36 protein-coding genes and 1 pseudogene are annotated in these 47,119 nt (G+C 66.9%); 7 read left to right on the top strand and 30 right to left on the bottom strand.

Annotated elements, in window-relative coordinates; genetic code table 11:
• The 4 genes from G7Z99_RS17785 to G7Z99_RS17770 all read right to left on the bottom strand — a co-directional run.
• Positions 1-1,969: calcium-binding protein (locus G7Z99_RS17785; RefSeq protein ID WP_181096097.1), on the bottom strand; the 1,969-nt coding region annotated here is incomplete at its 3' end.
• A 53-nt stretch (positions 1,970-2,022) separates the two neighbouring features.
• Complete coding sequence (locus G7Z99_RS17780) at positions 2,023-2,343, bottom strand: YceK/YidQ family lipoprotein (RefSeq protein ID WP_181096095.1); 321 nt, start codon at positions 2,341-2,343, stop codon at positions 2,023-2,025.
• 125 nt (positions 2,344-2,468) lie between these two features.
• Positions 2,469-4,103, bottom strand: coding sequence for a phosphoethanolamine transferase (locus tag G7Z99_RS17775; protein WP_181096093.1), 1,635 nt, complete (start codon positions 4,101-4,103; stop codon positions 2,469-2,471).
• A 232-nt stretch (positions 4,104-4,335) separates the two neighbouring features.
• Positions 4,336-5,019: a response regulator transcription factor gene (locus G7Z99_RS17770; RefSeq protein WP_181096092.1), complete on the bottom strand. Its 684-nt coding sequence runs from the start codon at positions 5,017-5,019 to the stop codon at positions 4,336-4,338.
• Positions 5,020-5,191: 172 nt separating this feature from the next.
• Between G7Z99_RS17770 and G7Z99_RS17765 the strand changes: the two genes are divergently transcribed.
• Positions 5,192-5,920, top strand: coding sequence for a phosphatase PAP2 family protein (locus G7Z99_RS17765; RefSeq protein WP_181096089.1), 729 nt, complete (start codon positions 5,192-5,194; stop codon positions 5,918-5,920).
• 144 nt (positions 5,921-6,064) lie between these two features.
• Entirely contained in the window at positions 6,065-6,751 is a 687-nt protein-coding gene (locus G7Z99_RS20015; RefSeq protein ID WP_219854280.1) for a lipopolysaccharide core heptose(II)-phosphate phosphatase PmrG, read from the top strand.
• Positions 6,752-6,816: 65 nt separating this feature from the next.
• On the opposite strand, the gene G7Z99_RS17755 is transcribed toward G7Z99_RS20015, so the two are convergent.
• Complete coding sequence (locus G7Z99_RS17755; protein ID WP_181096087.1) at positions 6,817-7,110, bottom strand: hypothetical protein; 294 nt, start codon at positions 7,108-7,110, stop codon at positions 6,817-6,819.
• 213 nt (positions 7,111-7,323) lie between these two features.
• On the opposite strand from G7Z99_RS17755, the gene G7Z99_RS17750 reads away from it, so the two are divergent.
• From G7Z99_RS17750 to G7Z99_RS17735, 5 genes and pseudogenes are all read left to right on the top strand, one after another.
• Positions 7,324-7,734, top strand: a complete 411-nt coding sequence (locus G7Z99_RS17750; RefSeq protein ID WP_181096085.1) for a transposase — start codon at positions 7,324-7,326, stop codon at positions 7,732-7,734.
• 171 nt (positions 7,735-7,905) lie between these two features.
• Positions 7,906-8,679, top strand: a pseudogene (locus G7Z99_RS20235) (CHASE3 domain-containing protein); the annotation flags it as partial.
• Positions 8,656-9,537, top strand: coding sequence for a methyl-accepting chemotaxis protein (locus G7Z99_RS20230; RefSeq protein WP_375139168.1), 882 nt, complete (start codon positions 8,656-8,658; stop codon positions 9,535-9,537). The pseudogene G7Z99_RS20235 and the gene G7Z99_RS20230, both read left to right, overlap by 24 nt.
• 189 nt (positions 9,538-9,726) lie before the next feature.
• Complete coding sequence (locus G7Z99_RS17740; RefSeq protein ID WP_181096081.1) at positions 9,727-11,313, top strand: ABC-F family ATPase; 1,587 nt, start codon at positions 9,727-9,729, stop codon at positions 11,311-11,313.
• 74 nt (positions 11,314-11,387) lie between these two features.
• Positions 11,388-11,885, top strand: coding sequence for a methylated-DNA--[protein]-cysteine S-methyltransferase (locus G7Z99_RS17735; protein ID WP_181096079.1), 498 nt, complete (start codon positions 11,388-11,390; stop codon positions 11,883-11,885).
• A gap of 137 nt (positions 11,886-12,022) precedes the next feature.
• On the opposite strand, the gene G7Z99_RS17730 is transcribed toward G7Z99_RS17735, so the two are convergent.
• The 25 genes from G7Z99_RS17730 to G7Z99_RS17610 form a co-directional block, all read right to left on the bottom strand.
• Complete coding sequence (locus G7Z99_RS17730) at positions 12,023-12,766, bottom strand: carbon-nitrogen hydrolase family protein (RefSeq protein ID WP_181096077.1); 744 nt, start codon at positions 12,764-12,766, stop codon at positions 12,023-12,025.
• A gap of 139 nt (positions 12,767-12,905) precedes the next feature.
• Positions 12,906-13,532 carry a LysE family translocator gene (locus tag G7Z99_RS17725; protein WP_181096075.1) on the bottom strand — a complete coding sequence of 209 codons (627 nt, stop codon included), beginning with the start codon at positions 13,530-13,532 and terminating at the stop codon, positions 12,906-12,908.
• A 67-nt stretch (positions 13,533-13,599) separates the two neighbouring features.
• Positions 13,600-14,421 carry an AraC family transcriptional regulator gene (locus G7Z99_RS17720; protein WP_181096073.1) on the bottom strand — a complete coding sequence of 274 codons (822 nt, stop codon included), beginning with the start codon at positions 14,419-14,421 and terminating at the stop codon, positions 13,600-13,602.
• 178 nt (positions 14,422-14,599) lie between these two features.
• Complete coding sequence (locus G7Z99_RS17715) at positions 14,600-17,131, bottom strand: autotransporter family protein (RefSeq protein WP_181096071.1); 2,532 nt, start codon at positions 17,129-17,131, stop codon at positions 14,600-14,602.
• A 143-nt stretch (positions 17,132-17,274) separates the two neighbouring features.
• Positions 17,275-17,550 (bottom strand): peptidylprolyl isomerase, encoded by a 276-nt coding sequence (locus tag G7Z99_RS17710; RefSeq protein WP_181096069.1) that lies wholly within the window; start codon positions 17,548-17,550, stop codon positions 17,275-17,277.
• Positions 17,551-18,148: 598 nt separating this feature from the next.
• Positions 18,149-20,104: an acetoacetate--CoA ligase gene (locus G7Z99_RS17705; protein ID WP_181096066.1), complete on the bottom strand. Its 1,956-nt coding sequence runs from the start codon at positions 20,102-20,104 to the stop codon at positions 18,149-18,151.
• A gap of 79 nt (positions 20,105-20,183) precedes the next feature.
• The gene (locus G7Z99_RS17700) at positions 20,184-20,954 is read right to left on the bottom strand and encodes a 3-hydroxybutyrate dehydrogenase (RefSeq protein ID WP_181096064.1); all 771 of its coding nucleotides are present in this window, start codon (positions 20,952-20,954) and stop codon (positions 20,184-20,186) included.
• 282 nt (positions 20,955-21,236) lie between these two features.
• Complete coding sequence (locus G7Z99_RS17695) at positions 21,237-21,518, bottom strand: peptidylprolyl isomerase (RefSeq protein ID WP_181096062.1); 282 nt, start codon at positions 21,516-21,518, stop codon at positions 21,237-21,239.
• An 82-nt stretch (positions 21,519-21,600) separates the two neighbouring features.
• On the bottom strand, positions 21,601-22,662 hold the full coding sequence (locus G7Z99_RS17690; RefSeq protein ID WP_181096060.1) for a 3-deoxy-7-phosphoheptulonate synthase: 1,062 nt from the start codon (positions 22,660-22,662) through the stop codon (positions 21,601-21,603).
• Positions 22,663-23,408: 746 nt separating this feature from the next.
• Positions 23,409-25,325, bottom strand: a complete 1,917-nt coding sequence (gene mrdA / locus G7Z99_RS17685; protein ID WP_181096058.1) for a penicillin-binding protein 2 — start codon at positions 25,323-25,325, stop codon at positions 23,409-23,411.
• A 429-nt stretch (positions 25,326-25,754) separates the two neighbouring features.
• The gene (locus G7Z99_RS17680) at positions 25,755-27,008 is read right to left on the bottom strand and encodes an arsenic transporter (RefSeq protein WP_181096056.1); all 1,254 of its coding nucleotides are present in this window, start codon (positions 27,006-27,008) and stop codon (positions 25,755-25,757) included.
• A gap of 8 nt (positions 27,009-27,016) precedes the next feature.
• Complete coding sequence (locus G7Z99_RS17675; protein ID WP_181096054.1) at positions 27,017-28,267, bottom strand: MFS transporter; 1,251 nt, start codon at positions 28,265-28,267, stop codon at positions 27,017-27,019.
• 290 nt (positions 28,268-28,557) lie between these two features.
• The gene (locus G7Z99_RS17670; protein ID WP_181096052.1) at positions 28,558-29,919 is read right to left on the bottom strand and encodes an APC family permease; all 1,362 of its coding nucleotides are present in this window, start codon (positions 29,917-29,919) and stop codon (positions 28,558-28,560) included.
• A gap of 164 nt (positions 29,920-30,083) precedes the next feature.
• The gene (locus G7Z99_RS17665; RefSeq protein WP_181096050.1) at positions 30,084-31,010 is read right to left on the bottom strand and encodes a cation diffusion facilitator family transporter; all 927 of its coding nucleotides are present in this window, start codon (positions 31,008-31,010) and stop codon (positions 30,084-30,086) included.
• Between the two features lie 440 nt (positions 31,011-31,450).
• The gene (locus G7Z99_RS17660; RefSeq protein ID WP_181096048.1) at positions 31,451-32,698 is read right to left on the bottom strand and encodes a VWA domain-containing protein; all 1,248 of its coding nucleotides are present in this window, start codon (positions 32,696-32,698) and stop codon (positions 31,451-31,453) included.
• A 51-nt stretch (positions 32,699-32,749) separates the two neighbouring features.
• Entirely contained in the window at positions 32,750-33,247 is a 498-nt protein-coding gene (locus G7Z99_RS17655; RefSeq protein WP_181096046.1) for a hypothetical protein, read from the bottom strand.
• A 6-nt stretch (positions 33,248-33,253) separates the two neighbouring features.
• Positions 33,254-33,991, bottom strand: coding sequence for a hypothetical protein (locus G7Z99_RS17650; RefSeq protein WP_181096044.1), 738 nt, complete (start codon positions 33,989-33,991; stop codon positions 33,254-33,256).
• Between the two features lie 46 nt (positions 33,992-34,037).
• Positions 34,038-35,549 carry a formylglycine-generating enzyme family protein gene (locus tag G7Z99_RS17645; RefSeq protein WP_181096107.1) on the bottom strand — a complete coding sequence of 504 codons (1,512 nt, stop codon included), beginning with the start codon at positions 35,547-35,549 and terminating at the stop codon, positions 34,038-34,040.
• 22 nt (positions 35,550-35,571) lie between these two features.
• Complete coding sequence (locus tag G7Z99_RS17640; RefSeq protein WP_181096042.1) at positions 35,572-36,792, bottom strand: ABC transporter permease; 1,221 nt, start codon at positions 36,790-36,792, stop codon at positions 35,572-35,574.
• Positions 36,776-37,468 (bottom strand): ABC transporter ATP-binding protein, encoded by a 693-nt coding sequence (locus G7Z99_RS17635; protein WP_181096040.1) that lies wholly within the window; start codon positions 37,466-37,468, stop codon positions 36,776-36,778. Before G7Z99_RS17635 ends, G7Z99_RS17640 begins: the two co-directional genes overlap by 17 nt.
• A 1-nt stretch (position 37,469) precedes the next feature.
• Positions 37,470-39,443, bottom strand: coding sequence for a vWA domain-containing protein (locus G7Z99_RS17630; protein WP_181096038.1), 1,974 nt, complete (start codon positions 39,441-39,443; stop codon positions 37,470-37,472).
• Complete coding sequence (locus G7Z99_RS17625; protein WP_181096036.1) at positions 39,440-40,435, bottom strand: hypothetical protein; 996 nt, start codon at positions 40,433-40,435, stop codon at positions 39,440-39,442. The genes G7Z99_RS17630 and G7Z99_RS17625 overlap by 4 nt, the downstream gene beginning before the upstream one ends.
• Positions 40,436-40,438: 3 nt before the next feature.
• The gene (locus G7Z99_RS17620) at positions 40,439-43,105 is read right to left on the bottom strand and encodes a virulence factor SrfC family protein (protein WP_181096034.1); all 2,667 of its coding nucleotides are present in this window, start codon (positions 43,103-43,105) and stop codon (positions 40,439-40,441) included.
• Complete coding sequence (locus tag G7Z99_RS17615) at positions 43,102-46,221, bottom strand: virulence factor SrfB (protein ID WP_181096033.1); 3,120 nt, start codon at positions 46,219-46,221, stop codon at positions 43,102-43,104. The genes G7Z99_RS17620 and G7Z99_RS17615 overlap by 4 nt, the downstream gene beginning before the upstream one ends.
• Before the next feature lie 12 nt (positions 46,222-46,233).
• Positions 46,234-47,119, bottom strand: an 886-nt coding sequence (locus G7Z99_RS17610; RefSeq protein WP_258197077.1) for an SrfA family protein, incomplete at its 5' end; no start/stop codon positions are given.

Genomic DNA, 47,119 nt, shown 5'->3' with positions numbered 1-47,119 from the left:
TGACGCTGGAGATGACCGTGTCGATGCCGCCCTTGGCCGAGGTCTCGATGACCTTGTCATTGGCCGAGTCGACGTAGTAGGTGTCGTTGCCCATCCCGCCGATCATCGTGTCGGCGCCCGCGCCGCCGTCGAGCACGTTATTGCCGTCGTTGCCGGTCAGCGTGTTGGCCAGGGCGTTGCCGGTGGCATTGAGGTGAGCCTTGCCGGACAGGATCAGGTTTTCCTGATAGTCGCCCAGGGTCCAGTTGACGCCGGAGACGACCGTGTCGATGCCGCCCTTGGCCGAGGTCTCGATGACCTTGTCGTTGGCCGAGTCGACGTAGTAGGTGTCGTTGCCCATCCCGCCGATCATCGTGTCGGCGCCCGCGCCGCCATCGAGCACGTTGTTGCCGTCGTTGCCGGTCAGCGTGTTGGCCAGGGCGTTGCCGGTGGCATTGAGGTGAGCCTTGCCGGACAAGGTCAGGTTTTCCTGGTACTCGCCCAGGGTACGGGTCACGCTGGAGATGACCGTGTCGATGCCGCCCTTGGCCGAAGTTTCCAGGACGACGTCGTCGACCGAATCGACGTAGTAGGTGTCATTGCCCATCCCGCCAATCATCGTGTCGGCACCCGCACCGCCGTCGAGGGTGTCGTTGCCATCGCCGCCCTCCAGCCGGTCCCGACCCCCCATGCCCTTGAGCACGTCGTTACCCGTACCGCCTTCGACCCAGTCATCGGCGCCGGTGCCGGTGAAGGTGTCGTTGCCTGCGGTCAGCACCTTCTTGCCGGCGCTCATCAGGATGCTGGTGTTGATGCCCAGGGCGGTCAGTTCGCTTGGGGAGTAGGTGCGGATGTTGCCTTGAAGATCCTCAACTTTGACACTGGTGATGTTATAGGTGCCAGGAAGGTTGGTGGGGGCGATGAACCATGTGTCGGAAGATACGCCGTCTGACCAAGAATCGCTATATCCGCTATGGACTAGGAAGTTGTATTTGCTCGTTGAGCGGTCATCGGCTAAGAATGAGTATGTTAAATCCTTGTCAAAATAGATAACGAGTTGCTTCACGCCTGCCTGATTGTCCGATGCCGCTCCAGACACAGTGAGCGCGGCCTTTCCTGAAGACAGATCGACAAAGGTAGGTATGTGCAATGACTTCAGTTGCGGCGGCGTAGTATCAGGGGCTGAATTGACGAAATTGATGCTGGTATTGACACCCAGCTTTGCAAGTTCGCTTGGGCTGTACGTACGGATGTTGCCTTGCAGGTCTTCAACTTTAATGCTGGTGACATTATAGACGCCGGACGCATTGGTGGGAGCGATGAACCATGTGTCAGTCGACCTGCCATCCGACCAGGAATCGCTATATCCGCTGTGCACCAAGAAATTATACTTACTTGTGGAGGCGTCCGTAGGCGTGAAAGAGTAAGTAATGTCTCTGTCGAAGTACGCGACGATCTGCTTCACACCTGCCAAATTATCTGTGGCTGCGCCAGAGATGGTTAACGCAGTCTTTCCTGAGGACAGGTCTACAACCTTTGGAATATTAAGGGATTTCAACTGAGGAGGCGTCGTGTCAGGTGTTGAATTGACGAAATTGACGCTGGTATTTATGCCCAGCTTTGCAAGCTCATTTGATTCATAGGTTCGAAGGTTTCCTTGAAGGTCTTCGACCTTGACACGGGTGACATTGTAATTTCCGGACGCATTGGTGGGGGCAATAAACCATGTTTCCGATGACGAACCGTCAGACCAAGAATCGCTATAGCCGCTATGAACCAAAAAATTGTACTTGTTGGTCGATGTGTCAGTGGATGAAAACGAATAGACGATCTCTTTATCAAAGTAAATCACTACATTCTTGACACCCGACTTGTCATCGGACGCCTTCCCCGACACCGTAAGCCCCGCCTTCCCTGACCCAAGATCGACGATCGTCGGTATGCGCAGCGACAACAAGGTAGGGGCGAGGGTATCTGCAGTAGCGCTCATTGAACGTTATCCGTAAGCAGTCGAACATCGGGAAGGGTAGGGTACAGCGAGGCTCAATAACGCAGGCGCCGGATGGGCATGCTCCCGCGCGTGTATTGTTGGTAACCGGTATAGGGAAGCAGAACCGTATCGACGACGCCCGACAGGACCATGTCGACCACGGCAGACTCGGGCGCCCAGTGCTCGCCGGGCCTGAGCGGACCGTTCAGCGTACAGTACTGGTACGCCACGCCGCTGTAGAGGCGCGGCAGGGCGTGGCAATAGCTGTCGTATTGGGCCAGGTCGTCGACGGCCTTCGCTTCATTGGACAGGGTCCGTACGGTGCCGCATCCACACAGTGCCATCGCCAGCACACAGACAACCCATCGCTTCATACCGATAACCCTTTTCTCTCACAAGGCTACTTCTGTTTGGTCCAATCATAACTGGGTTGGATCCCAACCTGCCATAGGGCGTCGAGCGATGAATCGTCCGTCCGCGTGAGCCTACGTCAATTCGTTCAGCGGGCTGCACTCATTCGCCGGCAACCCGCGAACAGGTCCAGCGCAGGGGTATAGGCCTGCGTGCTCACGTCGAGCAGGCCGATGAGCGAATGAAACAGGTTGTCCTGGCTGAGCGCCACCTCCCGTTTGCCCTGCAGGCACGGGGTATCGACCTGGAAGGCCTGCTGATACCCGGACGAGAACCACATCAGCAGCGGCACGTGCTTCTGCTCCTCCGGCGCCAGCAGGTAGGGCGTGCCGTGCAGGTACAGGTTGTACTCCCCGAGCGATTCGCCGTGGTCGGAGAGATACAGCACCGCGCTGTCGACCGTGCGTGCATTGTCGCGCAACTGATCGATCAGGCTGGCCAGCACATGGTCGGTGTAGGCGATGGTGTTGTCGTAGGCGTTGACGATGCTCTCCCGGCTGCAGGTCTCCAGCGCATTGCTCTGGCACACCGGCGTGAACCGCTCGAAGGCCTGGGGGTAGCGCTTGAAGTACTCCGGGCCATGGCTGCCCATCTGGTGCAGGACCAGCACCGTGTCCTGGTCGAGGTGATCGATCAGGTGCTGCAGGTCCTGAAGCAGAATGGCATCCCGACACTCACGGTTGGCGCACAGAGCCGAGTCCTGGCGTTTGCTCACGTCCTCCAGCGTCACCCGGTCGCAGGTGCCCTTGCAACCTGACTGGTTGTCACGCCAGATCACCGTCAGACCGGCGCGCTTGAGTACATCGAGCAGCCCCTCCTGGTGTGTGGCCCGCACCGCGTCATAGTGGCGGCGGCCCATGTTGGAGAACATGCAGGGCACGGACACCGCGGTTTCCGTGCCGCACGAGGTCACCTGGGCGAACGCCACCAGACCGTCTTCGCGGCTCAGTTCGGGCGTCGTGTCACGGGGGTAGCCCAACACGCCGAAATTCGCCGCCCGGGCGCTCTCGCCGACCACCAGCACGGTCAGGGACTTGCGTACGTGCGTCGCCCAGCGGCCATCACGGTGCGCATCCTGGGCGATCGGCTCGAGCGGTTGCCGGGTCGCCTGCAGGTCTTCACGGGCGTAGCTGATCGCAGCGCCGATGACGTTGCTGGGCACCACCATCCAGTGCAATTCGTGGTGGTTGCGAAACAACGGTGCCAGGGCCTTGTAGTCCAGCAGGCTGACGCTGCCCATCAGCGTCACGCAGATCACCGCCATCAGCCCCTTGCCCAGCAACTCGCGTGGCCAGGGACGATAGCGAATCGGCAGCGCCCACACGAGGCAGGCAGGCAACACGCCCCACACCAGCAGATGGCCGAACAAGGGCAGGGACAACAGGCCCTGGACTTCACGCACGTCGGTCTGCGCGACGTTGCGGATCATGCCGACATCGATCAGCACACCGTACTGGCCCATGAAGTACGTCGCCCCCGCGCTGAGCAGGAACAACAGCGCCAGGGTCGGCTTCAGCGTGCGGCCCACGGTGAACAGGGTCAGTACCAGGGTGAACGCGCACCCGATCAACAGCATGAAGGCGACCCGCATCAGCCAACCTGAGGCATCGGGCGCCGTGATGGCGACCAGATGCCGCCATAGCGTCCCGTTGAAGCCCACCAGCAGAAACACACTGGCAACGACGATGACCCACACAGGACGCACCGCTACACGCTTGACCATGAAACCCCCCACGCTCGACACCAGACGCTTCGGTGCAGGTGCGCACCGAAGGATGAAAGTGGCGCGCACGCTAGGGCAGGTTCCGTGGAGCTTTTGTGAAAAGTGTCGTTAGGCTTCGTTGAGCCAGCGCCTCAGGGACGAAGAAACCGTTTCCGGGGTCAGGAGACGGATTTTTCACACCGTCACGACATTCACGGCAGGTTGGGCAGCGCAGGCTGCGGGCGCTCGCGGTTCATGGCTCCGGGCTGCACATCCGGTAGCCATCGCCGCGCAGGGTATGCAGCAGTTTGGTGCTGAAGGGTTTGTCCACGGCCTGTCGGATCTGGTGAATATGGCTGCGAATGCTGTCGACGTTCTTGTCGTGGTCGGTCGACCCCCAGAGCAACTGCTCAAGGGTCTTGCGCTTGACCAGGGCCGGGCTGCTGCGCATCAGCGCTTCCAGGATCTTCAGGTTGGCCGAACTGAGCTTGATCGGCGTATTGCCCCGGCGCACCTGCAGCGTGTTGAGGTCGAGTTCCAGGTCCAGCAGGGTGAGTGTGCGACCCCGTTGCCCATTGCGGCGCGACACGATGGCCTCGAGCCGCGCCAGGATCTCGGCCATGGCGAAGGGCTTGACCACATAGTCGTCGGCGCCTACGCCAAAACCCTTGAGACGGTCATCGAGCTCGTCGCGGGCAGTCAGCATGATGATGGCTGCCGCGCTGTGGGCGCGCTGGCGCAGCAGGTGGCAGATGTCGTTGCCATCGATGCCCGGCAGCATGATGTCGAGAATGATCGCGTCGAAGCGCCCGGTCTCGGCCAGGTGCAGGCCGGTCAGGCCGTCTCGGGCGCCGGTGACGGCGTGGCCACGGAGTTCGAAGAAATCGACGAGGTTGTCATGGATGTCACGGTTGTCTTCAACGATCAGCAGGTTCATGCAGGCGCGTTCCTAAAAGCCATGATCGAACAGGGGCGATGGGCAGGCGCGGCGACGCGCCGCGACGCATTTGAAAGCCTGGGCGGTCGCGGTTGTGTCGACAAAACGTTAACTATTCGTGAAAGCCCATGCCAGGTGAACGGCAGGGGTCACGGTTTCTGGAATCAGGTGAATGACCTCTACATCACGCTCTGTCCACGCGGTCTCACGACCATTCGATTTTCGCCTGGCCATCGGCCTGCCCGTGCTCGTCATGCTGGCGCTGCTGGCAAGCGACGTCGCTGCCATCGATCTGCCACTGGCGCACCTGTTCTATGTTCCTGGGGAAGGGTTCATCGGGCGGCACAGCTATTGGCTGGAAACGGTGCTGCACGAGCGCGTCAAACAGGCGGTGCTGCTGTTCAGCCTGACGCTGCTCGTCGCCTGGGTCGCCAGCCTGTTCAGCGCTGCGCATCGTGCATGGCGAAGGCCCTTGGCCTACACCGTGCTGACGCTCGGGCTGTGCACCGGCATCGTCACGCCGCTGAAGGTGATGACCGACGTGCAGTGCCCCTGGAGCCTGCAGGACTTCGGCGCCAGCGAGCCCTACGTGCCCTTGCTGGGGGACCGTGTGGATTCGGCCAAGCCAGGCCGCTGCTGGCCTGGCGGGCATGCCTCCACCGGCTTTGCTTTGCTGGCCTTGTATTTCGCCCTGCGCGACCGGCACCCCCGGGCGGGTCGCATCGCCTGCGCGCTGGCTTTGGCGCTCGGCACGCTGCTGTCGCTCGGGCGCATGCTGCAGGGCGCGCACTTCCTGTCCCACAACGTCTGGACCTTGCTGATCGACTGGCTGATCGCCGTGGTGTGCTATCGCTGGCTGCTGTACCGGCCACACGTGCACGCTGTCGGTAGCGGCAGCTGAGGCCAGGCGCGGGTGGGCGAGCGCCGTTCAGGTTTTTTTCACATGTGCTTCACCAGTGCCCCATGGAGCGCTGCCTAGAGTGCCGCCATTCACGGGTGCCTGCATTGCGCGCAGCGCACCCTGCCCACCTGTCGGAGCGACGCCATGCAACCCGCTATCCTGCCATCTGCCACCCTGTCCCCGTTCTCACCGAAACGCCGGGCCTACGCCCGTGGGTGGGTGAAAGGCGTGATCGGCCTGTCGATCGTGCTGGCTGCGCTTGCCTTCTGGTACGCCTCGCAGGCCCGCGTGCCGGACGTGAACAGCGCCGCCCGGTGGCGTGACAGCGGCATTGCTGCGCAGTGGGCCCAGGGCAACGTGGTGCTGCTGATCCGCCATGCCGAGCGGTGCGACCGCTCCGAGCACACCTGCCTGGCGGACCCTGAAGGCATCACGGTCATCGGCAGCCAGCGCGCCACCGAGGTCGGCAAAGGCCTGGCCCTGTTGCCGCAGGCCGGTGTCGACCGCGTGAGCAGCCCGGAAGTCCGTACCCGACAGACCGCCCAGTTCCTCTTCGGTCAGCCACTCGCCACGCAGGACTGGGTGGGCGATTGCGACAAGGACTTCGCCCAGGCTGCGCTCGCCCACAAACGCGCCGGGCATAATCTGGTCCTGGTCACCCACAGCGGGTGCATCGATCAGCTGGAACGACGCCTGCACGTGCCGGGCGGGGAACGCTCCAGTGCCTACGCCAGCGCGCTGTTCGTCGCCGTACCCGAGGCGGGTCGGGCGCGTCTGCTCGGACAGGTGAAGGCCCGGGAGTGGGAGCGCTTGAAGGCTGAAGCCATTTGAACTCGATCGAGGCTGTACCGGGCAGCGACACGTGCGGCGTGCCTTGTGTCGAATGTCGGTACCCGTCACTGTTTCACCGACAATTCCACATCGCCGGAACACGAAACGATGGCGATATATTGCTTGTCAGGTACATCGACTGATACGACCCAGTTTTTACCGGCTCGGTTATACGTTTCATCCGAAGCGACAAAGATGTCCGTGGAGGAAAGTGCTGGTTTGAGTCTGGAGAAATACGCCCGGGTGGCGTCTTCCAGAAATGTTTTCGACGCATCGGGGCACGCTGGACTCGACGCTTCGTCGCACCCGGCAAGTGCCGTCATCGCGAGACCAAGTGCACAGAGGGTGGTTGATCTCATCAGCGATGCTCCGGTCATGGGTAAGGCGGCCTCGAGGGGATAGGTTGGCTAGCTTAACAGAGGCGTTCGGTCATTGTTTTGTATGAAATCTCGAGACACTTAATGACCCTGTTGTAAGGCGAGTCTTTTGTATGAAAATATTCGAAACTTCATTGCCGCCCCGTCTGGCTCCAATATTTGTAAAGTCTAGCGCTTTCAGTGCAGGACTCGATCATGCCAAACAGGTATCAACTCTCTGATATAGAGTGGGAGCGGGTGGCAGACCTCTTTATTGTTTCGTCTCGTCGCTCCAGGCGTCCTCGGTTGGATGACCGGGTCATGCTAGACGGCATCCTGTGGGTTCTATGTTCCAGAGCGCCTTGGCGGCATCTGCCCGCACACTTCGGTCCTTGGTCTACGGTCTATCAACGCTTTCGAGACTGGAAAAGCCAAGGCACGTTAAGCCAGTTGTTCAAGCGGCTCGATATCGAGCTCGACGCCGAGGGGCTGATCGACTTGGAGACGTGGTGCACCGAGCCCCTCATTGTCACACCGACAGGACCTTCGAAACAGGCCAAAGACCTGACAGACAGCGCTACGGACGGCCTGCCTTCAGTTGTCGGGTGTGCGGGGGAGCGAATCTGACCAGCCACCATCGACATCGCCTGCGACTGATGTGCAACGGTCTTCGAGGAAGCATGAGTTCACAGCCACGCGCCATCCGTCGGTAGCCGTCGAGTCTGTCGCCAGAAGGCTCAAGTCTGGTCAGGACATCACGATAACCCGGCAAGCTTTCAAACTTGGTGTGGGTTACTCATGCTTGCGAAACGTACTATCGCCCAAACGCTCGGCGCCGGCTTCGGGATCGTCATCCTGATTATCGGCATCCTGATCGGCATCGCCCGCAACGGCTTTGGCCAGATCAACGATGCCACACAGTGGAACATCCACACCTACAAGGTGCTCGATGGCGCCGCCACCCTGTTGATCAGCCTGACCAACGTCGAGACGGGCATGCGTGGCTTCGCCTTGAGCGGCCAGGACGACTTCCTGCAGCCGTTGGTCTCTGGCAAGGCCGCGTTCGAGGACACGTGGAACGAGCTCAAAACGCTCACCGCGGACAACCCGGTCCAACAGAAGCGCCTGGACGAGATCAAGGCCACTCAACAGCGCTGGATGAGCGAAGACATCGAGGCGACCTTGGCCCTGCGCCGGGACGTCGTGGCTGGCCGAGCGCCCCTGGACGCCGTCGTGCAACGCATCATCGCACGCCAGGACAAGGTCAAGATGGACGGCATGCGTGCGCTCATCGCCGAGATGCAGGCCGAGGAGGCCAAGCTGCTGACGGCCCGTACGGCGGCGATGGAGACCGCGACCAACGTTGCCAACCTGAGCCTGTTGATCGGCGGCGCCGTGGCGGCACTGCTGGCGCTGGCCATCGCCATTGGTTTGTCTTCGTCCATTCGCAAGCGGCTGAACGCGGCCATCGCGGTCGCCGACGGTATCGCCGCAGGCCGGCTCGATGGCCATATCGATACGCGCTCGAGCGACGAGATCGGCCGTCTGATGAAGGCCTTCGACGGCATGCAGACACGCCTGCGATCGATGATCACGGACATCAAGGGCGGCGCCCAGCAGCTGCTCGAGTCCGCCCGCGAGATTGCCCACACGTCCGAAGCGCTGACGGCATCGGCCCATGAGCAGTCGCACTCGGCCTCGTCCATGGCCGCCACGGTGGAGGAACTGACCGTCAGCATCGGCCACGTGGCGACCAGCGCCAACGAGGCGCACGCGATTTCCACCGACTCCGGCAAGCTGTCGACCGACGGCGGCGCAGTGATCCAGAACACGCTGCACAGCATGAGCCGCATCGCCGGCACCGTGCAGCATTCGGCGCAGCAGATCGGCGAACTGGGCCGGCACATCGAGCAGATCACCTCGGTCGTCAACGTGATCAGCGCGATCGCCGAGCAGACCAACCTGCTGGCCCTGAACGCCGCCATCGAGGCGGCCCGTGCCGGCGAGCAGGGGCGTGGGTTCGCGGTGGTGGCAGACGAAGTGCGCCTGCTCGCCCAGCGCACGGGCACCTCGACGTCGGAGATCGGCGACATGATCGGCAAGATCCAGTCCAGTGCCCAGGATGCCGTCAGCCAGATGGACGTGGGGGTCGAGCAGGTCAACCAGGGGCTGGAGCTGACCCAATCGGCCAATGCGGCGATCGAGCAGATCCGCGGCGGTTCGGGCCGCATCATCGGCGTGGTGGATCAGATTTCCATGGCCTTGAACGAGCAGACGGCGGCCAGCCAGGACGTCGCGCGCAGCGTCGAGCGCATCGCCCAGATGGCGCAGGAGAGCAGCGAGCGCATCCGTGGCGCCTCGCAAAGTGCAGCCAACATCGAACGGCTGGCGCATGCGCTGGACAAGCAAGTGGCCCAGTTCACGCTCTGACGCGCCAGGGTAGCTGCGGGGCAGGCTGAGGTACGCTGGCCTGCCCCGTAAGTCGGCCGAGTGGAATGGCCGCCTTTGCCGAAAAGAGGCGGAGAGCAGAGGGGCCGTGTGATAGAATTCGGCCCCAAATCGGCCCAAACCTTCCGTTGAGCCCGAATCACCCCTCTGAAAGCCCCGCAGGATAAGCTCTTGATCTCTACCGCCAACATCACCATGCAATTCGGTGCCAAGCCGCTGTTCGAAAACGTCTCGGTCAAGTTCAACAACGGCAATCGGTATGGCCTGATCGGTGCCAATGGTTGCGGCAAGTCGACCTTCATGAAGATCCTGGGCGGCGACCTGGAGCCGTCTGGCGGGCAGGTGATGCTCGAGCCCAACACCCGTCTGGGCAAGCTGCGCCAGGACCAGTTCGCCTACGAAGACTTCAGCGTCATCGACACGGTGATCATGGGCCATGAGCAGCTGTGGAAGGTCAAGGCCGAGCGTGACCGCATCTACTCGCTGCCGGAAATGACCGAAGACGACGGCATGGCCGTCGCCGAGCTGGAGACCGAATTCGCCGAGATGGACGGCTACACCGCCGAATCGCGCGCCGGTGAACTGCTGCTCGGCCTGGGCATCCCGCTGGAGCAGCACTTCGGCCCGATGAGCGAAGTGGCACCCGGCTGGAAGCTGCGCGTGCTGCTGGCCCAGGCGCTGTTCTCCGACCCGGACGTGCTGCTGCTCGACGAACCGACCAACCACCTGGACATCAACACGATCCGCTGGCTGGAAACCGTGCTCACCGCGCGTAACAGCACCATGATCATCATTTCCCACGACCGGCACTTCCTCAACAGCGTCTGCACCCACATGGCCGACCTGGACTACGGCGAGCTGCGCCTGTTCCCGGGCAACTACGACGAGTACATGACCGCCGCGACCCAGTCGCGCGAGCAGTTGCTGGCCGACAACGCCAAGAAGAAGGCGCAGATCGCCGAGCTGCAGACCTTCGTCAGCCGCTTCTCGGCCAACGCCTCCAAGGCCAAGCAGGCCACTTCGCGGGCCAAGCAGATCGACAAGATCCAGCTGGCCGAGGTCAAGCCGTCGAGCCGGGTCAGCCCGTTCATTCGCTTCGAGCAGACCAAGAAGCTGCACCGCCAGGCGGTCACCGTCGAGAAGATGGCCAAGGCCTTCGACGAGAAGGTGCTGTTCAAGGACTTCAGCTTCACCGTCGAGGCAGGCGAGCGCGTGGCGATCATCGGCCCCAACGGCATCGGCAAGACCACCTTGCTGCGCACCCTGGTCGGTGAACTGACCCCGGACAAGGGCGCGGTCAAGTGGACCGACAGCGCTGAAGTCGGCTACTACGCTCAGGACCATGCCCATGACTTCGAGGACGACGTGAGCCTGTTCGACTGGATGGGTCAGTGGACCCAGGGCGAGCAGACGATCCGCGGCACCCTCGGCCGGATGCTGTTCTCCAACGATGAGATCCTCAAGTCGGTGAAGGTGATCTCCGGGGGTGAGCAGGGGCGCATGCTGTTCGGCAAGCTGATCCTGCAAAAGCCCAACGTGCTGGTGATGGACGAACCGACCAACCACCTGGACATGGAGTCGATCGAAGCGCTCAACCTGGCACTGGAAAACTACCCAGGCACCTTGCTCTTCGTCAGCCACGACCGTGAGTTCGTCTCGTCCCTGGCCACGCGCATCATCGAGCTGAGCGCCGATGGCGTGGTGGACTTCAGCGGCACCTACGACGACTACCTGCGCAGCCAGGGCGTACTGGTCTGAGGCGCGTCGCCCGGCCGACAGGCGCTGCCTGACACAGCCGGGCGAGCCTGATCCATCCTTGAGGAGGCCTGCCCATGTCCCATGCCTTCACCTTGCTTGCCTCGCCAGTGGGCGTGCTGACCCTGGTGGCGCGCGAGTCGTCCCTGGCGGCGGTGCTCTGGGAACAGGAGCGGGCCAACCGCGCGGTGTTGGGCGAGCTGCATCGTGACGATGGACACCCGGTATTGCAGGAGACGAGCCGACAGTTGGGCGAGTACTTCGCGGGTGAGCGCGAAGCGTTCGATCTGCCGTTGTCGTTTGTCGGCACGGCGTTTCAGCGCCAGGTCTGGGAGGCGTTGCTGAGCATTCCGTTCGGCGAAACGTGCAGCTACGCCCAGATCGCCGCGCAGATCGGCAACCCGGCGGCAGTGCGGGCAGTGGGGGCGGCCAATGGGCGTAATCCGATTTCGATCATTGCGCCCTGCCACCGGGTGATCGGTTCGGCAGGGACGTTGACCGGGTTCGCGGGTGGGCTGGAGGCCAAGCGGTACCTGCTGAACCTGGAGGCGCGGCAGGGGGCGTTGGGGTTCTAGGCAGGTAGGTGGCGTGGGTTAAGCGGCAGGTCATAAGCCACAAGCCACAAGTGGCGAGGTCAGGCGCTGCGGGATCTGCTGCAGGCCTCAGGCTGACACCATTTCCCAACGATACATCCTGGTTTGCCTCTTACCCCTCAAGCCGCCAACGATGCCATGACCACCGTCTGCACATGCCCGGTCCCGGTATCCAGCAAGACCATGCCTTCCTGCGTCTCATCCAGCTCGACCAGCAACTGCCCCTGCGCGTCCCAGGCCGCCGACCGCCCTGCGGCGACGAAGTCCTCCACCGGCCCGACGGTGTTGGCCATGATCACGGGCAGGCTCAGGCGCCGGGCCACGTCGGCGTAGTGTTCGAACGCCTTCGGCAACCCGCGCGCTGCCTTGGCCACGCTCACCATGTACAGGTCGGCGCCCAAGGCTTGCGCCTGCTGCGCATGGTTGAGGAACAAGGACTCGTGGCAGATGGCAGGCGCCACGCGGCGGTCGCCGACGTCGATCAGCACGTGCTGGTTGCCCGGCACGAACCAGTGCAGTTCATCCTCGTGCAGGCGTCGCTTGGCGTAGCTCAGGCGGGGTTGGCCGGCGCGCAGGATCGACATGCCGATGCGCACCCCCTGGATGCCCGAATAGGGCAGGCCCACGGCCACGCCGATGGACTGCGCGTCGCAGGCCGCCTGGAGCGCGTCGAGCAAGGGCGTGCCTTCGGCCACCGACGCCTGCCGGGCCATGCTCGGGAAGTAGCCCGTCAGCGACAGTTCAGGGAACACCACCAGGTCGGCGCCCAGGGTCTTGGCTTGCGTCAACCACCACAGGTGACGCTGGAGGTTGCCGGGAACATCGTCCTGGAGCGAGGCCATTTGTACGGCGCAGATCTTCATGGTCGTTCGTCCTTGGCGAATGCCGGTGCGTGAGAAAGCGGCGAGCATACGTGGGCATGCCCTAGATCACCAGCGCAACAGGTCGGCCCGTCCGGTGATTCGTCGGTGAGTCACCAGGGGCAGGGCGCTTGCGCGTTGCTCACCAGGCCAGGTGAACCAGCACACCCAGCGCCAGCAGCAACAGCATCGCCCCCGACAACCGCTCCAGCCAGGGCAAGGCGGTGGTGAAGCAGGCCAGGACCCGACGATGCCCCATCGTCAGGGCGACTGCCAGGTCCCAGGCCAGCACCGCCGTGAACATCCAGGTGCCATACGCCAGTTTCCAGCCGACGCTGGCCTGCGAACCGCCGACCAGGCTCGCCAGGCTGACGTAGAACAGCGCGTTCTTGGGGTTGAGCAGCCCCGATGCCAGGCCCAGGCCGAAGGCCCGCCACCATCCGTTTCGGCGATGCGTGGTCGAGCCCCCGTCGTCGAGCTTCAAGGGGCTGGCGCCGGCGTACCGAATGAACAGCACGCCGATGTAGATCAGGTAGGCACAGCCTGCCAGTTGCAGCCCCAGGAACAGGATACTGTCAGGGTGCAGCAGCGTGACCCCGGTGAATGCGGCGACGATGAACACCCCGTTGGCGAGCGCGATGCCCAGGCAGGCGCCGCTGGCGACTCGCCATCCCGCGGTGATGGAGGTTCGCACGACCAGGAAGAAGTCAGGCCCCGGCGACAGGAGCGCCAGAAAGTGGGCCAGGGCGATGAGGAGGAACTGTTCCATGCGAAGCGTTCTCAGGCAGTCGAAGACGCCGAGAGTCTGCCGCCCTGGCCAGGCGGCGTATTGAAGATTATTGCACCCCTGTCGTTCGGTACAGACCTGGCGTGACGCCGGTATGGGCCTTGAAGACACGCTGGAAGTGGCTCTGGTCGGCGAACCCCAGGCGATAGGCGACATCGGCCAGTGGCCGACCTTCACGCAACCACGCGCGGGCACGGTTGATGCGGGCATTGAGCTGATAGGCGTGCGGTGTGAAGCCGGTGGCCTGGCGGAAGGCGCGGATCAGCTGATAGCGGCCCATGCCGACCAGACGCGCCAGGTCGGCCAGCGGCAGTTCGAGCCGCTCACCGTTCATGTGCGCGAGCAGTGCGTGCAGCTTTTCGCTGTCCAGGACGGGCAGGGGGGGCGAGGCGGGCAGGGCGAGCCGGGACAGGTCATGATCGCCGAGGAACTCGATGACGGCGGCTTCCTTGTCGTGTGCCGTGGCCTTGGAGAACAGCAAGTCATTGAGGGCGCAGAAACGCTGGTACAGCGTGGGCGCGCGCGCGATGCAGACACCGTCTGCCACCTGCGGCAGGTCTGCCTGCCATTCCTCATGCAGCGCCTCCAGCCAGGCCGCGTCCAGGTGCAGCATCTGGTAGCTCCAGGCGCACCCAGGGTCCGGGTTGCAGGCGTGCAGGCAGTGCGCCGGCACGAAGACCAGCGTGCCAGGTGTCAGGCGCTCGCTGCAGGTGCCTGCCCCTTCGAAACGGCTGCTGCCGCAGTCCACGGCGCCGATCGAATAGGTCGGGTGACTGTGGGCCTTGTAACAGGCACGGCTGTGACAGGCGCGACGGCTCTCGATCCAGGGCAGGGCCGGATCGCGCCAGAACGCTTCGAGGGATGAGGACATTGCATGACCTGATGGGAAGACAGGTGCAGTCTAGCGGCCAAGCGAGGGCCCGACCAGGGAAGCGACGGGCGCTTGCCGATGACAAGCGGTTCAGGGCCCGAGCCTGGCGTCTGCTCCAACGCGTTCGCGGAGGAGGGCAGCGCCAGGCCTCTCCAGGGCCACGCACAGGCTCGACGCTTCAGAACTGCCAGCGCACGCCGAGTTGCCCCCCGCTGCGTGCCTGGTCCCGCGCATCCAGGTTGGCGCCGTACCGCACCCCGGCATGCACGCTGAGCGCCTCGCTGATCTGCCCCACCACTCCGATCTCGGCCTGTGCCGCCGTCTGCCGGTAATCGGTCTTGATCCGGTCGACGTTGTCGAACACCACCGTGTCGTGCCCGCCCGCGGTGTGCAGCACGTCCACTTGCAGGTAAGGCTGCACGACACGTTCACGCGTGCTGACGAACGTCCCCTCCAGGCGTGCACCCAGTCGCCCGGTCACGTCGGGCTGGCTGTCGAAGCCGATGCGCGAGGCGCTGTCGCGGGCCGCGTGCAGGTTCGTCTTCTGCGCGATGACCTGGGCCTGCGGCTCGACCGTCCAGTGCTCTGACAGGGTCAGCGGGTGGCCGGCTTCCAGCGAGGCGGTCCAGGCGTTGCCGTCGAGGTCGATCCGCTGGCCCCGGTCGGAGCGGGCGCGGCCGTCCAGGTCCGTGTACTGCACCACGGCATCGACGTAGGCGCCGCCAGGGGTCACCAGGGTCCAGTACAGCCCTGCGCTGTCACCGTCCAGGCGCAGGTCGCCGACCTGGGTGTCCTTGCGTCCCAGGGCGAAGCCTTTCACATCGCCTTCGAGACGGCCTTGGCCGACGTACATGCCCACGTGCTGGCGGTACCCCCCTTCGGCCCAGGCATACAGATCCTGGCCCACCTTGAACCCATACAGGTCGCCGTCCAGGCGCGGGCTGACCGTACCGGACCACTGCTGGCGCAGGTTGCCACCATAGGCCTGCCCCCAGCTGGCGGGCAGGCCGCCATTGCCCTGCAGCAGGCGCTGGTCACCCTGGCGCTGATGGAAACTGCCCAGCGTCTGGCGGGCGATCAGGCCGGCGCCGCGTGGCGCGGCGGCATAGACAGCCACTTCAGGTCGGTACAGCGCAACGGCCTGCACCTCGGTGGCCGTGGGCAGTGGCGCCTGCCCAGGCGCTGGCGCGGCGATGGGCGTCTGCACCACCGGCGTTGGCGTTGGCGTGGGCACGGGGACGGGCTGCGGATCGCCCCCCGGGTCGACGGGTGTCACGGGGGGCGACTCCGGTGCCGGCTCGGGTTCAGGGCCCGGCGTGACGGGCGGTTCAGTCACTGCCGGCAACGTCGAGCGCAGGTACCAGCTGTTTTCGCTGCCGGCGGTGACGCCGCCCTTGAACAGTCGGTAGTCATAGGCACCCACCGACAGCACCTGGGTCTGGACGAAGGCATTCGTCGTGCTGGTGGCGCCGTCGCGGGCCTCGACCACCTGGATGCCGTTGACGCTGGTGACGGCACCAGTACCGTTCAGGTTGTCCACCAGCAGGGTGGTACTGCCGCTGATGCGGCCGCGGCTCACCACCAGGCGGTCGGAGGGCGCTTCATCGCCGGCCAGCACGCTGTTGACCCGCAGCGTACCGCCGTTGCCCGTGTAGTCTCCCTGGATCTCGAGACGGCCTTGGGCATCGTTGCCGCCACGCAGGTCGAGCGTCCCGGCGTTCACCACGCTCACGTTGCGACCGGTCGTGAAGGGGCGGAGGCTGCCGCTGCGGGAGGCCACGGTGCTGCTGGCGTCGATGTCGAACGTACCGCTGCCGGTAGCAGGGTCGCCCAGCACCAACGCGTCGTCCAGGGTCAGGCGGCTGGCACGGGTCAGGGCGATCTGCTCGAACTGCCGGTACAGCCCTCCGTTTGCCGGCTGGCTGGCCTCGAAGGTCAGGCGGTCGTCGCCCAGGCCGCCGTCGATGACGCTCTGCAGTGTCTCGCCTGGCAGGTCGGCCAGCAGTGCGGTGTCGTCCCCGGGGCCCAGGTCGACGCTGCCGCCAAGGGTCCCGCCGTCCCAGGTGAACTGGTCCTGGCCGAGGCTGAGCAGTACGTCCCCCTCGATGCGACCGCCGTGTATCAGTACCTGGTCGTCGCCACCGCTGACGCTGATGTTGCCGCCGATGCGGCCGTCGAAGACCTCGATGTAGTCTCGGTCGAAGGCTGCGATCAGGTTTCGCTCGATCTCGCCGCCGCGCAGGATGAAGGTGTTCTGGTCCAGCCGCATGTTGACGCTACCGATCTGCCCGCCCTCCATCTCGGCATAGTCGCCGCTGTCGAAGGTGCCGACGATCCGTCCGCCGGTCATGTAGAACCGGTCAAGACCGTCGCCTTGGTTGACGCCACCTTCGATGAGCCCGGCGCTCATGCGGAACACATCGATCCCGGCACCCTGGTTGAGCGTGCCACCGATCCGTCCCGAGGCGATCTCCACCGTGTCGGCGCCGGGGCCGAAGGTCACGTTGCCGGTGATCTCGCCCGTGCCGCCAGGGGGCAGCACGAGGGTATTGTCGCCCGAGAGAGCGGTCAGCGAGGGCGCGCTGCCACTGTCGCATCGGTAGTTGCCGTTGCCTGCACCAGAAGCGAAGTCACAGGCCGCTTCGGCAGTGGGCGTTGCGAGGGTGACCAGGGCGAGTGAGCCCAGGGTGAGCCAGACAGGCCTGTGCATCGTGCATTCTCCGTCCATCCTGCGGCCGCGACCACTGCCACGCAGCCTGGCCGTGAGGGCTGTGGAGGTCATGCCGAGGTTTTACAGAGGGTGCACGGAGAGGAACAACTGACAGAACTGTCTGGAAGCTTTAAGCCATCACGTCAGTCCCGGTAGAAGACCTGCACCAGGTGAAAGCCGAAGCGGGTCTTGATCGGCCCATGGACCACCCGCAGAGGCTTCTTGAAGATGACCTGGTCGATCGCCCCCACCAGCTGGCCGGGCCGTACCTCACCCAGGTCGCCGCCGCGTTTGCCGGACGGGCAGGTGGAGCACTTGCGCGCCAGCACGTCGAATGCCTCGCCCTTGGCCAGGCGCTGCTTGAGCTGTTCGGCCTCGGCCGCTGTCTTGACCAGGATGTGACGCGCTTGTGCTTTCATGAAACGGTGCCTGAAGACCAAAGGTCGCGATTATGCCTGATAGCACCCGCGTGGGCCTACCTTGCGTCGGGCCAGGGGGGAGCTGATCCGCAGTGCCGGCTGGGGCCGGGTTCAGGCTGGGCGCCTGCGGCAATCGCTGCTGGTTCGAGATACCCTCAGGCATGCTGCAACCTTATGGGAAGCTGGCTTGCCAGCGACAGGGCCGAGGCCGGCGCCGAAGGTCCTGGCCCTATCGCCGGCAAGCCGGCTCTCATAGAACATAAGATAAGTTTTTGATTTTAAAAAAATTACCTACAGAACCTTATGGACCCTGCGGGCCCAATCGCGGCACAGGGGCCGCTCCTACAGGAGCGTGAGTGTGTTCTGAATCACCGCATTGGCGCTACGGGTGTAGGAGCACCCCCGTGCCGCGATGGGCCGCAAAGCGGCCCCAGAAACCAATCAGCGACACAGTATCTGAGCACTGCCAGCTATCGCCATGTTCTCTGCGCGACAACGCGGCGGGCGGACTCCCACAATAACCGCGTCGTGGTCGGGTTCAGGCAGAGTGTCCACGACAATCGCTGCGGGGGCCGGGCTCTTCAGGAACGCCACCCCTTCAACCGGCCTTCAACTCCGATCGATCCCTGAACTGCTCCAGCGCCTCGGGGTTGGCCAGTGCATCGGTGTTCTTCACCGGCAATCCATGCACCACGTTGCGCACCGCCAGCTCCACCAGCTTGCCGCTGAGGGTGCGCGGGATGTCGGTCACCTGCACGATCAGCGCCGGCACGTGCCGCGGGGTAGTGAACTGGCGGATCACCTGGCGAATGCGCTGACGCAGCGCCTCGTCCAGCTGCAGGCCCTCGCGCAGGCGCACGAACAGCACCACCCGTACGTCGTCCTGCCATTGCTGGCCGATGGCGATGCTTTCCACCACGTCCTCGACCTTGTCCACCTGCCGGTAGATTTCGGCCGTGCCGATCCGTACCCCGCCAGGGTTGAGCACCGCATCGGAGCGGCCATGGATCTGCAGGCCGCCCTCGGCCTGCTCCTCGGCATAGTCGCCCTGGCACCAGACCCCCGCGAACTGGTCGAAATACGCCGCCCGGTAGCGTGAACCGTCCTGGTCACCCCAGAACCCCAGCGGCATGCTGGGAAACGGCTGGGTGCAGACCAGCTCGCCTTTCTCGCCCACCACCCGTTGCCCGGCCTCGTTCCACACCTCGACGGCCATGCCCAGTCCCTTGCACTGGATCTCGCCACGCCGCACCGGCAGCGTCGGGTTGCCCAGCACGAAACAGGACACGATGTCGGTGCCGCCCGACATCGACGCCAGGCACAGGTCGGCCTTGAGGCGCCCATACACGTAGTCGAAGCTCTGCGGCGACAGCGGCGAGCCGGTGGACATCAGCGTACGCAAGCTGCCCAGGTCGTGCGTGCGCATCGGCTCGAGACCGTGCTGCTCCAGGCTCGCCAGGTACTTGGCGCTGGTCCCGAAAGCGGTGATGCGCTCGGCGTCGATCAGGTCCAGCAAGCGTTCGGGGCCGGGGTGGAACGGTGAGCCGTCGAACAGCACCAGCGTGGCGCCGACCGCTAGCCCACTGGCCAGCCAGTTCCACATCATCCAGCCGCAGGTGCTGTAGAAGAACAGCACGTCGTCGGCCTTCAGGTCCGCGTGCAGGCCGTGTTCCTTGAGGTGTTGCAGCAACACGCCGCCGGCGCGGTGGACGATGCACTTGGGCACGCCCGTGGTGCCGCTGGAGTAGAGGATGTACAGCGGATGGTCGAAGGGCAGGGGCGTGAAGGTCGGCTCGCCGCCTGGCTGGTACCAGTCGTCCCACAGGCAGGTCGGGACGCCGTCGAACGCCCCGGCCTCGGTCTGCGTGCGGGTATAGGGCACCACCACCAGACGCTCCACGCTCGGCAACTGCGCCACCACCTGGTTGATCTTCTCTACCTGGTCGATGGCCTTGCCCGCGTAGTGATAGCCCGCGCAGGCGATCAGTAGGCGTGGTTCGATCTGGCTGAAGCGATCGACGATCCCGTGCACGCCGAAGTCCGGCGACGAACTGGACCAGATCGCCCCCATGCTGGCGCAGGCCAGCATCGCCACCAAGGTTTCCCAGGTGTTGGGCATCACCGCCGCGACACGGTCCCCTGGCTGGATGCCCGCCTCGTGCAGTGCCCGCTGCGCACCGGCCACATGGGCCGCCAGTGCCGCCCAATCGAGTACGCGACGGGTGCCATCCTCACGCACGCTGACCAACGCAGGCCGTGTGTTCCGGCGGCGCAGCAGGTGTTCGGCGTAATTGAGGGTGGCACCTGGGAACCAGCGCGCCTCGCTCAGCGTCTGGCCTTGTTCCAGGGCGGTACGGGGCGGCTCGCTCCAGCGCACCTCGAAACAGGCCGCGATCGCCTGCCAGAATGCGCCAGGGTGCTCGACGCTCCAGCGGTGCAGGGCAGGGTAGTCGTCGAGCGACAGGCCGTGGGTGTGGTTGAGCTGCTTGCGCAAGGCGTCCATCCGGCTCTGGCTCACACGCTCGGGCGAAGGGCGCCACAGAATCTGACTCATGGTCGACTGCTCCATTGACTCGCAGGCCCAGCCTGGGGCTGGGCGAATTATTGTTGTCGTGCGCACTATGCCAGCGCCCTCACTGGGCCAGCCAGCCCCCGTCGACGTTCCAGGCGGCGCCGCGCACCTGACTGCCCGCCTCGCTGCACAGGAACAACACCAGCTGGCCCAGGTGCTCGGGCGTCACGAAGGCCCCGGACGGCTGCTTCTCCGCCAACAGCGCCTGCTGGGCGTCGGCGACCGACTGCCCCTTGGCGGCCCGGTCGTCGATCTGCTGCTGCACCAGGGGCGTGAGCACCCAGCCTGGGCAGAGGGCGTTGCAGGTGACCTGGCTGTCGGCGGTCTCCAGGCCGACCACCTTGGTCAGGCCGATCACGCCATGCTTGGCGGCCACGTAGGCAGCCTTGCCGACCGAGCCGACCAGGCCGTGTACGGAGGCGATGTTGACGATCCGCCCCCAGCCAGCGGCGCGCATACCGGGCAGGGCGAAGCGGGTGCAGTGAAAGACCGCCGACAGGTTCAGCGCGATGATCCGGTCCCAGGCTTCAGGGGCGAACCGCTCGACCGGCGCGACATGCTGGATGCCGGCATTGTTGACCAGAATGTCCAGGCGACCGACCTGCTGCTGGATCTGCTCGAACAGCGCCTCGATCTGGGCCGGGTCGGACAGGTCGGCCGGCAGGTGCCAGACCTGCGTGCCGTGGGTCGCCACGGCTTCGACGGCCGCCAGGGCATCGCCGAAGCCGGTGAGCACGATGTTGGCGCCCGCCTGAGCCAGGGCGTGGGCGATGCCCAGGCCGATACCGCTGGTGGAACCGGTGACGAGGGCCGTTTTACCGCGCAGATCCATGGCGTGCTCCTTGTAGGCAAAAGGTAGCGACAGCGTAGCCTTTATCGAAGCCGGATGGGCACGTGTGGCAGGGGGCAAACGGAGATTGGCGGATCAGGCCGCTGCCAGGGCAGGGCACAGGCGATGAGGGTGTGCGGGCGCACAAGGGCCTGTATCAGGCGAGCATCGAAACGCACACGGGGCAGGCTGAGCGCTTCATCCTCGTCCCTGTCCAGGCAGGCCTGGATCGGCGACGTGACGAAGCGTACAGCCTGCCCCGTGTGGGGGTGCAGCGAGGACGGATCAGTCCTGGCGGCTGGTCACTTCCAGCAGGTGGTAGCCGAACTGGGTCTTGACCGGACCTTGTACGGTGTTGACCGGGGCGCTGAAGACCACGGTGTCGAATTCCTTGACCATCTGGCCTGGGCCGAACGAGCCCAGGTCACCGCCTTGACGGCTGGACGGGCAGGTGGAGTTGTCCTTGGCTACCTGGGCGAAATCGGCGCCCCCTTCGATCTGGGCCTTGAGTTCGTTGCACTTCTCTTCGCTGTTGACCAGGATGTGACGGGCGGTGGCGCGTGCCATGGGAAAGACTCCTTCAAGTAAAACGACAGCCTAGCGCATCTGCGGTGGCGGTGTCTCGTGGCACGTGCGACCGCCTGCGCATTCAGCCACGGCGTGCCGCGTCGAGCAGCGCCGCTTCGGTCGAGGTCCAGCCCAGGCAGCCATCGGTGATCGACACACCGTATTTCAGCGGCCCCTTGCCGAGCGCCTGGCAACCGTCGAACAGATGGCTTTCGAGCATTACCCCTACCAGAGAGCGATCACCGGCCTCGCGCTGGGCCAGTACGTCGCGCAAGACCCCCGGTTGCCGGGCCGGGTCCTTTCCGCTGTTGGCATGGCTGCAATCGACCACGATACGTGCAGGCAGCCCGGCCTTGGCCAGGCCCTGGCGCGCCTGGGCGACGCTGTCGGCGTCGTAGTTCGGCCCCCCGTGCCCGCCACGCAGGACCAGGTGGGTGTCCGGGTTGCCGAGGGTCTCGACGATCGCCGGGAAACCCTGGGTATCGATGCCGAAGTGCCGGTGCGGGTGGGCAGCGCTACGGATCGCATCGCAGGCGATGGCCACGCCGCCGTCGGTGCCGTTCTTGAACCCGACCGGCAGGCCCAGGCCACTGACCAGCTCGCGGTGGATCTGCGACTCGGTGGTGCGCGCGCCGATGGCGGCCCAGCTCAGCAGGTCGTCGAAGTAGCCGGCGGCCATCGGCTGCAGCAGCTCGGTGGCCACGGGCAGGCCGCGCTCGAGCATCCCGAGCATCAGCCCGCGCGAAACGCCAAGCCCCGTGTGCATGTCGTCGCTGCCGTCCAGGTGCGGGTCGTAGGCCAGGCCTTTCCAGCCCACCGTGGTACGCGGCTTCTCGACGTAGGCGCGCATGACCAGCAGCAGACGGTCGCCGAGCGTCTCGCTCAAGGCGGCCAGGCGGTCGGCGTAGTCCAGTGCGGCGCGGGGGTCGTGCAGGGAGCAGGGGCCGACGATCACCAGCAGGCGTGGATCACGGCCTTCGAGGATGGCGCGTACGGCCTGGCGATGGCGTTCGACTTGCTGGGCCAGGGCGGTGGACAGCGGCATCTGCTGCTTGAGCAGGTGCGGGCTGGGCAGGCGGCGGCTGACGACGGTGTTGGCAGCCTGGGGTTGGGTCAGGGGCAGGGCGGCGGTAGAAGCGTGCATGGCAAGGTTCCTTGGGGCGGACAGCGGGTCGTGGCCCGCGCTGTCGGCCCTATCGAGGTGTTCGACAGATGGCCGGTGAGGCGATGGGTGATGAAGTGCCACCTGTGGAGGACCGAACGGAGGCGGCAGGCTGGCCCGAACGGGATTGGCTAAATCGCCAGGCAGCGCGCTGGTAACGGTCGTAGGCGTAGGTCATGTCGGTATCCTCGGTGTGAAACGGTATGAAAGGGCCTGAAACGCAAAACCCCCGATCGGAGGGCCGACCGGGGGTTGAGTATTCTCGTATCGGCGGCCCCTCGAAGGTGGGCGCCGGTGTGGGTATCAGCGGCGCCTGTGGCTAAACCAATACCCAAAATAGCTGCAGCCAAGCGTCTCGCGGCCGGCCACGGCCCGCACGGCACGCGCGGGGCGGGCAGTGTGATCGGCGAGGTGGCGAAGGCGGTGGGACATGGGTGCGCTCCAGTGAATGAGCCCGAGCTTACGTCAGCGGTAGGGCGGGGATCAATGGCTTTTTTGGCCGGGAGTGGTATTTTTCCTACAAACCTGATGTGGGCTTGCCTGCGATGCAGGTGGTGACGGGGCAGACGCTATCGCGGGCAAGCCCGCTCCCACAGGCCCTTGATCGTCTGTACCTCTGCGGTGTAGCTACGGGTGAGCGGCCCCAGCCGGGGCGCCGGACCGGCCGCGATTGGGACCGCAGGGCCCACAGCCCCCAGCGATGCGTACTTCACAGGCTCACTTCCCCCTCAAGCCTTCGGCACGCCCCGCCCATCACCCGCCGCACCCTGGCCACCCTCCGCCAACCGATGCCGCAGATGCCCCTGGTCATCGAGCAACCACGCATCCATCACCTCGCGCACCACCGGCCCGGCCACACGCCCACCGGCCTCGCCGTTCTCGATCATCACCGCGACCACGATCTCCGGTCGCTCCGCCGGTGCGAAACCGACGAACAAGGCGTTGTCCCGGTGCCGCTCCAGGGTCTTATCACGGTTGTAGCGCTCGCCCTGCCGGATCGCCACCACCTGCGCCGTGCCGCTCTTGCCGGCGATCCGGTATTGCGCGCCCGCCGCTGCGGCCCGGGCGATGCCGCGTGGGTCGTGCATGACCATCTGCATGCCCTGGTTGACCTGGTCCCAGGCATGGGCGTCGTGCAACGTGATGTTGGGCATCGGGTTCGGGTCGATCGGCGCCTGGCCGTCCACCGTCAAGGCCAGGTGCGGCCGGTGCCAGACGCCCTTGCTCGCCAGCAGGCTGGTGGCCTGGGCCAGTTGCAGCGGGGTCACCTGCATGTAGCCCTGGCCGATACCGAGGATCAGGGTTTCGCCCGGGAACCAGGCCTGGCGCCGGGTCGCGCGTTTCCACTCGGCCGACGGCATCAGGCCGGGCGACTCCTCGAACATGTCCAGCGACACTTTCTGGCCCAGACCGAAGGCGTTCATGTAGTCGTGCAGGCGGTCGATCCCCAGCTTGTGCGCCAGGTCGTAGAAGTAGGTGTCGTTGGAACGCATGATGGCCGTGTACATGTCCACCCAGCCGTCGCCGCTGCGGTTCCAGTTGCGGTACTTGTGCTCGTAGTTGGGCAACTCGTAGTAGCCCGGGTCGAACACCCGGTTGGTCGGCGTGGTCGCGCCGCTGTCCAGGCCGGCGATGGCCACCTCCGGCTTGATGGTCGAGCCGGGTGCGTACAGCCCGCGCAGCACACGGTTGAACAGCGGGCGGTCGATCGAGTCGCGCAGCGCCGCGTATTGCTTGAAGCTGATGCCCTTGACGAACAGGTTCGGGTCGAAGCCTGGGTTGCTGACCATCGCCAGCACGTCGCCGCTGCTCGGGTCCAGCGCCACCACCGCGCCACGGCGATCGCCGAGGGCTTTCTCGGCGGCCATCTGCAAGTGCGCGTCCAGGGTCAGCACCAGGTCCTTGCCGGGGGTCGGGTCCTGGTGGCGCAGTACCCGCATGACCCGGCCCTGGGCGTTGGTCTCGACCTCTTCGTAGCCGACGTGCCCGTGCAGCTCGGGTTCGTAGAAGTGCTCGATCCCGGTCTTGCCGATCGACTGGGTACCGCGGTACTCGGTGCTGTCGAGGCGCTTGGCCTCCTGTTCGTTGATCCGCCCGACGTAGCCGACCGAATGGGCGAAATGCTCGGCCAGCGGATACTCGCGGATGAACTGCGGCTCGACCTCCAGCCCCGGCAGGCGGAACTGGTTCACCGCGATCAGCGCGATCTGCTCCTCGCTCAGCCCCACCATCAGGGTCACGGGTTCGAACGGCTTGCGGCCGCGGCGCAGGTCCTTGTCGAAGCCTTGGCGATCGTCAGGGTCCAGCGCGAGGATCTGTGCCAGGGTATCGAGCACCTGGGCTACCTGGGCCGTGTTGCCGGCACGTTCGCGAGTCAGGGTCAGGTTGAAGCTGGGCTTGTTGTCCGCCAGCACCACGCCGTTGCGGTCGTAGATCAGGCCGCGCTCGGGCGGGATCGGCAGCACGTGTACCCGGTTGTTCTCCGACACGGCACTCTGCTGGTCATGCTGCACCACCTGCAACACGTAGAGACGGCCGACGAGCGTGACGGCCAGCAGTAGTACCAGCGTGGCGCAGACCAGCACACGGCGGTTGACCAGGGTTTTCTCGGTGTCGTGGTCCTTGAGCGGGATCGGTTGGGGCATCGGTGGCGATGAATCCAGGGTAAGCGCGCAAACGGCGAGGCGGGCAGGGGCGGTAATTCGGGCGGTGAATCCTACGCATCCCGCCCGGGCGGCTCAACGTCGGTAAGTCCGATGCCTCCTGCCAGCACTGTGAGACACCCTGGCGGCGGGCATTTGCGCGGACATGAAGGTTTGTTCATGTGGTGCTGGGGCGGTGGGTCGAGCGGATCCTGGGCGGCTGGCCTGGGCTCGGCGCTGCCCATGGTGCGGTGTTTCATGGGCCCTTCGGGCCTGATCGCGTCACAGGGGCCGCTCACGGAAACGCAGTGCGGATAGGCCAGTCCAACGCAATCCCCTGTAGGAGCGGCCCCTGTGCCGCGATTGGGCCCGAAGGGCCCACGCCTGTCAGTCGCCTGCATAGCCAAGGGTGAGGGCACCGGCCTACGCCACTCACACCTGCAACAACAGCAACGCCCCCAGTAGCGCCGGCGGCATCACCACCACCCCCAGCCGCAGGAAGCGCCAGGCGCTCACCTGTTCCCCCTCGCGACGGATCGCCACCAGCCACAGCAAGGTCGCCAGGGACCCGGTGATCGACAGGTTCGGCCCTAGGTCCACCCCGATCAGCAGCGCCGCCGTGGTCTGCGCTGGCACGTGCGCCAGTTGCCCGATCGATCCGGCGATGAGCCCGCTCGGCAGGTTGTTCATCAGGTTGCTGGCGATCGCCACGGTGATCCCCGCCGTCCAGCTCGCCTGGGTCGGCGAGGCCTGGGCCAGGGCCGCCAGTGCGTGCGCCAGGCGTTCGATGATCCCGGTGGCAGCGACGGCCTCGACCAGCACGAACAGGCCGGCCACCAGTGGCAGTACGCCCCACGACACGTGCCGTGCCATCGGCCAGGGGCTGCGCTTCTGGTAGAGGTGGACCAGGATGGCGGTGGCCACCCCCGCGCAGAACGTCGGCAACCCCAGCGGCACGTCCAGCGCGGACGCCGTCAGCAGCACCGCCGCGGTCACCGCGATCCCCCCTGCGCACAGGCGCGCGCCGGTCGGCAGGGGGGTGATCTCGATGTCCCGCGCCAAGGGCTGGCGCAGCTGGCGTCGCTGGGTCAGGCGCAAGGCCAGGTAGGTCAGGCCGATGGACGCCAGCGACGGCAGGCTGAACTGCCGCAACCAGTCCAGCAGCGGCGGCAGGTGGCTGCCGAACACCACCAGGTTGGCCGGGTTGGAGATCGGCAGCACGAAGCTCGCCGCGTTGGCGATGAATGCACAGATGAACAGGTACGGCAGCGGTTCGGCCTTGGCCGCCTTGCACGCGGCGTACACCGCCGGGGTCAGCACCACCGCCGTGGCATCGTTGGAGAGGAACACCGTGACCAGCGTGCCCACCCCGAACACCAGGTCGAACAGGCGCTGGCCCGACCCCTTGGCATGGCGCACCGCGTACCGCGCCAGCCAGTCGAACAACCCCTCCTGACGCGCCAGCTCGGCCAGCACCATCATGCCGATCAGAAACAGGTACACATCGCTCCCCATGCCCACGGCGCCGAGCGCCGCACGCGGAGTGATCAGGCCCAGCACCGTCAGCAGCACCGCGCCGCCGATGGCCCAGACGTACTCGGGCACTCGCCACGGTCGCAGGATGACGCCCGCGGTGGCCACTGCAGCCACCCCCCAGATGATCCAGGACGGATTGATCGTCGACATACGTCCCCTCAGCTCCCTGCCACGGGGCGCAGGCCCGTCTCGGTGTCGGCGGATGCGGCGCCCCGGCCGCTTTCCGGCATCGCCAGCCACAGCAGCAGGAAGGCCACCGCCGCGATCCCCGCCAGGGTCAGGAACGCCGCGTCATACCCGGCCGACTGCACCACCAGCCCGGCGATGCCAGGGCTCAGCGCAGCGCCCAGGCCGAAGATCGCGGTCAGCGCGCCCAGGCTCACGTTGAAGCGTCCCGAGCCTTCGGTCAGGTCCTTGACCACGATCGGGAACACCGCGCCGAAGATCCCGGCGCCTATCCCGTCGAGCAGTTGCACGCCCACCAGCCAGAACGGATTGTCCGACAGCACGTACAGCGCACCACGCAGCGGCAGGATCAGAAAGCCCAGCAACAGCAGCGGCTTGCGCCCCCACACCTCGGCCTTGGCGCCCACCAGCAGGGCCATCGGCACCATCACCAGCTGCGCCGCGACGATGCACGCCGAGGTCAGCGGCGTCGCCAGCTTCAGGTCGACCTGCGACAGCTTCTGGCCCACCAGGGGCAGCATCGCCGCGTTGGCCAGGTGGAACAGCGCGCAGCACGCCGCGAACACCAGCAAGGGCCGGTTGCGCAGCAAGAAGGCGAAGCCTGCCGGATTGGCGCCGTCATCGTGCGCCAGGCCACGGGCGCGTTGATGATCGATGGCCTTGGCCGGCACCCGGCTCACGGCAACCATGCTGGCCACGGTCATCACCGCCATCAGGTAGAACACTACCACCGGCCCGAAGGCATAGGACAGCCCGCCCGCCAACAGCGCCGAGCAGGCGTTGCCGGCATGGTTGAAGGTCTCGTTGCGGCCTATGCGTCGGGTGAAGACCTTGGGGCCGGTGATGCCGAGGGTGATCGCCGCGATGGCCGGCGCGAATACCGACCCGGCAATCGCGCTGACTGTCTGGGTCAGGGCCACCAGCCCGAACGAATCGATCATCGGCAGCAGCAGGCAGCTACCGGTCACCAGCAGGGCGGCGACCACCACCACGGCACGCTTGGCCGAGGTGCGGTCGATCAGCGCGCCGGCCGGCGTCTGCGCCAGCAAGGCAGCAACCCCGGCCACGGTCATGACCAGGCCGATGCTCGCCGGTTGCCAGTGGTGCACGGCCAGCAGGTAGATCGCCAGATACGGACCGAGCCCATCGCGCACGTCGGCGAGAAAGAAGTTCAGCCAGTCCAGGGGTGGGTTGCGGGGGGTGGAGGGCGCAGTGTGGTCCAAGGGGCGGTACTCGGAAAAAGGGGTCAATGAACACCCGTGGTCCACCTGCGTGTGGCCGACGGATGTCGGCAACGGGAGGCTCAGCTTCCTTGGCAATGGGCACGACGGTTCGAGTTCGCACGTTCCGGCGCCGGCACTGCGTTCGATGCCGGAAAATCGCTGGAAGAGGGGAGCCTCTGTGCAGAATGACCATCGCCCGAGGCGTCCGGTTCCAACCTCGCGTGCTCGGCGTGCAGGCCTCGCTACCCGTGACCTGCACGCCCCCCGTGCAGGGCCTCGGGCAATGCCGTTCAGCCCGCTTCGGAGAAGTCCGCCACGGCCACCGTGCGGCGGAAGCCCGCGGTCAATACGCCCAGGTAGGCCACCCCGAGCAGGAACCAGCCCACCCCGATGGCCAGGGTCAGGCCGGACAGGCTGGTCCACAGCCACAACGTCAACGCCAGGCCCACCAGCGGCACCACGCCATGCAGGCCCCAGCGCCGCGTCTGACCAGGCGCCGGCGTGGCCAGCAGGTGCGTGCGCAGCACCGCCAGGTTGACCGCGGAGAAGGCCACCAGGGCACCAAAGCTGATCAGGGAGGCCAGTGTGCCCAGGTCGACGAACAACGCCGCCAGCGAGACCACCGACACCACCAGCGTGGCGTTGAGCGGCGTGCCGAAGCGCGGCGACAGCGTGCCGAACAGCCGTGTCGGCAGCACGCGGTCGCGGCCCATGCTGTAGAGGATGCGCGACACCGCAGCCTGCGAGGCCAGCGCCGAGCCCAGGTTGCCGGTGACGAACGCTGCGGTGAAGAAGCTGGCCAGGAAGCTGCCGCCGGCCTTGACCATCACCTCGTTGGCGGCGGCATCGGGGTTGGCGAAATGGCTGCCGGGCAGCACCAGTTGGCTCAGGTAGGCCAGGGCGGTGAACAGCACGCCGGCCAGCAGCGTGGTCAGCAGGATCGCACGCGGCACGTCGCGGCGTGGGTCGCGGGTTTCCTCGGCCAGCGTCGACACGGCGTCGAAGCCCAGGAACGACAGGCAGAGGATCGCCGCGCCCGCCATCAGCGGCGCGAACCCCGGCTGGCTGCCATCGCCCAGCAGCGGGCCCAGGTAGTCGACCGGCGCGGCGTCCAGCGACGCCCGGGACAACGCCACGAACACGGCGATGAACACCAGCTGGGCGCCGACGATCAGGTTGCTGGTCTTGGCCACCGAGCGGATGCCGCCGATGTTGAGCAGGGTGACCACGACGATCGACACCAGCACGAAGACCCAGGCCGGGATCGCCGGGAAGGCGATGTTGAGGAACAGGCCGATGAGCAGGTAGTTGATCATCGGGATGAACAGGTAATCCAGCAGCAGCGACCAGCCGGCCAGGAACCCGGCGTTCGGGCCGAAGGCGATGTGCGTGTAGGAGTAGGCCGAGCCCGCCACCGGGTGACGGCGCACCATGATGCCGTAGGAGGCCGCGGTGAACAGCATGGCCAGCAAGGTCACCAGGTAGGCCCCGGCGGTGCGTCCACCGGTGATCTGCGTGACGATGCCGTAGGTGGTGAAGACGGTCAGCGGCACCATGTACACCAGGCCGAAGAAGATCAGCGCAGGCAGCGTGAGCACGCGGCGCAGTCGAGGGTCGGGGAGCGGAGAAGGCGAAGCGGCGCTGTGGCTCATGAGTCGTGTCCCGTTCTTGCTTTTTTGTAGGGAGGTGCGCGAAGGCATGACGTGGCGACGAAGGCGTGTCGCCAGAGGCACGCTATCACCGAGTCCGGGCAGGCGTCAGGTTAAACCTGCGTGCACGGCTGCAAGCGGCGCTTGCCGGGCTGCCCGTGCGCTGCCTATTGCGCCCAGGCCGGATCGGTGGTGAAGGCGATGGTCAGCCAGCGGTTGGCATCGTCGCCGCCGATGGCCTCGCCGATGCGGTCGCGCAGCGTATCCCATTGTTCGAGCGTCTGCGCGGGCCAGCCGCCGGGGACGATGAAGTAGATCTCGATCTGCCGGGCCCGGCCGACCTTGGCCACGTAGGTCTGGTGACCGATGAAGCCTTCCTCGGCCACCACCCGCGTGGCGATCGCATCGACCTGCTGCTTGAGGTCGGCGGGCGTCAGCATGAGCACGTCGGAGAACGCCCGGTGCAAGGTCTTGAGCGGCAGCGGGACCAGGCAGGCGCAGATCACCGCCAGCACGGCCGGGTCGATGTAGGGCAGCAGCCAGCCCCAGCGCGTGTCCTCCAGCAGCAGGCCGATGGCGAAGGCCACCAGCAGGGCCGCCGAAATGCTCCCGGACATGATCCAGGTCTTCACGTCCAGGGCAATGAAGTCCGAACGCAACGTCTGGTTGGCCTTGTGGGCGTACAGCGTCATGCCCGTGCAGACCGCCACCGCCACCATGGCGTAGAACACCGCATAGTCGAAATGCAGGGCCTGGCCGCCGTCCAGCAGGCTGCCGATGGCATTGATCAGCGCGTACAGCGACACCGCGCACAGCAGCGTGCCGTTGAGCATCAGCACCATCGGCTCGAGGTGCCAGAACCCCATGTTGAAGCGCTCGCCCAGCTTGCGACTGGCCGCACCGGAGCCGGTGTGCCGCCCGATCAGCGACGTCACCGCCAGCGCCAGGCCGCTCATCAGCGCGTCGATCAGCGAGTAGAAGCCGTCGAAGACGATGGAGAACGAGCCGGAGAGCAGCCCGGAAACGATGCCGAACACGGCCAGCAGCACGGTGCAGAGGATCGAAAGCTTGAGGACGGCGGATTCGGTCCACACGGTGAGGGGTCCTTGTACGGGCGGAGAAGAAAGGCGGTGAAACGGGACAGTCTTGGCTGCGCAGGGGGTGGCGTCAATGTGCGTGGTCGCACAGGGTGCTTGCAGGGGTGAATGGGGGAGGCGAGGTGGGGAGGGTATTTGATGCTGCGGTTCGGTCAGAGGGTCTGTATGTAGAAAGACGGCGGGGCGGGTTTTACGGGCCCTGCGGGCCCGATCGCGGCACGGGGGCCGCTCCCACAAGGGACCGCGCTTTGCCTGTAAGACCGGGCTGTTGCCATGACCCGGCGCCTCTTTGAACATCTGCAGTCATGCCGAAGTCATGCAGGCATACGCGGTCCCTTGTGGGAGCGGCCCCCGTGCCGCGATCGGGCCCGCAGGGCCCGCAAAACCCGCCCCGCCGTGCTACCGCCGAACCTCCTGCGCCCAGCCCAGCCCCCGCCTCACGGCCCGCACTCAGGCTGTCGCGCCACTTCCTCGGTCGCCTCGCGCAACCCCTGCGCCAACGCCTGGCGATCACGCGCCGCATACACCCGTCCGCCGGTCGCATCGGCCACGCAGCGCGACAGCGGGTTCTCGCTCAGGCTCAGCATGTTCACCCGCAACCGTGGCTGGCGCTGGGCGATCTCCTGCACCACGGCGCAGACGTCCCGGTCGCAGTTGTCTTCGCCATCGACGAACATCACTACCACCGCATCCTTGTCGCGCCCATCGACCTGGCTGGCGGCGCGTTCCAGGCTCGCCGCCAGGGGCGTGGCCTGGTAGGCCGGCAAGCTATCGACCAGGCGCAGCAGGTCCGTGCGCTGATCGGCCCGGAACAGCCCGTGGTCACGAATCACCTGGCAGCCATCGAACGTCAGTACTCGCGTGGCGATGTCCGGGTGCAGCTGTGCCAGCGTCTCGTCGAAGGCCTGCTTGGCCAGGGTCAGGCGCGTGGGTTCGGCCAGGATCCGCTGGCGCCTGGGGTTGTCGGCCGGCAGGCGGTCGCCCACCTGGCCGAACCACTCCTCGTCCGCCGCTGTGGCCGACTGGCTGAGGTTCATCGACCCCGAGGTGTCGAGGATCATCACGAAGTCCGGCGCGACCGCCCCCGGCGTGCAGGCATAGTTGCCCATCGGCGCGGTGGCCGGTGTCGGCCACCACAACGCGCGCCACCACCACAGCGCCCACAGCAGCAGCGCCAGCAAGACCAGCAGCCCGAGCAACCACCACCCCCAGCGGCGCCGAGGCACCACCGGCACAGGCGACAGGGGCGGTGGCGGGCTGACGGGAGGCGTGGGCGGCGCGGCCACGGGGCGGGGCGCCAGTGCGCCCCAGCGGATCATCACCGGCTCGCCATTGAGGCTGTACAGGTGCTCCAACGCCACGGGCCCGGTTAGCCCCTCCAAGGCCTGCGCCGCCTGGGTGTCACCGCGTGCACCCAGGCGCTCGGCCAGTTGCGCGATGGCCTGCTGGCGTTGCGCGAGCCGGGCCAGCAGGTCGGCCTGGGCCTTGGCGTTCAGCTCCGCACAGGGCGTGGGCTGGCCTTCGAGCGGGGTCCACCACTGCACACCGTCGCCGTCCCGCCGTGGCTGGCTGAACAGGTGGACGATGCTGGGGGGAAAGTGACGCTCGAGCTGCGTCAGCGTTTCGCCGAGCGTGTCGAGCTGAGCCGCGGTGTAGGGCCCCGCGTCATGGGTGATGCGCTGCATGAAAAGACATCCGGTGGATACCGGGGTCGTGCGACCCCGGTCGAGCGAGTGTTAGTAGCCGAGGCTCATCTGCAAGAGCGAGACCTTCTTCTGCAACGCCTTGAGCTCCTCCTGGCGGGCCTGGACCTGCGCCGGATTGGCGGCCGGGACGGGCTTCTTGGCCGCGCTGAGCTGGCGTTGCAGGTCGTCGATCTGGCGCTGCACGCCGGCCTTGGTGCCATGCCGGGCCTTGAGCTGGCCCAGCAGGCTGTTCATCGAAGCGTTCAGCGCCTGTTGCTGACGCTGCTGCTCGGCCAGGGTCTTGCCGGTGGCCTGCTGCTGCGCGACCAGGTCATCGTGCACACGGCGGAACGCGGCGTTCTCCGCACGCGCCGCGTCCAGCGACTGCTGCTGTTGGTCGACCTGCTGCTGGTAGCCCCCGCCCAGGTCGCAGTGCATCTTGGTGAACAGGCTCGGGTCCTGCAGGGTGCTGTCGCATTCCTGGGCGGTGCTGGCACAACCGGCCAGGACCGCCACGCCCAACAAGGGCAAAAGGTGTCGGATGTTCATCGGTGATTACCCCAGGGTGATGGCCGAACGCTGGCTATAGAGCCCGTCGACCTCGTTTTGCAGGTTGGCGACCTTGGCGTTCATCTTGGCGATCTCCGCCTCGACGGCAGCCACGTCCTTGCCAGCGCCGTTCTGCCGTTCGAGCTGAGCGGTCTTCTCGTACTGCGTGACCTTGTTGCGCATGTTGCCCACGTCCGCGCGCATCTGCTGGAGGTTGGCGTCGATCTCGGCCACCTGCTGGCGCGCCGCCGCCTGGTTGACCGTCTTGCTGCGAATCGACGTGCGCAGGGCGGCGATGCGCTGCTTGTCGTCGTTGATCACCTGTTGCAGCGTGGCGCTGCGCAAGGCCACCTTCTCGGTGTCGGCCTTGACCTCGTCGTTCATCTTCTGCAACCGCTGGGTGGTGTTGGCGTACTGGCTGCGACGGTAGTCGTAGTAGTAGTTGGCGCCCAGCGCCACGCCACAGGCGCCGATACCGGCGATGACCATGCAGCCGACCTTGTTGTCGGCCGCCACCGCGCAGGCCAGCATGCCGACACCGGCTGCTGCGGCGCAGGCGGTCAGGCCGGAGCTGGAGAAGAACTTCGCGTCCTGGCCCTGGGTCAGGCGCGGGTCGGTCTTGGCCTGGGAGGCGCCGAACAGGCTGCCGGCGCCCTGGCCGCCGGTCGATTGGGCGCACCCGCCAAGCACCAGGCTCACGGCGAGCACCGCGCACCACCACCGGTTGGGGAAAAGCCTTTTCATGTGTTGCTCCTGCATCGATGTGCGTCAGTCAGTATCGAAGTGGCGGTCACGGCGTCTTCACGCCCTTGCAGCGGCCCAGCCAGCCCTCGGTGTCGATCTTCTGGGTCTTGAGGTAGCCCTTGAGGTTGCCCCAGTGCGTGCCCAGGAAGGGTTTGAGGTCCTGCAGCTGCGGGTTGCGCGTGAGGATCTCGTCCTGCACCGGCACCTGCTTGGCGAGCAGCGGCTGGGTGTACAGCGTGGCGGCGTCGACCAGGGTGCTGGCGTAGTAGTTGCTCAACTTGTGCAGACGGTCCTTCTGCTCGTCCAGCTTGCCCTGGCGCATCGGGCAGGTGCTGTCGTCGCTGCCGGCGGCGCAGTTGAGTGCGTAGTTCTTTTGCAGGAAGTCCAGGTAGCGGCCGTCGTCGAGCAGCTTGGTGCACAGGAACGCGCCCAGGTTGAGGCTGGCGCGGATGGCCTGATCACGGCTTTCCTCCTGCTGCTGGTTGCTGGCGCGCAGCTGGTTTTCCAGGGTCTTGAGCTGATCCTTCAGGGCCTGGTCCTGCACGCCCGAAGCCAACTGGCCGAGCGCCTGCACGGTGGAGCCGTCCGCCTTGCCGGTGCCCTCGGCCTGGCCCAAGGTCTGCCACTGCTGCTCGATGGCCTTGATCCGGCCGCGCGAGGTCAGGGCCGGCGCCACCAGGGCCAGGCGCAGGCCGGTGCCCTTGTTGCTGGCGGCATGGTCGCCGTCGTAGTAGTCGCGCTCCTGACGCAGCGCGGTGCGCAGCTCGCCCTGGGCGGTGCGGAAATCCCCGCCACGAACCACGAAACCGCCGGCCTGGCCGTGCTGGCGGTCGAGCTTGTTCAGGCGGAAGGGTTCGAACATCATCTCCGCCACGTTGCCGAGCATGTCGTGCAGGCCCAGCGGGTTGGGCTTGAGCAAGCCGGTCAGCTGCGCCTGGCCGTTGGCCGACTGGCTGCCGGCGAACCATTCGTAGGCGCCGACCCCGTCAGGCATCGGGTAGCGGCCATCGCGAAACTCGGCGGCGTTGACCTGCAGGCCGCCGCGCGCGGCGAACTCCCACTCCACCTCGGTCGGCAGGCGCAGGAAGCCGGCCACGCCGTCCTCCTTGGGCAATTTGTCCTTGGCGTGCTGGCGCAGCCACAGGTTGTAGCGGTCGCTGGCCTGCATCGCCTGCAGCCAGCTGACCCCGGTGGCCGGCAGGCGAGTCTTGGTGGCCGGCGTCGGGCATGTTTCGTCGGTCAGCGCCCGGTACTGCAGATCGCTCATCTCGTACTTGGCCAGCAGGTAGTAGCGCGACTTGGCCGCCTTGCCGTCGGTGAAGCTGCCAGCGACGAAGGCCGGGCGGGTCTGCTCCACGTAGCCCCATTCGGCGCTGTCCTGGCCGAGCTTGACCGGGTAGTCGTCCAGCGGGCCGCCCAGGGGCACGAAGACCTTGCGAAACACCATGGCGCCGTCGCAGGGCATCGGCAGCACCACATCGCCCTCGGCCGGCTTGGGGTTGTAGTACTTCTCGTCCCAACCGGCCTGGGCCTGCAGGCTCACCGCCAGGAGGGGCATCAGGCACAGGACACGTAGCGAGTTACAGTTCACGCAGGCTCTCCGCAGGTTCGATATGGATGGCGCGGGCCGCGCCGATGAGGGCGACCAGGGCCGCCACCAGCAGCGCCAGCAGCAGGGCGGCCAGGGCGTGCCAAGGGGTGATGTGGCAGACGAAGGCGCCGGTGGCCCGGGCGCCGCCGAGCAGATGGTCGAACAGGGCGCTGCCGGCCAGGTAGCAGACCAGCCCGCCGAGGTAACCGACCAGGGCCAGGGCCACGGCCTGCAACACGATGAAGCCGGCCGCCGCAGCCCGTGGGAAGCCCATCAGGCGCAGCAGCGCCAGGCTGCGGCGCTTGCGTTCGATGTTGGCCAGGAAGGCCCCGGCCAGCGAGGCCAGGCAGCCCAGCAGCGCCGCGCCGGCGATCACCGCGAAGATCACCCCCAGCACGTGATTGATGGCCTTGACGTTGTCGATGTCGGCCAGGCGGCTGCTGGTCTCGATGTGCTGCGCCTCCAGCCAGCGTGCCAGCCCGGTCACCTCGTCGATGTCGCGGGCATACAGCCGCGCCTTGGCATAGCGCGGCGCCAGGCCGTCCTGCGAGTGACCGTCGGCGCCGAGCAGCGGGACGTGGTAGCCATCGCGGAAGCGTTCGAGCTGTTGCAGCAGCGCCGGTGCGACGAACATGCCTGGGCGGGCGAAACGTTCGGCCGGCAGCACGGCGCTCACTTGCAGGCGCAGCTCGCCACGCTGCTCGTGGCCGTCCAGGCGCCGCTGCACGCGCAGGCGGATCCACTGTCCGGCACTGGCCTCCAGGCGCCGCGCCGCCGCCGCGCTCAGCACCGTGGCCGTGGTCGAGGCGGGCACCTCGGCATCGACCAGCAGCGGATCGCCAGGCCCCGTCGGCACCACTTCGGCGTTCTCCACGAAGCGCCCGTGCTCGCCGAGCAGGTCCGCCTGGGTGTTGAGCGAGCGCGTCAGGCCGACGGCGAAGCCGGTTTCGGGCCGTGCGCGCAGGGTCTGCAACCAGGTCTCGTCGAAGTTGCCACTGCCCAGCAGCTTGATCTCCAGGTTGCGCGGGTCGCTCAGCAACTGCGCCTGCAACTGGCTGACCACCCCATGCTTGAGGCCGAACAGCAGCAGCAGCGGCGCGATCACCGCCACCAACGCCGCCGCCACGCACAGCGAGACCTTGCGGTCGTGCCACAGATCGGCGAGCGCCAGCTGGGTCAGCAGGCGCAGACGTTCAGGCCAGCGTGGCAAAGTGCGTCTCCCCCGGGCGGCTGTGGGCGCGCAGGCTCGGCAGGCCGAAGGCCTCGACCAGGGCCCAGTCGTGGGACACCAGCAACACGGCCAGTTGCAGCTCGCGCGCCAGTTCCAGCAGCAGGCCGAACAGACGCTGGGCATTGTGCGGATCGAGCGCCGCGGTCGGCTCGTCGGCCAGCAGCAGGCGCGGCTGGTGGGCGATGGCCCGGGCGCAGGCCACGCGCTGGCGTTCGCCGATCGACAAAGCCTGCGGCAGCTTGTTCAGCAACGGCCCCAGGTTGAGCACCTCGATGGCTCGCTCGGCGCCGGCGCCCAGGCCAGGCAGACCCAGCAGCTGGCGCGGCAGGCGAATGTTCGCCGCCACGTCCAGAAACGGCAGCAGGCCACCGTTCTGCAGGATGAAGCCCAGACGCTGCGCGCGCAGCTCGGCCAGGCGTGCCTGCTCGCCGCGGGCCAGCAGCGCCGCCACGTCGATGTCGTCGAGCCGGTAGCGCCCCAGCTGGCTGGGCGACAGCAGCAGGCCCAGGGCCTCGAGCAGGGTGCTCTTGCCGCAGCCGCTTTCGCCGGTGATCGCCAGCACCTGGCCAGACGCCAGGCGCAACGAGGGCAAGTGCACCGCATGGCCGTGACCAGGCACGCCGCGCTGTACGCTCAGGGCATCGACCTCGAGCATGTCAGGGCATCATTTCCAGCGGCACCGGGTACACGTAGTCACGTGCATCGCTGCCTTCGGCCAGGGACACCCAGCGGTCCACGTCGGCGTTGTAGCGCTGGTAGTGGCGCAGCTTGGTGGCCAGGGTGCGGATGAATTTCTCCTGGGCCAGGCCGTCCCAGCTCTTCCAGGTCTCCTCGTCGAGGTTCAGGACCTCGCTGTGGTAGGGCAGGTCGTCGAGGTATTCGCCGAGCACGCCCAGGTCGGCCACCTTGGCGTTGCCGTTGGCCTTGAGCTGGTTGGGGTCGGTGCCCATGGTCGCGGCCACGTTGCGCAGGCGTTCGAACATGTCGCTGGGCGAGATCAGCCCCTGGTTGGCAGCGTCGAGGATCTGCTTGAGCACCTCGGACAGGTCGCTCAGCTGCGCCTTGGTCAGCAGCACGCGCACGTCGGTGGTCGGCACGTTCTGCTTGATCGGGTCACGGTCGGCGATCCACGCCTGGAACACCGGTGGCGCCTGGGTGCCTTGCTGTTCGCCCAGGTAGGCCAGGCGCATGGCGTGGCCGATCAGCGCGGCGTCGTCGACCAGCTTCTGCTCTTCGGGCGTGGCCTTGGCGTTGAGCGCGCTGCCGATGGCCTCGTCGCCCATGTAGGCGGCCTTGACCTGGCCGGTGATGGCGCTGGCCAGGGCATCCACCTTGCGCCCGTAGGCTTCCACGTCGCCGGCGTCCACCGGGTAGTACAGCGACGTCTGGGTGCCGGTGTAGGTCGACAGCGCCTGGTATTGCGCCTCGGCCCGGGCGTGGTCCTTGGCCCCGGCCGGGGTCTTGAGGTGCAGGGTGTACAGCGCCACGCCCGGGTTGGCCGCCTCGATGCGCACCTGCTCGGCGCTCAGCCCGGTGGAGGAAAGCTTGTCGTCACCGTCCAGTGCCCCGGCGTCGGTGATCAGCACCACGTAGCGGGCACCGAAGGGTTTCCAGTCGATCGTGTCGATGGCCTGCATCACCCCGGCGTAGGCGTCCTCGTCGAACGCCTTGCTCGACACCTTGGCCTGCTTGAGGTCCGCGACCTTGGCCAGGAAGTCGTCGCCGTCCTTGACCGTGTTGGGGTCGGCGTACAGCTTGGTCAGGTATTCCAGGCCCGGCACCGCCTGGGTGCTGGAGCGGAAGGCGACCAGCCCGAACTTGACCTGGCGGCCGAGGTTTTCCTTGGCGATCTGCGCATAGACCTTGCGGATCGCCTCGCGGGTGCGCTCGATGTACGGGTCCATGGAGATGGTCGAGTCGATCACGAACACCACCGCCGCGCTGAATTCCTTGAGCTGGCTGGCGCTGTTGCCGGCGCCGGCTGCACCCTGCGCGGCTGCGTTGGCCGGGGCGTTGGTGGCCTGGGCGTCGGCCTTGCTGACCGAGGCCACGTCGAGGATGCGCGTGCGAAAGCCGGCTTCGGTCATGACTTCTTCGCCGCTGAGCACCGGCAGCAGGTAGAACTGCTTCTGCAGGTCGATGAAGTATTCGGGCTCCTGGGCCAGTACGCCTGGGGCGGTCTGGCCCTGCTTGAGCTTGGCGCGTAGCGGGGCAATGTGGCTGACCGGGTCGGGCGCGTCGAGGATGCCCTCGAGGGTCTTGCGCTCCTTGAAGAACAGCAGGCGGTCGCGGTTGGCCGGGTTGGTGAAGGCCAGGGTGAGCTGCATGCGCCATTCCACCGTGCAGGCCGCCGGCAGCCAGCCAAGGGTCTTGCCGAAGCTGTCCGGGCCGACCTTGAGCCATTCGGCGTTGCCGGCCTGGCTGCGTTCGTACACGTAGAAGCGGCTGAAGGCCGGCTGTTCGGCCCCGGCCGGGGCGCCCGCCGTCGGGCTCAGGTGGCAGCCCGGTGTGGTCAGCACGCGCTGGAACAGGGTCTTCTTGCCGGCTTGCAGCAGCGGTTTGTCGGCGGCCAGCACGGTGCCGTGGGCCAGCACAAGGCCGGCGGCGAGGGCGATCAGGCGCAGCTTCACTTCTTCAGGTCCTTGAGGCGCTCGGCGGCCTCGGCATTGTCCGGGTCGAAGCCCTGGATGGTTTCGTACCAGTACACCGCCGTGGCGTCGTCAGGCGCCTTGAAACAGTCGCTGGGTTGCAGGAACTTGGGGTCGTACTCGTGGGCGTAGGCGCTGGCGATGGCCAGGTCGCCGGCCTGGGCGCGGTTGGCGTACAGCCGCTGCGCCACGCCGCACTGCTTGGCCGCCTTGGCCTGGGCGATGGTCTCGAGCAAGGCCTGGCTGCCCGGCGCCTGCTGGATGCAGGCCTGGACGAACTGCAGCTCCGAATCGCTGGCCAAGGCTTCGCGGCTGCATGGGGCGGCCGTCGTCGCGGCGGCGGGTGCAGGCGCAGCGGGCGCGGCCGGCTCGGCGCCTGGCTTGAGCAGCCACCAGGCCAGGGCCGCCAACGCCAGCAGGATCAGGACCAGGGCGATCCACAGGCCGGTCTTGCTGGCTTTCGCCGGGGGCGTGACCGGCGGGGCAGGCGGCGGGGCGACCGGCTCAGGGGCCGGCTCGGGAGCAGGCACAGGCTCAGGTTCGACCACCGGCGGCGGTGTCGGTGCCGGCTCAGGCGTCAGCACCGCGCTGCGCTCGGCCCCCGCCGGGCCGGTGGCTGCGGCAGCGCCGGAAGGCAGCAGGCCGTCGGCCAGGCGCAGGACGTTCTCGTCCTCGCCATCCGGGCCGCGCAGGCGCAGGTTGTAGAGGTTGTTCGGCTGACTCAGCAACGGGTCGACGATCTGCGCGCCCAGCGTACAGGTCAGGTGCTCGCCGCTGGCGTCTTCCTCGAACGCCTGCTCGAACCAGCAGGGTGTGTTGCTCCAGTGCTGGTCAGCCTGCAGGTAGTGCTCGTCCTGGTTGCGCTGGATGGCGAAGGACAGCGCGCCGCTGTCGTATTCCCAGCCCCGCACGTGCAGCAGGGCACGGCCGGGGGTCGAGGGGAGCAAAGGCTGCAGCTTGGGGGTGATAGCCATCGTTTATCTCGCTGTGAGCCGGTTCAGGGCCAGGCCCAGTCGTTCGTTCTGTTCGGGGCTGATCGCCAGGCCCTTGCGGTGCCCGGCGTTGTTCTGGGTGTGGATCGCCACGCCGGAGATCCAGCTGTCGGCGAACGTCACCGCCTGGTCCTCGGCCTGCGCCGCCAGTTCGGGGAAGCGTCCCGGCATCGGCCGCTGGTAGAAGGCGAACAGCGGCTCGCGGCTGCCCAGCAGGCTGTTGGGGCGCTGGGCCTGGGGCTCGCCCAGGTGGCCGAACCAGGCGCTGAAGTCGTTGAGCACCAGTTGCGCGGTCAGCACCTGGCGTTGCACCAGCGACTCGCGGCGCACGCCGCTCTGGGCGCGGCGCAGGAGCGCTTCGCTGAGCTGGCGGGGCAGCTCCAGGCGTTCGGCGCAGACCACCAGCTCGTTGACCAGGGCAGCGACCGTCTCGGCCGGCAGATCGAGCATCTGCAGCACGTACGCACGGCGGCTCAGGGTGCGCAGGTGCGCGGCCCAGAGGTCGAAGGCGGCACGGGCGAACTGGTGCTCGTGGCTCTGGTACTCGGTCACCGCCGGGGCGGGCGCGGCGGCGTCCGGCGCGCCGAAGATGTCGAAGTCGTCCACGACCGGCGCGGCATCGGCGGCGGCCGGGGGGCTGTCGGCGCTGTCGAAGTCGCCCGACAGGTACAGCTCGCGCAGGGCGCTCTCCGGCACCGCCATGTAGGCCAGCAGTTCGCCGAGCAGGTGCTTGCGCTGCGCCTGGCGCACGAACGGCGCGGCGATGCGGTTGGCCAGCTCTTTCTTCTGCTGGCGCTCGTCTTCGCCACCGGCCTGGTAGTACTGGGCCAGGCGTGGCAGCAGCTGCGCGAGCAGGTCCTCGTACTGCTGGGCGATGCGCTCGAGCTTGCGCGACAGCGGCGTGGCGCGGGCGAACGCGGCGCTGAAGCGGGCCAGGCCGCCGTCGTTGAGGGCGAGCATCGCATCCCAGGCGGCGTCGGCGTCGGCCACGTGGCGGCGGCTGAGTTCGCTGCCGACGAAGCTGGCCTTGAGCTGCGCCAGGTCAGCCTGTTTGTCGGTCTTCAGGCCCAGCTCCTGACGGGTGCCGTCAGGGGTCTTGGCGCTCAGGTCGATGAAGGTGTTTTCCAGGCGCGGCTTGCGCACCAGGTAGGTGTTGTTGAACGGCTGGCTGCCCCATTCGCGCATCCACGGCTCGTTGCCGAAGCGTTCGATCAGGGTGAGCTTGAGCATGTTCTCGCACGCTTCGGGGTACTGCGCGGCGGACTTTTCCAGGGCGCCGGTGATGAAGCCGTCGCTCATGGTCAGCGCCCAGACCAGGCCTGCGTCCTGGCCATCGCGCTGCTGCGGGCTGGCGCCCTGGGTGCGGTCGATCCAGTCCTGCAGGACCTTGCCGACGCTGACCACCTCGCTCTGCTTGAACGTGCTGGTGCACATTACCAGGGCGTTCATCTCCTGCTCCTGGGTGTAGCGCTCGAACAGGTAGGCGACCTTGCCGCGCAGCAGCAGCTTGGCCACCGGGTTGCCGGCCTGCTCGGGCAGCCTGAGCAGTTTTTCGCGGCTGCGGTAACCGGGGAAGTCCAGCACGTCGACCCGGTTGACGATGTCGTTGGCCGGCTCGTTGAGCAGGCCGAAGATCAGTTCGCTGGTCAGCGCCGCCAACTGCGCGGTCTGTACCCCGGCCGGTGCGCCCAGCTCGCCGCTGGCTTGCAGTGGACGGACCTGCAACAGGCCATCGTCGGCTGCGCCCAGCTGGCTGAGGATGTCGACGTTCATGATGCTGTTGCTTTGCACCAGCAGGCCGTCGCGCTCGCTGACCAGTGCACTGAGCGGCGCCATCACGGTCTGCGCCAGGCCCAGCCGGTGCAGCGCGCCGGCCAGCTGCTCGTAGGTGTCGGTCATCGGCCCCAGGTTGCCCCAGAGCGGCGCCAGCAGGCGGGCGCGATCGCGCACCGACAGTTGCGGGGCGATCTCCAGCACCCGCGGCCAGTAGCGGGCGGCCAGCGGCTGCACTGGGTGACGGTAGTGGTGCTCCAGGTAATCCCACAGCAGCACCAGGTCGTCACGGTCGAACCCCGGCACGGCCGGCCCGGCGGTCACGTCGGCGAACGGCGCCAGGGCCGCGTCGATGCGCGCCTCGGTGAAGGCCGAGTCGAGCTGCTGGTGGTCGAAGTCCTCGAACCAGGCATTGGCCAGGATGATCGCGATCTCGATCTCGCGGAACAGCCGCAGCTCCACCGGGAAGGCCGGGTCCGGACTGGGCTGGGCGTGGCGAGTGAAGCGCGTGACCAGGCCAGTGGCTTCCTTGCCGCCGCCGACCGGGTTGACGTGTTCGATGAAGTCCAGCGTGCGTGGGCCGAGACGGGTTTCCAGGCGGCCCTGCGCGTCGGCGGCCAGGGCCGAGATCAGGTAGCTCTTGCCGGCCTGGGACAGGCCGAAGAAGCCGGCGGTCATCGGCGTGGCGCTGACCCGCTGCAGGCTGCGCGCCAGGTTGCGGGCGCGGTGCAGGTCGCGGTTCAGGCTCGGCGCGCGCTGGGCGATGTCCTCGACCGCCGGGGCGACCTCGGCGATCCAGTCCAGGGCCAGACCTGCGCCGGTGTAGACGTTGGCCCAGGCCTGGGCGAGCGCGGTGGGTTCAGCAGTCAGCTTGCTCATTTCGGACTCACGCTCCCGCTGTCGAGCCAGTAGTTGGAGGCGCCACCTTCGGCGCTCAGCATGGTGTACAGCTGCAAGCGCACGTCCTTGCGGGTGAAGGACTCGCCCTCCACGTTGCTTTCGATGTTCTCGTCGATCAGCAGCTTCTCGGCGACGATCTCGGCTTCGGCGCGGTCGCTGTCGGCCGCCTCGACCCGCAGGCGCAGCAGCAGGCACGGCTCACGGCCGTCGCGGGTGCGCTTGTTGGCCAGCTTGCGGGTGCCACTGTCGGTCAGTTCGACCAGGTACAGCGGCGCAGCCACCCAGCGCTGGGCGGCCAGCTGGCGGTAGCCCAGGCGGGTCTTGCCGAGCACGCGCAGCACCGGTGCTTCTACCTCCGGCGCATGCAGGCGCAGGCTCTCGTTGCCCTGGGCGTCGGTGTGGATCACGTCGCGGTAGAGCAGGTCGTGGTCGATGATCAGGTTGTTCTCGTCGAGCTTGCCGATGTGACGCATGGTCGAGTACGGCTTCAGGCGCGCGACGCTGAAGTAGAAGTTGGAGATCTTGCGCTGCTCGCTCAGCAGGCAGAGCATCGCGCCCACGGCCGCGGTGGTCTTGGGGTCGTCGATGCGGCCGTTGCGGTGGAAGGGGTACCAGCCGCCGACACGGTAGCCGTCCATGGGCACGATGCGCCCGGGCGGCAACGGCACCTTGCGTCGCAGGTAGGCCAGCACGCCAGGCAGCCGCGAGGGCCGGCCGGTGATCAGCAGGGCGTCGCACGGGTAGTGGAAGACCACCTCGGTCAGGGCGTCGAGCACCTTGCACAGGTTGATCTGGCCCTTGAGGAAGGCCTGGTGAATGGCCGCCAGGTCCACGCGCAGGCGCACCTGGTCCAGCTCGAACCGGGCATTGCCGCCGTCGGCCCGGCGTACGTTGCTGGCCACGTACTCGCGCACGCGCTCGCCGATCGCCCCGTGGGTGAGTGCCAGCACCTCGGCGTAGCTCGGCTCGTGCACGGTGCACGGCACCTCGGGGTCGAAGCGCTCGTACAGCGCCAGCAGGTGCAGGCCCAGCGGCGTGAACACCTGCAGGTTCAACTGCTGGCGCAACACCGCGTCCTGGGCGCTGGTGCTCTCGTCGCCACACAGGCGCGAAAGCAGGGCACGCGGCGCCTGCACGCCCGCCTCGGCGAAGGCCTGCTCCAGCCCCGGCAGGACGAAGCGCTGGATCACGTCGAGCAGGATGTCGTCCCCGGCGATCTTGAAGCTGTCGCGAAAGCGCTGCGCCGGCAGGATGGTCACGTTGCTGCCGCCGGCATGCTCGCTGGCGCGCTCCAGGCGGTAGTCGGTGATCACCAGGTCGCTGGTGCCGCCGCCGATGTCGATGCTGGCCAGGGTCACGGCCTCACGGTCGGTCTTGTCGGGGCGGGCGAGGGTGTCGAAGAACTCCTGCGGGTGGCCGGCGAAGTTCTCGCGGATCTCGGTGTACAGGTACACCAGCTGGCCGCAGGACGCTTCGTCCCACTCGACCTTGACCTTGGGCAGCGGAATGCGCGGCGCCGGGATGTCGTTGCTGGCGCGGGCCTTGGCCGGGTCCAGGTCGCCGTCGTGCCAGCCCATGCACTTCCACACCAGGGCGATGGCCTGCAGCAGGCGGTCGTTGAGCAGGCTGCGTTCGACCTGGGGCATGCCCGGCGGCACGGTCAGGGTCACGCTGGACAGCTGCCGCGGGCGCTGGGTATGGCCCATGCGCGTTCGCTGGGCCGGGCTGTTGATCTGCACCAGGGCCTGGGTCAGCACCTCGGCGAGCATGAAGGTCATCAGCGAGCTGCGTGAGTACTGCGGGGTGAACGCCGGCAGCCGGTCGTCTTCGTGCTTGAGCTTGTAGAACGCTTGCCCGAGCTTGGTCACCCGGTGCGAGAACGGCGCCGCCGTGGCCTTCGGTTCGCTGTCGCTGCGCACGTAGGCGCTGTTGAAGCGCCAGCCGTGCAGGTAGGCGTTCTCGTCCCACAGGTAGCGCTTGGGGCTGGACAGCCCGGTCGAGCCTTCGGTGCCCTTGCGCCGCCCCGACAGGCGACCGGCTTCGGCACCGACCCGGGCGATGGTGGGCCACTGGAAGGCATCGTGGCGGCCGCTCTGCACCGAGAAGTTCTCTTTGCCGAAGCTGGCCTGGGCGAACTCCACGCGGCTCTCGAACGGCTGGCTGTAGACCTGCTCGGGGCAGGTGAGGTCGCGGATCTGCAGCACGTAGTTGTGCTTGAGGCCATCACCGGACTGCCCGTGGTTCTCGATCAGGATGCCGCAGGTGCGCGAGTTGCCCACGTCCAGCACCAGGTCCACCGGGATCGGCGGCTCCAGCGAGGCCACGCCGTTGGCGGCGAGCTTGATGTCCGGCACCGGAAGGCGGGCCGGCGCCTGGGTGTACTGCTCGGGCACCGGACGCGCCATCAGGCTCAGCAGGTTGAGGTAGTGGCCCAGGTGGCGCTGCTCGTCGATTTCCTCGTCGACGTCTTCGCTGGGGCGGGCCTTCTGGCTGTCGCGGTACACCTCTTCGAGCCACAGGCGTACCCATTGCTGGTCGAGGAACCAGCGGCTCTGGCGGGCCTGGCAGGCCAGGCGAAAGCTGGCCCCGGCGTTGATGTCGTCCTGGGTCGGCGCCAGGTACTGCATGCCCTGGCTGCTGGCCATGGCGCGGGTGTCGAAGGCCAGCGTCAGGCGATGGGTGTTGCCGTCCACGTCCGGCTGCGCCAGGCGCACCAGGCGCATGCGTGCCCAGTTGGTCGGGCCTTCGTCGAAGCGCTCCGGCGGCAGGAAGCGGAAGAACGGCGCCGGCAGCCACAGACCGTCGAGCAGGGTCAGGCTGCTCTGCAGGCTCAGGGCTAGGTCTTCTTCGTCGACCACGCTGACCAGGCGCTCGTGCTGGCCGGCCTGACCGTTGTCGTTCACCGGCCCGAGGTGGAAGTACTCACGGGTCTCGTGGTTGAGCAGCAGCCGCGCGATCAGGGTGTTGCCCATGCGCGCGAAACGCCCGGCGGGTTCCTTGGCAGGGTCGAGCCGGACGGCGAAATCGAGGAACTGCAGGCCGCTGTCGTTGACCAGGTGAACGGTATCTTCGAAGGGGGTGAGCTCGGGCAGCATGGGAGGAGGCCTTTATTCGCGGCGCATGGAAATGGGGAATTGGCTGGAGCCGTAATGGCCTTGGCAGTCGGCGATGCGTTGCGCGCCGGGGGCGCAGCTCACCGTGGGCATGTCGTAGCGACCGCCGTCGGTGCAGGTGGCCTGGTCCTGGCTTTCGATGCCCAGCTGGCCGCCACGCATGGCGGCGTTGACCGCGCCGGTGCAGTTCACGCCGTCCGGGCGGCGGATGGTGACGTTGCCCTGGCCGTTCTCGAAGGCGTATTCCAGGCGCAGCGGCTTGGCGGTGCTGGCGTCGAGGATGCCGGCACCGGCGCGGTAGTTGCCGTTGAGGAAGTCTGCCGGGCCTTCGCTGGCGTCTTCGGGAATGGTCAGCGGCGGCGCAGTGCCGGCCGAGGGCGCGGAAGGCGCGACCGGTGCGGCACCGGCCTGGGCGTCGGGCGTGGCTGGGGCCGGCGCTGGCGTGGCATCGGCTGGGGTACCGGGTGCGTCTGCGGCTGGAGGTTCTGCGGGCAGCGGGGCCGCCTCGTCAGCGGCGGGGGCTGCAGCTGCACCGGGCGCACTGGCGCCTGCGTCGGGCACGGCGCCGCCCCCCGGGACAGCGGGTACGCCCCCGGTGGCGCCGACGCCGACGCCGGACGTCAGTGCTGGCGCGCCAAGGGTCGGGGCGCTCGGACCGCTCAGCGCCGGCACGCCCGTCGTCGGACGCTCCAGGCGCGGAGCATCGACCGCCAGGGTCGGCAGGCCCAGCTGGGGCGCGCAGCCGCGCAACAGACCGAACAGCAGGGCCAGCAGCAGCAACGCCAGCAGCAGCCACAGCCACCACCTGCGGCGCCACCAAGGGCGCGCCCGTTCGACCGGCACGCTCAGCGGCGGCGGGGTGAACACGGGGGCAGGGGTG

The organism is Pseudomonas entomophila, from assembly GCF_013523165.1.
GTDB classification, from domain to species: domain Bacteria; phylum Pseudomonadota; class Gammaproteobacteria; order Pseudomonadales; family Pseudomonadaceae; genus Aquipseudomonas; species Aquipseudomonas entomophila_A.
The sequence above is the reverse complement of the archived record's forward strand: the minus strand, read 5'-3'. Positions and strand labels throughout refer to the sequence as shown.

What these genes read in the sequence shown, in the direction of transcription:
- G7Z99_RS17780 (WP_181096095.1), bottom strand. Translation starts at nt 2,343, where the DNA reads ATGAAGCGATGGGTTGTCTGTGTGCTGGCGATGGCACTGTGTGGATGC.
- G7Z99_RS17775 (WP_181096093.1), bottom strand. Translation starts at nt 4,103, where the DNA reads ATGGTCAAGCGTGTAGCGGTGCGTCCTGTGTGGGTCATCGTCGTTGCC.
- G7Z99_RS17770 (WP_181096092.1), bottom strand. Translation starts at nt 5,019, where the DNA reads ATGAACCTGCTGATCGTTGAAGACAACCGTGACATCCATGACAACCTC.
- G7Z99_RS17765 (WP_181096089.1), top strand. Translation starts at nt 5,192, where the DNA reads ATGACCTCTACATCACGCTCTGTCCACGCGGTCTCACGACCATTCGAT.
- G7Z99_RS20015 (WP_219854280.1), top strand. Translation starts at nt 6,065, where the DNA reads ATGCAACCCGCTATCCTGCCATCTGCCACCCTGTCCCCGTTCTCACCG.
- G7Z99_RS17755 (WP_181096087.1), bottom strand. Translation starts at nt 7,110, where the DNA reads ATGAGATCAACCACCCTCTGTGCACTTGGTCTCGCGATGACGGCACTT.
- G7Z99_RS17750 (WP_181096085.1), top strand. Translation starts at nt 7,324, where the DNA reads ATGCCAAACAGGTATCAACTCTCTGATATAGAGTGGGAGCGGGTGGCA.
- G7Z99_RS20230 (WP_375139168.1), top strand. Translation starts at nt 8,656, where the DNA reads ATGAAGGCCTTCGACGGCATGCAGACACGCCTGCGATCGATGATCACG.
- G7Z99_RS17735 (WP_181096079.1), top strand. Translation starts at nt 11,388, where the DNA reads ATGTCCCATGCCTTCACCTTGCTTGCCTCGCCAGTGGGCGTGCTGACC.
- G7Z99_RS17730 (WP_181096077.1), bottom strand. Translation starts at nt 12,766, where the DNA reads ATGAAGATCTGCGCCGTACAAATGGCCTCGCTCCAGGACGATGTTCCC.
- G7Z99_RS17725 (WP_181096075.1), bottom strand. Translation starts at nt 13,532, where the DNA reads ATGGAACAGTTCCTCCTCATCGCCCTGGCCCACTTTCTGGCGCTCCTG.
- G7Z99_RS17720 (WP_181096073.1), bottom strand. Translation starts at nt 14,421, where the DNA reads ATGTCCTCATCCCTCGAAGCGTTCTGGCGCGATCCGGCCCTGCCCTGG.
- G7Z99_RS17715 (WP_181096071.1), bottom strand. Translation starts at nt 17,131, where the DNA reads ATGCACAGGCCTGTCTGGCTCACCCTGGGCTCACTCGCCCTGGTCACC.
- G7Z99_RS17710 (WP_181096069.1), bottom strand. Translation starts at nt 17,550, where the DNA reads ATGAAAGCACAAGCGCGTCACATCCTGGTCAAGACAGCGGCCGAGGCC.
- G7Z99_RS17705 (WP_181096066.1), bottom strand. Translation starts at nt 20,104, where the DNA reads ATGAGTCAGATTCTGTGGCGCCCTTCGCCCGAGCGTGTGAGCCAGAGC.
- G7Z99_RS17700 (WP_181096064.1), bottom strand. Translation starts at nt 20,954, where the DNA reads ATGGATCTGCGCGGTAAAACGGCCCTCGTCACCGGTTCCACCAGCGGT.
- G7Z99_RS17695 (WP_181096062.1), bottom strand. Translation starts at nt 21,518, where the DNA reads ATGGCACGCGCCACCGCCCGTCACATCCTGGTCAACAGCGAAGAGAAG.
- G7Z99_RS17690 (WP_181096060.1), bottom strand. Translation starts at nt 22,662, where the DNA reads ATGCACGCTTCTACCGCCGCCCTGCCCCTGACCCAACCCCAGGCTGCC.
- mrdA (WP_181096058.1), bottom strand. Translation starts at nt 25,325, where the DNA reads ATGCCCCAACCGATCCCGCTCAAGGACCACGACACCGAGAAAACCCTG.
- G7Z99_RS17680 (WP_181096056.1), bottom strand. Translation starts at nt 27,008, where the DNA reads ATGTCGACGATCAATCCGTCCTGGATCATCTGGGGGGTGGCTGCAGTG.
- G7Z99_RS17670 (WP_181096052.1), bottom strand. Translation starts at nt 29,919, where the DNA reads ATGAGCCACAGCGCCGCTTCGCCTTCTCCGCTCCCCGACCCTCGACTG.
- G7Z99_RS17660 (WP_181096048.1), bottom strand. Translation starts at nt 32,698, where the DNA reads ATGCAGCGCATCACCCATGACGCGGGGCCCTACACCGCGGCTCAGCTC.
- G7Z99_RS17655 (WP_181096046.1), bottom strand. Translation starts at nt 33,247, where the DNA reads ATGAACATCCGACACCTTTTGCCCTTGTTGGGCGTGGCGGTCCTGGCC.
- G7Z99_RS17650 (WP_181096044.1), bottom strand. Translation starts at nt 33,991, where the DNA reads ATGAAAAGGCTTTTCCCCAACCGGTGGTGGTGCGCGGTGCTCGCCGTG.
- G7Z99_RS17645 (WP_181096107.1), bottom strand. Translation starts at nt 35,549, where the DNA reads ATGCCCCTCCTGGCGGTGAGCCTGCAGGCCCAGGCCGGTTGGGACGAG.
- G7Z99_RS17635 (WP_181096040.1), bottom strand. Translation starts at nt 37,468, where the DNA reads ATGCTCGAGGTCGATGCCCTGAGCGTACAGCGCGGCGTGCCTGGTCAC.
- G7Z99_RS17625 (WP_181096036.1), bottom strand. Translation starts at nt 40,435, where the DNA reads ATGGCTATCACCCCCAAGCTGCAGCCTTTGCTCCCCTCGACCCCCGGC.
- G7Z99_RS17620 (WP_181096034.1), bottom strand. Translation starts at nt 43,105, where the DNA reads ATGAGCAAGCTGACTGCTGAACCCACCGCGCTCGCCCAGGCCTGGGCC.
- G7Z99_RS17615 (WP_181096033.1), bottom strand. Translation starts at nt 46,221, where the DNA reads ATGCTGCCCGAGCTCACCCCCTTCGAAGATACCGTTCACCTGGTCAAC.